Origin of the sequence: Saccharicrinis sp. GN24d3 (genome assembly GCF_052400645.1) — a bacterium.
GTDB lineage: Bacteria > Bacteroidota > Bacteroidia > Bacteroidales > Marinilabiliaceae > Saccharicrinis.
In genome coordinates this window covers 1-57,671 of record NZ_JBQTGI010000006.1, presented here as the reverse complement: position 1 = coordinate 57,671, position 57,671 = coordinate 1, and the positions used below count along the sequence as shown (strand labels likewise).

Below are 57,671 nucleotides of genomic sequence, written 5' to 3'. Positions count from 1 at the left end.
TATGTATGTGCGATCGGCAGCAGTAATCTGTCCATCAGGGATAGGATTGCCATTTGCATCCGTAGCACCAGCAATATCTCTTACTATCAGGTTTCCTGGTTCATTATAGGTTCCATTTACAGGATGGGCATCGGCCTCAGCCTGAGTCTGGAAGATACCATCAATAATATAACCATAGTACTCTGGGAATGCGCGTCCTGGCTCAGTTCTGGTGTAAATTTGCCCTCTTAAGTCAGTACCCTGAATAAATTCATCCTCATTGCCCGATAATTTCTCTACTTCATTTTTATAATGAGAAACAGTGGCCGTAGCATTAAAACTTAAATCTTCGTTTACAATTTTATTATATCCCAATGTGATATCAAGTCCTGTATTCTTCATGGTTCCGATATTCACAGATGGGGCAGTTGCAGAACCAGCAACTAATGGGATTGCAATAGGGAATAACATATCTTCCGTTTTTTTCTGCCATATATCAATGGAGAAATCCAATCCACCCATAAATGTGGCATCAAATGCAATGTTGCTTGAGGTGGTAGTTTCCCATTTAGCGTCAGGATTACCTATAGCCGATAATTGATATCCCTGACTAATAATGTTATCCTCACCACTTATTGCGTAATAAGAATTACCCGGGTTTGAGCTATAACTGGAATAGCTATTATAGTTACCAATTTGGTCGTTACCGGACTGCCCCCAACTTGCTCTAAACTTTAAGTAGTCCAACCATCCTTCGGTTCCATCCAAAAAAGCTTCTTCGGAGAGGACCCAACCAGCAGCAATCGCGGGAAATATACCATATCGATTATTCTCACCAAAGCGTGAAGATCCATCCCTACGAAGAGTAAAATCAAAGAGATATTTGTGATTGTATGTATAGTGCAATCGTCCAAAGGCAGAAAATAATGTCCATGCATATCCCGTACCTTCGTTCAATTGTGATTGTGCACCAGCATCCAATACTAAAAAGTTAGGATCTACTGAGAAGTAGTCTTGTCTGGAGGCAGTCATATCCCGATATGTTTTCTTGGTAGCCTCAACTCCTAATAAAACATCAAAACTGTGTGCACCAATTGTTTTTTCATAAGTTAAAGTATTAGTCCAGTTCCATAGTGTATTATTTCTGCTTGATTCCGACAGTGTAGTCATATCAACCCCTTGAATAAACTCAGGTTCCGGAAATCGCGGATTAAATACATTGGTAAGCTGAACATCATAACCTAATAAAGATTTGTATTTTAAGTCTTTAATCGGCTGTAATTCAACATAAAAGTTACCGGTAACACTATAATCTTTGATTTTGTCATCAGAATTCCGATCTAAATCAGCTAAAGGATTTTGCCATACGCCAATATCGCCAACAACTGAACCGGCATAATTTCCAGCAACGTCTCTAATGGGAACAAGAGGACTGGCCATATAGGTTCTGTTTATCAAATTCTCGCGATAGTTATTGGATTGATAACCATTCTTTTGACCGTATGTTGCTCCTAACCTCTGGCCAATAGTTAACCAATCGGTTAATTTTGTGTCGATATTTGACCTGATACTTAGGCGTTGAAAAGAAGTATATTTCAAAATACCTTCTTCTTCTAAATAACTTGCTGCAAATGCGTATTTGGTTTTTTCTGAACCTCCCGTTACTGAAAGGTTGAAATCCTGAATCGACCCATTTTGATATATAGCATCCATCCAATCTGTACCATTGGGATTTGAGCGTGTTATTGGATAGTTATTCTGGTCGTATAATGATAAGTCAGCACTGGCATCCCCTGCACTAGCTCCATTGGGGAATAAATAATAGTTTAACACAGGAGCATTTCCACTTCCAAAGTGCGTATCGGAAGGAGTTAATCCGTCATTCTGCATTTCCAACCATTTTAACTCACCTAGGAGCTGAGGATTAGTCATTACATCAAACTTGGAATCCGGGGCGCTAAAACCAGAACGAACACTAATCTCCATTTTAGGTGCCTGATTTATACGACCACCCTTTGTGGTTACAAGAATTACTCCACTAGCACCTCGCGAACCATATATAGCTGTTGAGGAGGCGTCTTTAAGAACTTCAACAGATTCAATTTGGTTCGGAGCTGGAGGATTAGCTCCAACAACACCATCGACTACCCATAATGGTTGGTTGTTATTGATGGTACCCATACCACGGATGCGGATGTCTGCTTCGGCTCCTGGTGTAGCAGAGCGAATAACGCGAATACCGGATGTACTACCCTGCAGCGCCTTGGTTACATCAGCGACAGGCTGCTCTTTTAGGTATTCATTGTTAACGGATGATACTGCTCCGGTTAAATCACTCTTTTTCCTTGTTCCATAGCCAATGGCCACCACTTCCTCAAGACCAATGGCATCTGCGACCATTACAACATTAATTGTTGATCTGTCACCAACAACTATTTCCTGTGCCACCATTCCAATAAAAGAGAAAACAAGTGTATTATCAGAGTTAAGGCCTGAGATAGAATAGTTACCATTTATATCTGTAATAGCACCGTTGGTTGTGCCTTTCACTACTACCGTCACCCCAGGTAAAGGCTGACCTGTATCATCGGTTACTTTTCCGGTAATTATTCCTTGATCCTGGGCAAACAATGTATAATTTGAAAGCTCTGAATTGGTTAATAAAATAAAACGATCTTTAACTTTATAATCGACCTCACTATCTCTAAAAAGCGCGTCTAATACATCGGTTACTTTTTTATTCATTAACTTTAACGATACTTCTCTTTTTACGTCAACAATCTTCTCGCTGTACATAAAATAAAATTCACTTTGCTGTTCGATATGATGCAAAACTTCTTTTACTGAAGTGTTCTGCATATCTACCGTAAGAACCGTTGTTTGCGAATATGAATCAGCAGCAAATACGCTAACTACTGAAAATAGGAATAAAAAGATAGTAAGGTTCATAATCCTGGCTGTTTTTTGTAGTCTGGGTATAATCCGTTCCCAGAAGAAACATTCATTTTTTTTCATACTTTTGTATTGTTAAGATTAGTAACTGCCCTGCAGTCGCATGCAGGGTAACTTAATTTAGCACAGGGAGATGTTGGCGCATTTCCCTGTGCATTTTTGCTGATTTTAATGGAATTTAGATCTAAGGTTTTACTTCATATGCAATCGTGTTTAGTTAGAACAAGTTTTTATCATCTTTTCAGGATTTGGATACGTTGTTTGGAATAGGTGCCATTAGCTAATTTTTTTCTGGGATGTATTTTGTATTCTATCGGAGTTATTTCAGTCATTAAATCAAGAATTAAAAAAAGAGGCTCGTCCACAAAAGTTACGGTGTAAGTATATTCATTTACATTATCATCAACTTCAATATCTACATTAAACATTCTGGCAAGCCTATCAGCTACATGATCAATCGGTTCGTTATCGAATATTAGTTTGCCGTCTTTCCAACCTATGTATTTTTCAACACTACCCATACTTGAGAATATTTCTCCGGATTTTGTATTATACGCAACATGCTGACTTGGGATCATCGTCCCAATAGACTGTGATCTATTAATAAGATCATGTTCTAATGCTACCTTCCCATCTACCAAAGTGGTTGAAACATACTTAGCGCCAGGATATGCATTGACATTGAAAGCAGTTCCTAAAGCTTTAATACTTAAATTATTAGTTTTTACAATAAATGGTTTCTCCGGATTATGTGCCACCTCAAAATAGGCTTCTCCGATAAGTTTAACCTCTCTGGAATCGCCTGTAAAATTTCGGGGATATTTTAAACGGCTACCATAGTTTAGATTTACTTCGGTGCCATCAGTTAGTTGAAGTACTGCTCGAGATCCTATTGGAGCAATTATCTCAAGTGAGTCAACAGCATTAATAGCAGACCTTTCGAACGGGTAATTATTCGCCGTAAGAAGATATAATACCAGGCCAAGCAATGGAATAAACAGCACTGCTGCTATGCGACTTATCCAGATATAGATCCTATGCAGCGAAGAAGGGTTTCCCGGCACATATTTTTCTTCAAGTAGGTTAATCCGGTGATGAATTTTATCAAGGATAGTTAGATATTTCCCTTTGTTTTTTGTGGTAGTTTGTAGATTATGGTGTTCCCAGTTATCAAATCCCCATTCCATACCTTCTTTAGATAAGGCATCTTTATTTATCCATTTGGTAAATTCCTCGAATTCCTGTTCACTGCAACTATTATTCAAATATTTTTGGTAAATCTCTTTGTTCATATCTCGTAAGTGTGCATTCCCCAGTCTTCCGGAAATTTTAATGTAACTAAATTTGATGCGCTTACACCATTGATTTAATTATATTACGCACAACATGAGAATAGGGACTATAAGAAATGTGATTTTTTTCAAATAAACAGGAAAAAGTATAAAACACTCATCACCAAATTGGATTTGATATGCTTTCTTAAATGTTTTAGTGTACTTACGAGATGATTTTTAACTGTATTCTCAGAAATTCCAAGTTGTTCAGCAATTTCTTTATGAGTTAATCCTTCTTCTCTGCTTAATAAATATATTTCTCTTTGTCGCGGCGTTACTTCTTGCAACAGGGAATTTACTCTATTGTTAAGCCTTTTGTAATATAAATCATCTAAAGGGCTAATTGTTTTTACCGATTGTTGTAGGGATTTTAAATGTTCGCGAGATTTAGTCTCTGATAACCTTTTTCGCAATAAACTGATGGTAAGGTTATAGGTAATAGTAAAAAGAAAGGATTTGAATGAAGAGAATTCATCAATTTTATTTCTCTTTTCCCAGATTTTTAGAAATACTTCCTGAACGATTCCTTCAGCATCCTCCTCCTGTTTCAGGTAACTTAAGGCAAAGTTATGTAGTTGATGGCAAAATCTGTTGTACAAGGTATCAAAAGCAAGCATATTTCCCTCCTTCAGAAGCAACACCAACTGTTTATTTGATTTAGATTTCACAACATCTAAGATTCGTTTAATAAATCATCCCAAGCATCCAAATAGTTTTTATTCTTTATGTCACATTATAGGATAAATACTTTTGGTGCTATGCTGATTGTTAAGGCTAAGTTAATTATTTCAGCCATTAATTCCTTCTCTTCTGCCTTTTTAATACACAAGCAATTATGGTTCAAGTTTTCTCTTGCTGATATTAAGCAATATCTAACAAATAAACACTTGTGTTTTATAATAATCGATAACAGACATAAAAACTAACCAGTGTTATTTTGTAAATCTTTTTAGGAATAAATACCCATGACTAATTGACAATAGTAGTTTCTTTTTTTATTGTAAAATAAAAAGTACTGCCCTGGCCACTTTCAGATTCAAGCCATATTTTACCGCCAAGCATTTCTACACAAGCCTTAGAAATAGATAAGCCTAATCCTGCTCCGCCATATATTTTTTCGGTGGTAGGCGCAGATTGATTAAATCGGTCGAAGATATGCTTGTGCTTTTCTTTATGAATTCCTATGCCGGTATCCTTTACGTAAAACATAATTTCACGATCCTTTAACTGTAAGCCAAAATCGATAGAACCTTTTTGTGTGAATTTGACCGCATTACCCAATAAGTTAATAAGCACTTGACGAAGCCTGGTGGAATCGGTTATAATGTTTAACGGATCTTCCGGGGAATAGCAGTTTAGCTTTATATCCGCTTTGTTGTTGGCGGCCAGCTCAGACTCAAAGAAAATGAATAATTCGTGAAGTAAGTTATTAACAGAGGTGGGTTCAGGATTTAACTGAAGTTTCCCGGCGTCAATTTTCGATATGTCTATAATATCGTTGATAAGGTTCAGTAAATGCTCTCCGCTGTTGGCAATAATATCAGCGTATTCATTCATCTGGTCTTGTGTTTTGTCTGTTTCTTTTAATAATTGCGAAAACCCGATAATGGCGTTCATGGGTGTTCTGATTTCGTGGCTCATGTTCGCCAGGAAAGCCGATTTCAACCTATCGCTTTCTTCGGCTTGTTTTTTAGCTTCTGCCAGTTTAATGTTATTTTGATGTAATTCATCCGATCGGGCTTGCAGCAGTTTGTTTAACGCTAATATTTTTTCGTCGGCTTGTTGTTTTTCCGTAATATTCTTAAAAATACAATTGGAATATACAAAATTACCCTCCATATCCTTTGTGGCGCAACCTTCAAGTTGTATGGTGATTGTTTCTCCGGATTTGGTGATGATATCAATTAATGCATTAGAAATTTCTCCTTTGGATATAAGCTTTTTAAAACTTTCTTTCTGAGCGTTTTTATCATTGGGTGCAACTATATTATTAAAGGATGTGCCAATGATTTCTTCCCTGTTATATCCAGTTTCTTGACACCATTTATCATTTACTTTTAAAAGTATGCCATTACTGTCAAGCGATTGATAGGGAACGGGTGCGTTTTTATATAGATTTTTGAATGTGTTTTCAACGGATCTCTGCTCTGTTACTTCTTGCTGAACACCAAAGTGACCTGTGATTCTTCCCCGCTCATCATAAAGGCATGTGTAATAACCTTCAATCTGCATCTTTGTGCCATCAAATTTTTGCTCATGGGTATCTATTTTTAAACGTCCATGGTCGAAAAATTCCTTCCATACATTACGTCCGTGTTCAATATCATGTTGGAAAAAATCGCCGGGAGTTTTGTTGATAAAATCTTTTTCTGTGCCACCATACTGATCAAGCATAGCTTGATTTATTTTAGTAATTCTTTGGTGTTTGAAGGTATAGTCGAGCGCTATTTCCTTATTCGTAGTTTTATTCCATTCTATGGGCTCATCAAGCATCATAAAAAAGAAACCAATTGTGGATTGGTTGAAGAACAGTTCGTACTTTTCGTTTTTAGCTTGTAATTGCTCAAGTTGCTCTTTTATCTTCTGATAAGAAATTTCCGTTTCACCCATTCGTAAAATGTAAAAATCATATATATTCCTTGCTCAATGGAGACTATTATAATGATCCCAAGATTGTCAATAGACTTTATTAAATGTCAATTCGATAAACAAAATATACACATTACTTAAACACCGCAATGTAAGGTTTTCTACCCCGATAGCCATCGGTACGGCTGATGCCCGCTGATGTGAAGGCGTTTATCAAATGCCTAATGACAGATGATAGAAAACCTACAATTTAGTTAGAAAATGCCAAAAGGTAAAAACTCTTATGGTGGTTAATGTAATAATTGGACTAAGGTTCGGAATAATTCAAATATTCAATCGTCCCCTCTGCCCACACAATAGATTTTTTTTTGCAGGATATGGCCTTCCTCGTCCATCAAAGTAATTTGGTGTTTTCCAATGTTGGGTTGAATGGCCATTTGGTGTACAAAATTGGTTTCTCCTATATATCCATTGTCCAGATGCCAAAAAATGGTAGCGGTAGAATTACGATGCGCCACTTTTAATACCACGGCCTGGGTTTGTCCGTCGATACCGATGGGCAGGTATAGTTTGTTTGTGTTTTGTGGGTAGATAAATTCCATGACTTTGGCTTGTAAGGGTGGGCAGCCGGGATGCATAGGTGGCATCCTTTTGTATAGTGGATGGTATTTGCGATAGTACCATTCCATTACTGGCGGCAATATAAACCATTTTTCGTGTCTCATTTTGCTGGTTGGATAACAGTCCGATTGCACCCTGTAGCGTTGTGTTTCGTCTAGATGTATCAAATGATGGTACGGACAGAGTTCCCCTTTATTTCCCTGGGAGGGAATATACATAGAATCGATGTTGCAATTGGGGCCCGCTTTATAACCCGACGTTTTACAAATGGCCGTTTTCACCATATCGTCGTAGGGTGGCTGAAACCAGGTGGTTTTGGGTAAGTGACGGTAAATATCGAACAGGATTGGTCCGGCCGTGGTTCCTCCTACGATGCCTGGCCGTCCTTCTCCGGTGGCATTGCCAACCCAAACGCCTACTATATATTCCGGGGTTATGCCAATGGCCCATGCGTCGCGATAGCCAAAACTGGTCCCGGTTTTCCAGGCAATCTTTCTGCTTGAATAAAACATCTGCCAGCCTGCTTCCTCATCCGGCCGCGCAACACCCGTTAAGGCCTCTAACGTTTGGTATGTTGCACTGGCGCCATAAACCTGACAAAATTCCGAAAGTGTACCTTGTTCTAATTCTTCGTTCTCAAACAAAATGGGCTTTTGAAAAGCATTGGTATAATATAGGCTGTGGTTTTCGGAATAATTTAGAAGGTTCCGTGCCATGGATGCATAGGCTCCCGATAGTTCAAACAGGTTGGCTTCGGCCCCTCCTAAAATTAATGAAAGTCCGTAATGATCGGGAGTGGATTTTATGGTGCTCAATCCCGTTTTTTGAAGCATATCGCAAAAACGGGCAGTGCCATATCCCTTTAGCATCCTCACCGCAGGAACATTTAACGAGCGGCTTAAAGCTTCGTTGGCCCGCACAGCCCCTGAATAAGTGCGGTTATAGTTTTTCGGGGCGAAGCTTTTGTAATATGTAGGAATGTCCGGGATCAACTGCTTGGGCAGTAATATTCCATTTTGCAAAGAGGCTGCATATAAAAAGGGTTTCAGGATGCTCCCGGTGCTGCGGGAAGCTTGAATAATGTCGACATGGTTTTGGTGGAACGGTTTTTTGACAGGAGTGGTGTTGCCGCAATATGCCAGAACTTTTCCTGTTTTAACTTCCACAACAATGGCCGCTGCATTGTGAATTTCGTTCAAACGTAATTTGCGATGATGGATGTTAACCGTTTGGTTTGTTCTCTTTTGTAAGGTGTGATTCAGGGTAAGGTGATAAGTTATGCCTTCTTCCCTTTTTCTGCAATAATCCAACAAGTGAGGGGCCAGCTGTGGCAATGCATACGGATGCGCAGGAATAGGTTCTTCAAGTGCGAGTTGGTAGGTCATTGAATCCAGCTTCCCTCTCTCGCGCAACTTTTTTAATAATAGGTTTCGCTTCCGTAACAATAGCGTTCTGTTTTTGCCTGGGTGGATCAAGCCCGGAGCATTGGGTAGAACGGCTAACATAGCACTCTCGGCCCACGATAGCTGATTGGGAGGACGTTGGAAATAACGCCAGGCAGCCGCTTCTAGTCCAACTACGTTTCCTCCAAAGGGTGCGTGAGTTGCATATAGATGTAGAATTTCTTTTTTGGAGTGACTCAGTTCCAGTCGCAATGCCTGGATTATTTCAATGCCCTTGTTCCAAACCGTCCTGTTTCTTTGGGTAGCCATTCTTATCACCTGCATGGTTATTGTGCTGCCGCCACTGACTACTTTGCCTTCCGATATGTTCTGTTGTAAAGCTCGTGCAATAGAAAAAGGGTTGACACCGGGGTGTTTGTAAAAATGCTCGTCTTCAAACATTAATAAGCCAGTGGCAAATTTTTCAGGAACAGAATCTCCTTGGGGGAATCGCCACTGTCCGTCTGCAGCTATGTGCGCTCCCAATAATTCCTTGTTTTGTGCGTAGATAACGGTAGAATAGTCTACTTTAAAAAGGGGAAACCTGACAGAAGTCCAAAAGGTTGAAACAACCAATGCCAATAAGGAAAGGAGCAAGTACTGTTTTCTTTTAGTATGTGGTTTCCGCCGGTTCATTACATGGGTAGCTCATTCTGTAAATTGTTAAAGTACCATATAAAAACATTCATCACCACTTTTTTTCCTCTTTTTATGGGAATAATATCAGGTGTTTCAATTGCGTTTTCAAAGTAAGGTGCCAATTCCGGTTTGGGTTCCCGATAATATAACGAAGTGGTAATGTAACATGCGTCTCCGCCCAAACTTACCCCACCTCTTATTGTATTGGTTCTTTTATAAATATGCTGACTCTTGATGTCTCCCAATACAAAAAGTTGTTTGTTGTTGGGTAGGGCAAAGTAATAGTCCAGATGGCCTGCAGGGAACCATTTATGGGTTAACAGAACATAGTCCTTTTGAACAAGTCCCGAATCTACAGCTGAATTCAGGTGGGCGTTAAGTTGTTTACCTACACTATCCCAGGCATACAGGTCGATAGTAGGATCGTTTTTTCCTAGTTTTGTTGCATTATCATCTTTGCTTAATGGGATGATTCCTAAATGTATCTGAAAAAGGGCAATGGTAATAATAAATAATATAAAAGTATTTCCACCCACAATATATCTTACCGCAGCTTTGTGCGACTTCTTCATCAAGTGCGAGGTATAATAAATGGCAGCTACTACCAACAGGCCGTTATAACCGGGACCGCTCCAGTGAGGAAGTGTTCCGCTATACATCGACATTCCTAAAACCAACGCCGATAACGGAACACCGGTAAGGATTAAAAAGGCAATGGGCTTAGAAATGGCCCATTCTCTGTTTTTGAAAAAATAAACGAGACTGACCACGATCAAAACCACGTTAAAGGGATTGTTGTAAAAAATCTGTCCGAAGAATTCGGGGAAGAAATTTTTGAAGTTGGGCCAGAAAGAACCACTGCCCACCCTCTCGCTATGGAAATTGAAGCTTGATAAATCGTTGAAGTAGTTCCAAAGGATAACCGGCGTAAAAATGACCAGTGAGATAAGCAATGAGAGAACAAAAGCCCGGCTAAATAGCTTCCTGTAATTGTAAACCAGAAAATATAGCCCTGCTCCACCCCATAAAAACACGCCGTGATATTTGCTGAGCATGGCAAATCCAACTGTCACACCATATAGGTAAATGTATTTGTCATGTTCCGTTTGGATATACCGAACAAAAAGATACAACGCACCTACCCAAAATAAGCTTTGAGGCGTGTCGGGTAAAATAAATGTGCCCACAATTATAGATGCATAAATAGACGCAGAAGCCAGCAGGGCGGCAATAATACCCGTTTGTCTGTCTTTTAGAATACACCCCATCTTGTACAACAGAAAAATATTGGCAGAACCAATCATCAATGAACCCAATCGTATAAAAACTTCATCCATTAACCTCATGTCCATAGTGGTTAATCGCATTAGAAGGCTGATCATCGGTGGATGATCGAAGAAGCTCCAATCGGGATATAATCCGTACGAAACGTAATATACTTCGTCAATGCCAAAATTTGTGAAGGCGGCAACGATAAACCTAAAAATAAAATTGACAATTAATATATAATAAATTGCTTTTCTGTTGTTTGTGAATGCAGTGAACATGTAATTTTATATCCAGTTAATTAAATAATGCCATATGGTATAATGCCTATCGACTTCCAGCGTCGCAAAACAAGAGAAGCGAAGTCGATATTTTGGAAGCAAATTGGTATTATATGAAAATTTCAGGGTTTGAATATAACAATAGATCGTTAGATTTAAACCCCTTATCGGCAAACAAGTGTCATGTCATTCCTGAAGCGGAGGGTAAGTTGAACATAAAATTGTTATTAGACTTCATCTAAATGTCAATCTGATGAACAAAATCTAAATATGACTTAAGCACAGCCAAGTAAGATCTTCTCTCCCGTTAGCAATTGGAACCGCTAATACCTGCAAGCATGAAGGAATTTCTCAAAAGCCAAATGACCGATTTCGGGTGAAGTTTTTTTTATGGCAAGGCAAAGAATCTGTGCATAGCAGCGATCGGAAAATGATTTTGAACCACGCTTGTGCTTAGAATTAATATAAAACTACAAACGGTTTTAAATTTTGTGAAACCTCAAAATGTGTTATGATTCCTTGTAGGCAATGGGATTTATGTTTTGTAAAATGAATTTAAATTCTGGTTTTAGCCCAAAAGTGATATTTTGATATTGACATTGTGAAAATAAGTTTATTACTTTATTATATCATTTTGCAATGACCGGGAATCAAAATATTTGCAAAACAATTTCAATATGCAACCTAAGTTGAATATGGTGCTGTGAATTAGGGGTTTTTGATGGTGTATTTAATGTTGACCTGTGCCTGCCACCTTAAATAAACTTCCTATCTCAATTTCTACCATAGTTAGTAAATAAACAAATGATAACCTTTGATAAAGAATAGGTGTATCGTTCGTTTGGAATTGTTGTTTAACCTAATATTTTGATATGATGAAAATTTTAACCCTGATTACTATGAATTCTCCCGTGAGCATGCTCTTTCCTATCTGTCATTATCTCAAAATAGAATACGGACATATTAAAATCCAAAAGCAAGAAAAGCCGCTTTTAAAAATCAATCTCCTACGTTTTAGTTGGAATGCTACAAAGCATTAAGTAAGCCTTGCAAAGCCTAACGCAGGTCTTGCAAAGCGTTCAGCGAACATTACAAAGCACCTCGCACACGTTGCAAAACGTGCTGCATGTGTTGCAACATTCTTCGGCAATGGACGGGGTGAGTTGGACAGACTTACAACGATGTTGACAATAGTTGCGATAATATTGAGAATGTTGAAATACACCAAATAATAAAGAGCTGCAACTTTAAAAGGTTGTGGCTCTTTGTTGTCTTTGGTAGGAATTGTATTCTGGTTCTAACATATGTTTTCAAGTTCGGATTTCAAATCCTTAGCTGTTGACTACAGGGCAACAATTTATGGCTTGATTAGATTTATATGGTGGTTATTGCACGGATGAATATCCGCGCTAACTGGTTTGTATGGTGGTTATTGCACAGATTGCAAATCTGCGCTGACGAGTTAGGGCAGGAGCTAGCGCCAGCATGTGTATTTAGTATCAAGAATCTGCGAACATCCAAAAATATCAGAAACAAATATGAGCACGGGGATTTCCCCTTTAGGGGTTAGGGGTAAAGTACAGGAAAATTGGCATAAGTTTAAATCTCCTCTTCCTGTTTGTTAAATTAGACGCATTTATCCTTATCTTCGAAATAAAAAAGCACATGAAATTGTTAGGGAATTTAATATGGCTGATTTTCGGAGGATTTATGATTGCGCTTGAGTATCTGATTGCCAGTGTAATTTTAATGATAACCATAGTGGGTATCCCATTTGGGTTGCAGACCATTAAATTGGCCAGCCTTGCTTTTTGGCCTTTCGGACATAAAGCTGTTCCTGCCCATAGGGCTTCCGGATGTTTGTACACCCTGATGAATGTGATATGGATATTGGTGGGAGGAATATGGATCGCACTTTCTCATTTGTTTTGGGGACTGGTTCTTTGCATTACAATAATAGGAATTCCTTTCGGGAAGCAACATTTTAAGTTGGCATCCGTAGCATTAACACCGTTCGGAAGGGATATAATATGATTTTTTGGATATATGCTATAATTAATAGGCCGATAGTCTTCCAAAGTCTCGGAACTACTGAAGCGAAGTAGTGTGACGGTTTAGAATTTTATCGGTATTCGATATCAAGATTAAATATTTGTTTATGAAGAATTTTATCAGTAATCTTTTAAAGACCGTTGGCAAATTTATATTACGTTATGGTTTGGGCCTGGTTATTATCTGGTTGGGATTTTTAAAGTTCAAAAACACCGAGGCAGAATATACACATCAATTGATATCAGGAGGATATTTGTCGGTGGTTTTAAAGTATATCACGCCTTATGCATTAAACCACATAATGGCATACTTTCAAATACTGGTAGGTGTGTTTATCATGCTCAAACCTGTGTCCCGTCATCTGTCGTTTTGGGGCGGCATGTTGGCGGCCATCATGTTTATGTTCAGTATTTCCTTTTTGTTTACCACACAGGTAGTCTGGGAAACAGGATACGGTTTTCCTGAGCTGTCAAAAGTGGGACAAACGGTGTTGAAGGACTTTGTTTTATTTGGTGCGGCAGCATGGTGCGTGGGCGATAGTATTTAAATGCAGTTTATTGGTCAATTGTCATTGGGAGGAGTCAACTTAAATTTAATTTCGACGGGAATATTTTAGTATTGACAAATGCCAAGCATAATGTAAGTTCCGCACTGCCTGTTCTGCTGTATTGCAGTAGGCTCCCAAATACAAGAACGAAAAAAAACTATATTAACCAATGTTTTCGTTGAGGTGGGGTTTGCCGTCTGTGCGAATCGGCCTCCTGAAAATTATCATAAAACTCGAAGCAGAGCCCTAGTAATACCGGGAAGCTTCGAACTTGTTCGAAGATCATCCGGCTGTACTTAGGCTGTGTAAAGTGGCACAGGCTGTTTTTAGGGCAGCCTTATCCTTTTTGCTTCCCTGCCTGTCAGCAGACAGGGTTTTTGGGTCGAGCTAAAAATAATCAGCCCTCCGGCTGGAGGAGAGTAGTGATCTTTAATAGAAGTAAGGATATTTCAGTGTAAAATTATTTGAGGATGATGTTATTGTCCGAGAGGTGTTTTGTCGTATAAGGAGTAGCTTAATTACTCGCTGTTGATTTCTATAATAAAATTAAGGTATTCAATCAAAATATGAAATGCTATGTTATTTCATAATAAAAAGAGCGTGAGGTATAATTGAAAAAATAAAAAGTCGTAAATTGTTATGTAATGAGTAAAAAAGTTTGTGTTTTTTGTGCGTCCAGTTCAAAAATAGATAAGGTATATATAGATGCGGCTGTTGAGCTGGGAAAGATTTTGGTGAAAGAAGGCTTTGGCATGAAATACGGTGGGGGAGCTATTGGATTAATGGGCGCGGTCGCAAATAGTATGCTAGCCTGCGGTGGCGAGGTTACGGGTGTTATCCCTCGTTTTATGGTTGAGGTAGAGTGGGAACATAAAGGCGTCAAGGATATGGTACATGTGGATACCATGGCACAGCGAAAAGAGCTTATGGTTAAGGATGTTGAGGCCGTAATAACACTTCCGGGCAGCACCGGAACATTAGAGGAACTCTTTGAAGTGTTATCCAACAAAAAGCTGGGGCTATTTACCAAACCGGTCATACTGATAAATACGAACGGTTTCTTTGATCCCCTGATCCAAATGCTCAACAAAATGATAGACGAAAACTTTATGCGTGTGGAGCATGGTGAGCTTTGGTCCATCATTGATGATCCCAAAGATATCCTCAAGGCTATAGAAGACAATAAGTACTGGGTGGATGATCCTATTAAGATTGCTGGCGTATAGAGGCAGCTAAAATCAAACAAATTATTATTTTTGGACAAAAATTTTGAATGAAGAACACAAGGGTCAACATATCCGCATTGAAACAGGATACGGTAAAAGTAAATCGGGAATCGATCTCGATAGAGCTACCATCCGTAAACCAGGTTAAAGTTGATGCCCCAAAGGGGGTTGCCGAGATTCCCGAAGTTCCAAAGCGATTTCAAAAACCTAAACAAAATATAAAACCTAAAGAGGTTGTTTTTATACCCTCGGCAAAGGATTCCATCGAATTTAATTTGAAAACCAGAATAACCGAAGGTGAGGGTGTGTTAACCAACACGGTTGTTCGCGATTTTCTGGAACCCATTCCCCGAAGCGATAAGCAATGGATAGCAGGAGAGACTACTCAAGGTATTGCCGATTATCAGGTTAGCCCGGACGAAATAAAAACTGTTGGCACGGATAGGGCTCAGGTAAGCAGGCCGGCAGTAATTCAAAGAGACACATCGGTTAGTTTAAGTACGATTAACTCAAAAAAGTTAACTACCGATTCTTCGTCGGTATTGATTAATCAGCCGGCAAGTCAGATGGCCGAAACGGTAGCTGAAAACATTGATCATAAGTTTTTTAAGGAGAGTGATTATGCAAAAGATGTTTTAACGGGACTGTTAATATTATCGGTGGCCATAACAGGTGTTATTCGCTTAACCAATTTTAAATTCATGCGCGAGTTGTTTTCGTCGGTGGTATTTGGTCAATTTGCCCGAAAAATGCTAAAAACCGAAAGTCTTCGGAATCAGAAAGCGGCTTTTGCGTTAAATGCCTTGTTTCTTTTTAATGCAGCCCTTTTTATTTATGAATATGTCAGTTACAACCAAATTAATGTTTTAAATAGCAACGGATTGTTAATTATACCGATCGCTATGGCGGTTGTATTGGGGTTCGGTCTTATAAAAGGTTTGTTGTATCGTTTTGTGGCTTATGTGTTTGAGTGTAAGCAAAAAACGGGCGAGTATATCTTTTATGCCAGGTTGCACGATAAGATATTTGGTTTGGTGATCTTACCCGTAATTCTGGTCATTCCATACATAGATGAAAGTATGGTGCCAATGCTGCTTAACTTGGGCATCGGAGTCTTTGTTTTACTCTATCTGATACAATTATTTAGAGGTTTAACAATTATTTTAAAAAATGTGGCTTCATTATTTTACATGTTTTTGTATCTTTGTGCCCTAGAAATTTTGCCGTTGGTTATTATGTATAATATACTAAATAATTAGGCATTAGCAACAGTGAAATTAAAATAAACAGCGTTTTGAAAATTAAAAGAATACTGGTTTCCCAGCCAAAACCTCAAACAGAAAAGTCTCCCTACTTTGAATTGGCAGATAAAAACAATGTAAAAATTGATTTTCGTCCTTTTATTCAGGTAGAGAGTGTGCCCACGAAAGAATTCCGCGCCCAGAAAGTTAGTTTACTTGACCATACTGCGGTTATTTTTACCAGTAGAACTGCCATCGACAATTATTTTAGGGTTGCCGAAGAGATGAGAATCACTGTGCCTGACTCCATGAAATATTTCTGTATTTCGGAAGCCACGGCTTACTATTTGCAGAAATATATAGTGTATCGTAAAAGAAAGATTTTTTATTCTACCGGAAAGTTTCCGGATTTGATTGAGGTGATCAAGAAGCATAAGGACGAAACATATTTGGTGCCACTTTCGGATATACATAAGCAGGAGATCCCTGATTTATTGGAAAAAAATAAAATTAAGTACTCAAAAGCGATACTTTACAGAACTGTCAGTAGCGACTTGAGTGATTTGAAAGATATCAATTACGATATTTTGGTGTTTTTTAGCCCTTCGGGAATTGCAAGTTTGTTACAAAACTTTCCGGGATGGGACCAAAAGGAGACCAAAATTGCGTCCTTTGGACCGGCAACTGCAAAAGCGGTAAAAGAAGCAGGTTATCGGCTGGACATACAGGCACCAATGCCGCAGGCACCGTCTATGACAATGGCTTTGGACCAGTTTATCAAAAAGCACAATAAAGCTCAGAAATAGTCGAAATCTAAGATATGTGATAAATGAAGGGCATTGAAAAATGCCCTTTTTTTCGCCCAAAAATAAAGTGTAAATGGTATAAAATGCCGCAACAATCGTTTAATTATCCTAAAAAAGATAGGTTATGCAGCCACTCAGTTATCGAAGAGCTGTTTGCGAAGGGTACTTCTTTTGTTTGCTTTCCGTTTAGGGTAATATATCTAAGCATTGATTTGCCTGAGGATGTGCCTGCACAGGTCATGTTTAGCGTATCAAAAAAGAGGTTTAAAAGAGCTGTGCACCGCAACTTGTTGAAACGGAGATGCCGTGAAGCGTACCGGCTGAAAAGGGGAGAGTTGATGGAATATTTGGTAAAATCGGATCAACACATTGCTTTTGCGATGATTTATATATCCGGCGAGCAGTTACCGTTCGCCAACATTCGGAAGGGGATGGAAAAATCGTTGAAGAAATTAAGGGAATGTTTAAGCCAGTAAAAGGATGGCCATGAAGTTGTTGAGTAAGTTATTGGAATATATAAAGGCAGCAGTTGTTTTTATTTTAATTATACCCATTAAAATATACCAACTTACGATTTCTCCTTTGTTGGGTGCTTCGTGCCGGTATACGCCAACTTGTTCAACATATAGCATACAGGCATTAAAAAAATACGGTCCGATAAAAGGAACGTATTTGGCCATTAAAAGAATAATGAGATGTAATCCATGGGGCGGACACGGTCATGACCCGGTACCGTAATGCCACCCTTACTATTTTAAAAATCATAACGGAAAATAACTATAAAAAGTTTATTTTCGTGCGTTAAACTATATTATAATGGAAACTACCAGACAAAAGAAGATATCGAGGTTGTTACAGCGCGAGCTAAGCGAAATATTTTTGCGCGAAGCTAAGCCGTTGACGTTGGGGGCGATGGTTTCGGTTTCAAAAGTAAGAGTGTCGCCTGATTTAGGATTGGCCAAAGCATATATCAGCATTTTCCCTGCCGATAAAAAGGATGATGTTTATAGCGAGATCGATAAGGGTACTTCGGGAATCCGTCGATATTTAGGAATGAGGGTTGGCAAACAATTGAGGTTGGTGCCAAACCTGCAGTTTTTTGTAGACGATTCGTTGGATTACATTGATAATATAGACCGCTTGTTAAACGAATAATAACCATGCAGTACGATCCTATTAAAAAGAGCCTGGGCAAGGTTTTTAACCAGTCGCCTTCCATGCGGATTCTGTTTTACAAACTGTTGGACCTGCTTTTATTGCGTTCGTGGCATATCCGTAAGGAAATAAAAACGTGGTCGAAAAAGGTGGCCAGCGATATAAAAGTGTTGGATGCAGGTTCTGGTTTTGGGCAGTATGTATATTACCTATCCTCGAAAAATAAAGGTTGGGATATTACCGGTGTAGACGTGAAAAAAGAGCAGATAGAGGATTGCAACGCGTTTTTTACAAAGATAAATCGTCAGGATAGGGTTAAGTTTGCATATGCCGACCTCACAAAGCTGGAAGTTGAAGGACTATATGACCTTGTGGTTTCGGTTGATGTGATGGAGCATATCGAAGATGACGAAGGCGTGTTCAAAAATATATACCATGCGATGAACCCGGGCGGCATGATGCTTATTTCAACACCCAGCGACCAGGGAGGTTCTGATGCGCATCACCACGAAGCGGAGCACACAGATGGTGTTACAGGATTTATCGATGAGCATGTGCGCGATGGATATAACCTGCAAGAAATTGTACAGAAACTTAAAAAGGCCGGGTTTAAAGATGTTGATGCACGCTACTCCTATGGCTGGCCCGGGAAGATCTCATGGAAACTGTCCATGAAATATCCTATCGTAATGCTAAATGCTTCCAAGGTGTTTTTTATTCTATTACCATTTTATTACCTGGTTACATTCCCTATTTCGTTTATCTTAAATATGCTGGATGTTAGGGGGAATCATAAACGAGGTACCGGCCTGATTGTAAAAGCATTTAAATAATGGGGACACTTTGCCTGTGAAACTAATCTTTCAAATAGCGTTAAAGTTTCTTTTCGGAAAAAAGTCGAAAGGAATCATTAATGTTATTTCCACTATTTCTATTGTTGGAGTAGGAGTGGGTTCACTGGCACTATTGGCCGTGTTGTCGGTTTTTAATGGTTTACATGGGTTAATTGGTAGTTTCTACGGTTCGTTTGATCCCGATTTTAAAATAGAGAGCGTTGAAGGGAAGTTTTATTCGATGGATTCCATTGATATAAAGCAGATTAAAAGATTGGAGGAAGTGTTACAAATATCTCCGGTTGTAGCGGATAATGCCCTGCTTAAATATAATGAGCGAAGGGTAACAGGCGTCGTATTGGGTGTAGATTCCACTTTCACTCAAGTGAGTCAACTGGATTCCATCATAGTGGATGGAAAGTTCAATATGAGAGATAAACACGGGTATGGTGGCGCTATTGGGTATGAGCTGGCACACCAGCTGGCCATACGACCCACCTTTTTGACACCCCTGGTGATATATGTTCCCCAACGAAACAAAAAAATTAACTTAATGCGGCCCGATGATGCGTTTAATTGGCAATATGTGCATCCCAAGGGCATTTTTATGGTGAAGCAAAAGGAATATGATTCCCAGTACCTGATTATTGATATTGCGCTGGCCAGACAGCTTTTCCAGTTTAAAGATTCTGAAGTGAGCTATTTGGCGGTCGCAGTAAAAAAAGGGACTTCGGTAGATCATGTTCAGGGTAAAATCCAAAATATTTTGGGAAAGGGCTTTACGGTAAAAAACAGGCAGCAGCAGCATGCCAGTTTTTATAAACTGATGGGCGTAGAGAAACTGATGTCGTATCTGATACTTTGTTTTATCCTTATTATAGCCACTTTCAATCTAATAGGTACCATGTCGATGCTTATCTTTGATAAAAAGGAAGGGATTAAAACTTTGAAAAGTATCGGTGCCGATAAAAAAATGGTGACACGTGTATTTTTGCTGGAAGGATGGCTGATTTCGCTGATTGGCGTGATAGCTGGAGTTGGGTTGGGTGCAGTCCTGGTTTTGGCCCAGCAATATCTGGGTATTATAAAGTTTGCGGGTGGGGGTAATTTTGTGGTGGATGCTTATCCGGTAAAACTTATTCTTTCCGATGTTTTTGTATCTATTATTACCGTTACTTCTATTGGTTTTTTAGCCACGCTTTATCCTGTAAAGGTAATTGTGGCTAATTATTTCGATGAGGTAAACTGATTTTCTCGATTTCTATTCTTAAGATCCTCAACTAAGATGATAAATTAGTTTCCAGAACTTGCAGCCCGGCATAAATGATGTTTCGCAGGATATTAGAACCAATTTTAGCACCACATTTCTGACATTTAAAAAATCAAAACAAACTGAGTTGTTGCGCATAATTTTCAGGGTTTTCCAATCGAAGCAGTTTCTTTTTTGCATCCAGGCCTCCGGCATATCCAACCAATTTACCATCAGAACCAATTATCCTGTGGCAGGGCACAATGATTGAAATGGCATTGGCTCCGTTGGCCGAAGCAACAGCTCGTATGGCTTTTTCATTACCCAAGTCTCTTGAAAGTTCAAGGTAGCTCGATGTTTCGCCAAACGGGATGCGAATAAGTTGTTGCCATACCTTCTGTTGGAAATCAGTGCCTACCAACTTTAAAGGAATGTCGAATTGGCTTCTTTCCGCTTGAAAATATGCTGTCAGTTGTTGAATGGTTTCTTGATTTATTTCAGAACCACCTTCTTCATATCTGGCGTCTAATCCCTTTTGAATGCGCTGATCAATTTGGTTTCGCATTTTTCTGTAACGCCAATCGCAGAGGCATAGCTCACCCCCAAATGAACCGATAATAAGTTCACCTATTGGTGTTTTAAAATATGTAGTGATAATGTTCATGCCTTAGTGAATGGGTCAATATTGCTTTGGCGTGAAGCAACTCGCTGTCCCTTGAAAATTATTTTAGACAGGTAGTTCAGTTGTAAAGTGTCGTGTTCGATAACATTAGTATTTATGGTTTTAATATTAACGATGCGAATCTGCGGTTGAACCTTTTCAGGTATCTTGGTTTTAAGGTTGGGCATGCGCGGGTTTTTCCCGCGTATGTTATCCTTAAGCGCATTCCTTGGTTTAATAATTTTGTAAACTTCCACCTTTTGCAAAGTTTAAAATTTTGGAAAACGCGTAGCAGGGATCCAAGAACTGCAGACTATCTAGCATCCACTAAAGATACGCAATCTGCATATTTATCTTTGATCTCGTCCAAACAGTTATGAACTTCTTCTGCCGTGTTGGCTCTTAGCATTTTTATTTTCAAATCCCTGAAATCGTGTAAACCTTTAAAGGTAATAGCCAGATGACGGCGCATATGCAGTATTCCCCTTCTTTCACCCAACCACTCGATGCTGTTGTTTAGGTGTTCCCGGATCATTTCAACATGTTCGGGAATCTTGGGCGCTGGCAATAGTTCACCCGTATCCAAATAATGGCGAACTTCCTTAAAAATCCATGGTCGTCCTATGGAAGGGCGGCCAATCATCAAAGCATCAACGCCATACCTGTCCAGGTATTGTTTTGCCTTTTGCGGACTGGTTAAGTCGCCATTTCCGATGATCGGAATATGCATCCTCGGATTGTTCTTTACTTCACCGATCAAGGTCCAGTCAGCCTCGCCATTGTACATTTGAGCGCGGGTTCTGCCGTGAATGGTCAAAGCTTTGATACCTGTGTCCTGAAGTTTTTCCGCAACATCAACAATTATCTTCGAATCTTCGTCCCATCCCAAACGGGTTTTAACGGTAACGGGTAACTTAACCGCATCCACAATCATCGAAGTCATCTCAATCATCTTAGGGATATCCCTAAGCATGCCCGATCCTGCGCCCTTGGTTGCTATTTTTTTGACGGGACAGCCATAGTTGATGTCTATCAGTTCCGGTCCTGCTTCCTCGGCAATTTTTGCGGCTTCCACCATGGCTTCAATATTCTTCCCATACAGTTGGATGCCAACGGGACGTTCTTGGTCGAATATCTTAAGCTTGCGTTGCGTTTTCTCGATGCTTCGGACCAATGCATCCGCCGAAACAAATTCGGTATACATTAAGTCGGCACCGTACTTTTTGCATAACAACCTAAATGAAGGATCGGTCACATCTTCCATGGGTGCCAACAAAAGCGGATCTTTCCTCAGCTCTAAATTCCCTATCTTCACTTTTCAGTTATTAATTTATCCAACAATGCTTTTGATTTGTCGCTGTCCCATTTTGCCGCTCCCTTTTTCCGCACCACCAATTCGCCATTTTTCGAGATAACATAGGTGGCCGGAATGCTGTTGGAATATAACAATTTAGGGATTTCGTCCATGTAAGTGTTCGATGAAATCGTATAGCCCTTTTTTTCAAGAAAAGATTTTATTTTAGAACCGTCTTCATTGCTTACCAAAACAAATTCAACTTTGTCTTTGTATTCTTTGTACAGCGCATCAATTGAGCCAAGTTCAGCAACGCATGGAGGGCACCAGGTAGCCCACAGGTTAAGAAATACAACTTTCCCTTTTAAATCTGCAAAATGCTTTGTCTGTCCTTGTAAATCGCGATATCGCCAATCGTAATCCTTATCCGTTAGTTGGGTTTTGTTCGATGACTCTTTGGGAGAGGACATAGTATACCGAATAACAAAGGAACTGATGGTTTTACGGGTGGGTGGATTTATCATGGCAATAAATAAAAACAGAAACAAAAAGTCAATGACAATGCCAGCTTTTGTTTTTCGGGCTTTATATTTATTCCATTGTGTTTTTAAAAAGTTTTCCATATTACATTTTCCTAAAAGTTAACCAAACAGGCCATTTCATGCTTTTGTAGCTTGTTCCTGTGGTATTCGTAATTTCCATTCGTAACGTTTTGTACTGTTCAAGGCCTTCTACTTTAGAATAGAACTTTTGCGCATCGATATTGAATTTATGCCCTGTTCCGGGAGTCAATGTTATGGGGAAATAATTCTGTCCGCCGATATTTTTAATCACAAACTCCCTTTTTTTCTTTCCTTTAAAGAATGCGAGCGTTGGATTGTTAAAAGAAATGGAAGTATTGGTTTTGTTGATAAGGAACACTTTTAAGATAAGGTTGCCCGTATTCTTTTGTTTGTAATGATCTACCTTGAAAATAACCACCCGGGGAAACAGCTTGTCCAGCCAGCCGTATCGTTTGGCCACGAAAAAGCCAAGAATGACCGCGGCCATCAGCAGCAAATGTGTAAAATCGGTTTGTGGTTGCCGGGGTTGTTCTTCCGGTGGGGCTTCTTGCGGAATGCCTTGTTCTTGGGCACTGGGGGTGATTTCCTGTACTTGTGGTGCTGAAGTGCGTTCGGGCGGAAGGGCCCCTCTGCTACATATTTGTAACATAAAAACGGTTCCTAGCAGCACATAAATAACCACCCTGTTTTTATGAACAAAGGCGATAAAATCTTTCAGTTGTTTATTCATTTTTTTCTAGGCTCAATCTTTTCGGGAAAAGGAAGTAATCCTTTATAATTAATATAGAATTCGCCGCCGGTAACCGGTCTGGCCATTTCATCATCCGTTTGGCCGTTGGCGTTGGCTATGCCCACACTGGCATACCAACATGTTGCATTGTGCTTTTTGCCCAGTTCCTGAACTTGTCCAATCACCTCGGGTAGAATAATGCCCATATCGGGATAGTAGCAGGTTTTTACCACTACCATATGAAACTTATCATCTTTCTTGGCCAGAATCTGCGGGTTCACGTCCAGTTCCTTTCTTACGTTTAGAACTTCGTATCCCTTATCCACCATATCCTTGTACACCACCTTAATTCCCAGAAAATGTAACTCTTCCAGGTTCATCACATCTGCCATTGCTTTTGTTTTTTTTATGGCGCAAAAATGCGAAAATTATAGCACATTCCCAAGTGGCTGAAAACCTCGCACATCGCAACTAAAAACAGCGCTTATGGATGTTCGTAAATCTAATTGTTGTTTAATAAATAGAGATTATTATTTTAGGGAAGTTGTTAAGCCGGAAGCATAACAGTTCGTGGGTCTGGTTTGTTCCATCAGTAAATCGCTATTCTTCTCCCAGGGCAAAAATAAAATTCGAATTCGGGTATTCCGGTGCAAATTTATTTTCGAGTGAAGTTTCTATCTTCTTCAGTTCGCTTAAGAAATTATCAGAGGGCTCCCCTCCGAACTTGTCTATTTGCACGATAAATTTAAATTGGCGGTTTTTATGTTTTTGAACGTTATTGGCAGTATCAAAAATCAATCGTTGAATATCGAACAGTAATCGTTTCTCGTCCATATTTCCAATCAAAAAGGCAATACAAGGATTCTTAGCGGTGTTTTCATCCGTTTCAATAGCATTGCACGAGCTTTCTTCAAAATCGGGCGCTTCAACGGTGTAGAAAATATTATCCTCTAAATTACTAAACTCAATGCCGCCAATGGGTTGAAGGGTTTCCTTATTCACCAACTGAAAAAATACCAAACCTTTATCGAACCACTTACTATATCCTTTGTAAAGAAAATAGTTGAGTTCTTTTCCTTCTTGTACCATGCTAACAAAGTCGGTAATTACAAAGGCTTCCGATTCGTACTGTTTCAAGGTTTTAAATACAAACTCATTGGAGAAGGCATCCATTGTCAAATCGACTTCATTGCCAAAATTGGAACGAATGAGAATCCTATTTTTCTCTTTCAATCCCGCCGTGTTATTTTCCAACATCTGAAGGTTGGTTTTAGTAATCAACTTTTTTAATATAACGGCTGCTTCTAAATAATCCATAGGCGTAATGTTGTATTGTGTTTGCAAAAATATTAAAAATATAGCGTATATAATAAATGCATTAGGGGTATTATAGCCAAAAAAACATAAAATATGATTTTGTGGTACATTTTCAGCGTATTCCTGGAATAAGATTAAAAATAGATTTTTATTAGATTTGGATCGAAATTAAACTGTAAGCGCTTTGAAACATTATGCCATAGAGTATTTAAACATGAAAGGTAGTTGGATGCAAAACTTGTTGAAAGGGCAGGGTGAGGTTCAATACCTAAAAAATAAAACCGGGTTATTGTTTTCTACTATTACCCTGGAGCATATGATTGAGGAGGAAGTGCGCCACGAAAGATTTCTATTGTCGGATGGATCGGGCAGGAGTATTAGGACTTTTAGTAGTGGCGAGCAACGAAAGGCATTACTGAGGTATCAGATGAGGCAAGGACCCGATTTTTTGGTGCTGGATAATCCATTTGACTGTTTGGATGCAGAATCCGTAACTCATTTAAAACAGCAGTTAATCAATGTGGCCGAATCTATTCCAATAGTCCAGGTTTTTAAACGGCACGAAGATATCATGCCTTTTGTAACCGATGTTTTGGTACTTGAAAAGGAACGTTTGTTGAAGAGTTATCCGATAGATAAATTTGAGCAATTGCACCTTCATTCGGAAAAGGCAAATTTAAAATCGGATATCCCCGCTCCTTTAAGGGCGTTTGGAAACACGCCCGGGGTTTTAGTGGAGTTTCGTAATGTGCAAGTAAGTTATGATAACAGGGTAATTGTACGAAACATTAACTGGAAAGTCAAAAGAGGGGAGTTCTGGCATTTAAAAGGACCCAATGGTTCGGGCAAGACAACACTTCTCACCATGATATACGGGGATATTCCGAAAGCCTATGGACAGGATCTGTTTTTGTTTGGAAACAGAAAAGGTAGCGGGGAGAGTGTCTGGGATATCAAGGAAAGGATGGGATATTTTACACCTTCCATGACGGAGCTCTTTCAAAGTAATCATTCCGTTGAGCAAATGGTTATATCGGGCTTGGTCGATAGCGTTGGTTTATATTTAAAACCTTCGGACCAACAAAGGCATATTGCGCAAAACTGGATTAAAGTGCTTAATTTGTCGCCCAAAAAAGATGAGCGTTTTTATAGGTTGTCTCAAGTGGATCAGCGACTGGTGTTGATTGCACGGGCCATGATAAAACATCCTCCCTTGCTTATTTTAGATGAACCTTCCACTGGGTTGGATGATTACAGTGCTTCGCTGATGGTTGAACTGATCCATAAAATCGCCAAAGAAAGCCATACGGCAATTATCTACGTTTCGCATAGGAAAGAAAAAGGGTTAAATCCGCAATTTACTTTTGAGTTAAGATCAACCGAAGAAGGCTCGATAGGAGAAGTTGTTTGAAAGGTGCATGCAATAGCGTTTTTAAGGCACTTTTAGTACTTGCTGTACTTCTGTGATTAAAATTATTTTAAGTAAGAGGAATGGTTTTGGCGTGCTGTAAATAAGTCTAAAGTCTCTTCCCGAAATTCTTCGGGACTACTTGTTTTGAACTTGATTCGGAAGGTTATCAAAATTCGAATGATCTGCTAATTTAACAACGTTTAATATTTTTTTGTATCACTTCACGTAGATATGCGCTACATTTGTAATGTAGATTTTTTTTCATAGATTTAGATTTAGTTAACAAAGCTGATTTTAAGGGTAAAGGATAGATGTTTCCATCTATCCTTTTTTTTATGCTTTTATCCGGGATTATTCTAGATTTCACTCTTCTAATTTATGGCCTTTCATGGTATGATGAGATTGTCTCTATTTGGTTTATGTTAAAGTTTAACCTTAAAATAAATGAATAAAACCAGCAAGAGAGCCTGGCAAGAATTATTAAGGCTGTAAAAATTAAAGTACCTCCAAAGTTCAGAGTTGTTGATGCATTATTTATGGAGTGCTTTGTTACTAATAAAGGAGACAATAAATGCTGATAGATTATTTCCCGAAGAGTATTGAAGGTATTTATATTGGTTGAATATTGTTCTCTTATAATGGATAAAATAAAAAAAACCACCCTCCGGGGTGGTTTTAATAAGTAGGATATTAGTATGGATCTATTTATTTCATCAACCGTTTATTTTCCTCGGCAATCCGTTTTTTTTGTTTAATATTTAAACCATGTTTGTAATAATGCTCGGGTTTATAATAGTAGTTATGATGTTTCATATCGGGATCATTCACGTCTAAGCTTAAGTCGCAGTCGAAACGTAACAGGATAGCATGGTTGGTAGCCCAGCCTGTTACAGCAGTCAAGTGTGACAGTCCCCAGGTAATTCCCCGTCCGTCCTTGGTATTGGTAAAGGCATCAGGCGTATAAGGACCTGCTGCCGTTGGCATCAGCATGGTAATGGCCGCAATGTCAAAGTTTACCCCATCAGGAGCATATTGAATCGTAAAGTGCTCATTCCCGTCCTTGATCACTAAGGCCGCCATTCCTTCTTTAAATGGAAACAGGGTCGTTTCATGACCAGAGTTAATTACCGGGTTTAATGGATGCTTTTCGAATGGGCCAAGTGGGTTATCTGATGTTGCCAGTCCGGTCATGCGAACCAAACGGGGGTCGCCATCAAAGTCTGATTTGTAGTATAGATAAATCTTGTCGTTGTAAACAAAAGGATGTGGATCGTGAATTGAATATTGATCCCATTCGCCCTCGGCACCGTTGTCCACCACAACTTTGTTATACGGCGTCCAGGGGCCGTCAGGTGAGTCCGCATACGAAACAGCAACAGGACAGTCGTCGCCACGTAAACCGCTGGCTTCTTTAAAGCCTTGATAATAGATATAATATTTCCCTTTAAATTTAAGGATATCGCATGTGGTAACCGAACGCCAGCCAACCGCCGGTTTTGGAGGACGGGGGATTGCTACGCCTTGTTCTTTCCAGGTGATTCCGTCCTTACTGGTGGCATACCAAATTTCCGATAAATCCCAATCGGCAGAAGGAATGGTATCGTTGCAATTTTCAGCCCCCATAGGTTTTGTGGGGGTGTTACGATAAGTATACCAAACGTAATATTTCCCGTTTTCGAAAATTACTTTTGAAGGATCGCGACGTGAGATAGTACCGTCATGACCGTTGTAATCGAATCCTTTAAGTTCGGTGTATTTAAATTGAGAATACAGCTCATTGTCCTCAGGCCGTGGAGCCATGTAGCTATCATAGTTGCGTTCCATTGCCTTGCTTAATGGTCGGTTGGGTTTTTCTTTGGGTAAGATAAAAGGAAAGCCCTTAGTGGGTGCTTCCATTGACTTGTCGGTTTTTTGCCGGGAAATACATGCAGCAAAAAATAAAGCAAAAATCAAAAACGTTGAAATTCTTGTTAATAATGAATGTGGCATATCTGTTTATTTTAAAATTGTGATCCTATTTTTTACCGGTCGGGCTTCAGCCCTTTAATTTACTGGTGTTTGATACATTGACCGTGTGCCTTAGCTAAAGCTTCAGTGACACGCGGAAAGAACTATGCTTTTATAGGACGCTCTTTCAGCTCTTATTTAAATAGCTTTTTAACTGGTTTGTACACTCTAATCCAATCTATATACATTTTGTTTTTCATATCATCAGCCAACTCTTCATCAGTGGCTACAATTCCTTTATTCGAGCGCCATTCATGATCCTCAACATCCAGGATAATATGCATAGGTCTGTCAAAAAACTGATTATCGGGATCGGTCATATTTTCTTTTCGGAGTGTATTGACCAATTCTCCATCGATATAAAAATCAATCTCCGAGGGACTCTTCCAATACATTCCAAAGTTATGGAAGTCATTTCTATAAGGCTCGTTATTTGGCAGGGTATGGTGCTGTGGGAAGGCAAAGTTCTCTTTAATGCCAGTTTGGTCGCGCATAAACACATGGTAGTTGTGTGAAGCCTGCTGTGCATTTTTTACTTCCGATGGTCTGTCGCCGGCATAAATTTCCAGGATGTCAATTTCCCGTTTGCTGTCCATGCTTAACAGCCAAATGTTCGAAGATAATACCTGGTTGCAGGGTTTTATTCTGGCTTCTACAAATACAGGGTAAATAATGGTTTGTTTTGAGGTGACAATTCCGCAATTGACTTTTTTTGTCCCTGTTTTTCTGGTAGCTTTTAAAACCAGTTTGCCATCTATGATTTCAGAATGGCTTTCGTTAAAATAAGACAAGCCAGGCCCTCGCCATTTGCCCATGTACATATCTTTCCAATTGGTATTGAACTGATCCGATTTACCATCAGAGTTAAAATTATTGGAGCAATTTTTAACCATTTTCCATTTGTAGCCATTTTCAACTTTTGCAGGAATTTCCTTAGATCCAGAATCCTGTGCTATGGCCACTATCGAACTAGCTAGAAACATGCATAATAAAAGTATTCTCATCCTCAACATTTTCTTTTAAACTTATATTTTTTTTAGTGCACAAAGGGATAATTTGTTTCGGCCATGCCAGTTGTCTTTTTATTGTTTTTTAGAGATTTTGACCTGTCCATGAACATAGTATGTAAAAAGTTTATTGCTGAATGATACGGATTTTGGCCGGTGTACTTAGAGCCATGTGAGGGCCAGATTTCCGGTGAGTTGCAATAAGCATTGGTAGATAAAACAGCTTCCGTTGCCAAAGCATCAATACATGGAGATTCAACATAGGCCAGCGGACTTTTATTTGTGCAACCCACCGCTTGGTGATAACAGTTTAGGGCACCGGAACGTTGACCGTCGGTTATATTGCAAATATAAGTGCATATCTTTATTATTACAGCCATTCAATTAATATTACACAGGTCTTAATTAATCAGCTATGAAGGTAGTAAGAGCATTATTTTAGGACAGGGATTTTTTGTAGTTAATAGGATGGTTTTTTGTCAAATTTTAAGCAGAAAAGCGAAATACAGCTAGACATAAGCTAAACAGGCCCGGAAGAATTAACTTTCGAGCCTGTTTATTTAATTTTTTACTATCCGATTATTGTGCAAAATCTACAAAATTGCCGTGACGTTCCTTACGTCTTGATGTAAATCTTTTAATGCACTGATAGTCGCCGGTAACATATTCATGTGTCAATCCCCAACGCATTACTTCTGTAGGATCTTTTTCGTTATCAACAGTACGGTTTAAACCAATAGCATGAGGAGCGCTTGGGATAGAAGACATGATTTCAAAGTTAATTCCATCGGGCGACCATTGGATGGTATTTTTTTCTGGTCCGTCGGTGGTAATTAATGCAGCAATTCCGTCATTATATTTCCAAACGCAAATTTCGTGGCCACTATTGCTGATTGGGTTGTAAGGTGATTTTATGTAAGGGCCTTTCGGATTATCGGCAATAGCCACACCATGTCTTATTTCTCTACCTCCAAAATACATTTCTTCTCCCATTCGTTCACCTTTGTAATACAGGTAGAATTTGCCTTTGAATGGAAGAATGCATGGATCATGAACCTTATGGCTATCAAAGTCTCCTTTGTTGATCACCTCAAATCGGTTTTTCTTTCCGGGCAGCCATTCTCCGTTATCGGCAGGGCTTAATATAGGCTCTTTGCTTTTGGTCCATGGTCCATCAGGTGAACTTGCCCATGCCAGGCCAACCTGATTTTTGACCCTATGCGTATAAGGTGACTTTACGGTTTGGTAGCACAGATAGTACATACCATCCCACTCCATAATTTCAACGGTAAATACCGAACGGTCGTCATATTCACCTTTTTTACCACGAGGAACAGCAAGGCCTTCTTCATTCCAGGTTATTCCATCGGTAGAAGTAGCATACCAAATATCGCACCTGTCCCATGGAAATACTTTATCCTTTTCCACATCTCCGTCAAAACCCTGCGTTGGGCCAGTGCTTTTGGTGTACCATACATAATATTTTTCGTCATGCATAATTAATGCGCTTGGATCGCGACGGACGACACCTTCTTCGTATGCAAGATCACCCTTTAGTTCCTGTTCGGAAAATCGTATAAACCATTCGTTGCCATAGGTGGGCCATTTGAGCGCCCGCTTACTGGCAGCACTTAAGTGTTCTTTGTCGGTTATTCCATATCGGTATATTAATTCATCCGAGACTTCTGCTTCTTCAGAACATTTCTCACAAGATTTCTGGTTGCCACAACTAAGCATCAGGAAAGATGCCATGGTTGCCAAAAATAGATTTCTCAATTTATTCATAGACGTAATTTTTATAGCTAATAGTTTATAGTATCGATAAATATACTTTATTGCTTTTTATATCTTCAAATCTGACCATTTTCTTTTAGATTATTGCTTTTGTAAACTCAACCAAAACTAAACAATCAAAACAGAGCAATGGACTACAACTGGATATTGGTGATTTTTAGAGGGTGTAAAAATATAATTATCATATGATTGCAAATAATTAAACCTAACATTGTATTTTTATGCCTAACATCAAGGTTGCAAAATGAAGAAATTTATACGCATGGATATTAATAAAAACACACGAACGAAATCAATATTAATCATTCAATTTATTTTTAGTTTTTTGGTGGTCTCATATTCGCAAAATTTCGATGAGGCAAAAAACAATATGCTAAAAGCAAGGGCCATCAAATATTCGCAAATGGATAGTGCGCTTTTTTATTTTGAGAAGTCCAAGAATGATTTTCTTATGTTAGGGGATACTTTATTAGCTATTAAGTGCTTGTTAGAGAGTTCGGTTGTTAATACTACTAAAGCGGATTATTCAAAATCGTATGATGGGTATTGGGAAGTTTTAAGGTTGTCTGAAAGTATCGGTTCGGAATTGTCGGTGGCTTCAGCTTATGATGGACTCGGTACCCTGTATGGGTTGTTTTACCGACATCAGGAGGCGCTAATGAATTACAATAAATCTTTACATATTAAAAAACAACTGATTAAAGAAGGTAAGATTAAATTACCGGATATTTTGAGTACCTATTATTTAATTGCCATAAACTACCGTGAGCAACAAATAATAAATAAGGCTCAGCAATATTTAGATACATGTTATCAGATTAGAAAAGAATACCCTAGCAAGACTCTTTTTATAGATGCAGAACAAGGATATTTATTGTATTATCAAAACAAGTTTAAAGAGGCCGAGGCTTTGCTGCAGAAGGTTGAAAAATCATTTTTGTCTGAAAATGAAACTTACTTGGTGATCTTATATTCTTTTATGGGTGACCTCTATAATAAGTTGGATAACTTCGAAAAGTGTTCCGAATACTATTTAAAGTCCTTAGATGTGGCAAAAAAATACAGATCGCATCAGAATTATGTGCCTGAAGTATATAAAAAACTTGGAGATTTGTATTTGTCGATTAACAAACCCAGGATAGCCTATGCATATCTGAAGAACTCTTTTAATGCCAATGATAGCCTGTTTGGTGCCAGAAGTATTAATAACCAGCGCTTTATTGAGATCAAGGATCAATTCCGACAAGAGCAGCAAAAACTTATGGAGAAGGCAAGGCTTACTAAATTAGAAAATGAAAAAAGATTATTGTTCTTAAGAAATACCGTTCTATCCATTGTTCTTGTTTCGTTAGTGATGGTATCATTCATTACTTTTTTCTATTTAAAATATCGCCATAAAACGGCGGAGAAGATGCTGAAATCGGACCAGAAAGCTAAAGAGGAAAAAAACAAGGAAATTCTGGAGATGAAAAACAAGGAATTAACTTCCTCGGCATTGCAACTAATTGAAAAGGACGAGCTATTAATGGAGATTAAAAGTAAATTGAGCTCGGCAAAAAATAAGGACCTTAAAGAGTTGATCGCAAAAATAAACGCAAACAGCAAGCACGATTGGAAGGAGTTTGACACTCGCTTTACATCAGTTAATCAGGGTTTTTACAAGTCGTTAAGCGAGAGGTTCCCAGAGTTAACACAACGCGACCATAAGCTATGTGCCTTGATTAAACTAAACTTCTCCAGCAAGGAAATGTCTCTTCTTTTGGGGATCTCTATAGAAAGCGTTCATACTTCTCGTTATAGGTTGCGACAAAAATTAAAGTTGGATAAAGGAGAAAACTTAACCGAGTTTATTGCCCGAGTGTAGGCGGGTAAAAGTAAATGGCCAAATTGTTGAAATTTAAGGCAGATTGAAGTAAATTATATACTTAAATTTCTTCATGCAAGTCAAGATAGGCCATATTGCTTTATTTGTAATCGCGTTTGTTTTTATTGAAATCGACGGATTTGCCGAGCACAACTATAGTTTTAGGCATTTATCCAATACCGATGGGTTGTCACAAAACACGGTGAACTGTATGTATCAGGACAGCAAGGGTTTTGTTTGGATAGGTACCCAGGACGGTTTGAATCGCTACGACGGGTATGAGTTTCTCATTTTTAGGCACGATAAGTCAGATACAACATCTATTTCGCATAGTTGGATATGGGATATTTATGAAGACCGAAATGGTGTTTTTTGGATAGCAACATGGCATGGATTAAACAGATACGATCCTAATACTGGCTTGTTTGCACGTTATCTGCCACAAAAAGGTAATAAAAACAGCATGAACGGAACCCGACCTACATCTATTTGTGAGGATGAAAGGGGCAATTTGTGGATTGGAACATGGGGTGGGGGGGTGAATAGGTTTAATCCGAAAACGGGTAATTTCACTCATTTCGTGAATGATACAGACGATTCAACAAGTTTGGCAAGCAATTTTGTGAGGTCGTTATATTTGGGTAGCAATAACGATCTTTGGGTGGGAACATGGAACGGTCTGTCTATCATAGATATATCAAACCCGGAACAGCCTGAGTTGAGGCCGTACAAGGGTAATCATGGACAAAGTAAAATCCCATCAAGTAAAATATCGTCCCTATTGGGCGATAAGGAGGGTAATGTTTGGATTGGTACCCTTGGAGGGGGTATTAGCCGGCATGACCGCAAAACAGGTTTGTTGACAACTTTTGTTCATGATGCAAGTAAAAACAGTATTTCAAGCAATAATATTACGTCCTTGCTGATGGGCCCTAATGGTGCATTATGGATAGGAACGGTCTCCCTGGGTATTGATATATATGATATTAAAGATAGTCAGTTCGTTCATGTTCAACACGATCCTGACGATCGGCGAAGTTTGACCGGGAATAGTATTAATAGCTTGCTGATGGATCGGTCAGGATTAGTTTGGATTGGTGCGGAGGGCATAAATATATTTAATGCCAGAATGAATTATTTCAGTCATTTCAAACATAAATCATACAATAACAATAGCCTAAGCAATAACAAGGTAACAGTATTCTGCGAAGATCACAAAGGGGATATCTGGATAGGGACCGAGACAGGTGGCTTAAACTATTTTTGTCCTTCCGATGGCACTTTTCGTGTGTTTAAACATGTACCAGGCAACAGGGCTGGTTTAAGCAGCAACAATATCAGTTCTATTATTGAAGACAAAAACCAAGACTTATGGATAGGGACCCGTGGAGGTGGACTAAATAGGTTTGATACACATAAAAAACTTTTCCGGCATTACAATGAATCACCGTTAGTTCGCCAAAGTGAAGGATTGGATAATATCAATGGATTGGCATACGATTCTGTTGGTATCATTTGGATCGCCACATACAGCAAAGGCTTGATAAAATTCGATTTGAATTCGGGCAACTTCACGAATTACAGGAGCAACCCAGTTGACAGCACCACACTCTCGGGCGATTATTTACTTCGTATCTATAACCAGGATCAATATCTGTGGTTAGGTTCCTGGGGCGGAGGATTAAGCAGAATGGACAAAAAGTCAGGTTCGTTTCAACGATACATGAGTAATGCCAATGCTGCAAATGGATTGAGTGATAATATTGTACAGGCCATAAACAAAGCTGTTATTGATGGAAAAGAAAAGTTGTGTGTGGGCACCAGCGATGGTCTTTCGGTTCTGGATTTCCATGGAGGGACAGCGTTCAGCAATTATTCAATTAAGGATGGGTTGCCCAGTAATGTAATATATGGTATCCTTGATGACGAAAAAGGAAACCTTTGGTTAAGCACCAATAATGGCATTTGTAAGTTTAACCCCGACACACGGGAAATTAAAACTTTTAATATTCATAACGGATTACAAGGTAAGGAGTATGTCGGGGGGGCGTATTTAAAGCTTAGGAATGGGATGTTTTTGTTTGGGGGTAATAATGGGTTTAACCTGTTTTATCCTGATAGTATAGCAGAAAGCAGATATGAACCCCTAGTTGAGATTACTTCTTTTAATGTATTTAATGTTCCCTATTTTGAGGGGCATATTGTTCCGGACAGTTCTGTTATTAAATTGTCCCATCATCAAAATTTCTTTTCGTTTAAGTTTTCCGCCTTGGATTTTACTAATCCTGCAAACAATCGATATCAATATATATTGGAGGGGGTAGACGAAAATTGGGTTGCCATACAAGAGCGAAGATTTGTAGGGTACACTAATCTGGATCCAGGAGAATATACATTTAAAGTTAGAGGCACTAACTGCGACGGTATCTGGAGTTCCGAACAAGCATCAATGGAGATTATTATTACCCCGGCCATCTGGCAAACCTTATGGTTTAAATTGTTTCTGGTTGTCATTGTGTTGGCAGTACTATGGAGAATCTACAGATACAAGCAAAATCGTTTGGCCGAAATGGAACGATTGCGCATCAGTATTGCAAGTGACCTGCACGATGAAGTGGGGGCATCCTTGACACGTATCAGCATTCACTCGGAACAGATTCAAAATACAGATAGAAAAAAAGAGATCATTGATGCATCACGTAAGATAGGTTCTATAAGCCGAGATGTGATTGCAACGATGAGCGATATAGTCTGGTCTATCGACACCCGAAATGATACCATAGGAGACTTACTTGAGCGGATGTACGACTTAGCCTACACCACTTTTTCCATCAAGGATATCGCGGTGTCATTTTCTGAAAATGGATTGGATAAAGACAAGAAGATTAAGATTGATTCAAGGCAAAATGTGTACTATATATTTAAGGAAGCAATAAATAATATTGTTAAATATGCCCAGGCATCCGAAGTTAAGGTAAGTATGGAAAATGAAGTGTATGGATTTAATATGCAGATTAAAGATAACGGTATAGGATTCGATATTTCAAAGGTAAAAAAAGGAAATGGACTGAGAAACATGAAAATGAGGGCGGAAAGAATTGGAGGTGAGTTGATAATAGAGTCGGATGGAGGTACAATAATAATGTTGAGGACAAGAAGGCTGTAAATGTAGTGTATCCCTGACCAAATTAGTGCAGCCCTTCTTACTATTAGGTACAACTCTCATCAATACCCCATGTAAATGGTATTTCGCTTGCCCCATAAAATTTGTATTATTAAAATATGGTAAGGATAGCAATAGTTGAGGACGATAAGGTGATTAGAAACGGGGTTCAAGAATACCTGAATAACCAGATGGAAATGTCGTGCCAAATCGCAAAGGAATCGGTTGAGGCATTCCTGTCCGGAATAAACAAAGAAAATATACCCGATATCATTCTCATGGACATTGGTTTGCCAGGAATGTCAGGCATTAGTGGGGTAAAACTCATAAAGGAGAAATATCCTGACATTAACATCGTCATGTTTACCGTCTACCACGATTTCAACAAGATATTCCAATCGTTATGCGCTGGCGCATCCGGCTATCTGCTTAAGAACATTCCCTTTGCCGATATAAAAAAAGCGATAGAAATAGTGAATGATGGGGGTTCGTTTATGTCACCGCAAATAGCTCGCAAAGTGATCAATTATTTTCAGACAGGCCAAAAAAACGAGCCATCCACCTCGCTTACAGGCAAGGAAAAAGAAATTGTGCTTGGCCTGGTAGACGGTTTAAGTTATAAAATGATTGCAGAAAAAAATTTTATTTCTATTGAAACAGTTCGGTCGCATATTAAAAACATCTACAAAAAGCTACATGTGCATTGTAAGGCCGAAGTCATTAAAAAATCCATAAGCGGGGAGATTTAACCGTCGACTTTATTTGGGGTGCTCGCTACATCGTGGTTTATGGTCATAATGTTGAGGATTGATTTTCTCATCACTTTTGACGCAGATTCATGTTGTTCTTATTTAAGCTTGCTATCTGCAAGTAACTACATTTGCGGTATATCCGGCATCCCCGGCATGCTCATCACCTGATAATTATTGGGGATTTCGAACTTTGAATTATCAGGTTTCCAGTATTTTACATTTTTCATCTCCATGCTTGATCCCTCAGATCCTTCCATATGGTCAATGATTTTCATGGGGAACTTGTATTTTTCGGAATACCACAGGGTGTACATTTTTTGCCCTGGATTTTTCTTGCTCCAGAGTGTCGATTTTGTACAAACAATGCCATTGATGGTTTCATTACCTTCTTTTTTTAAGATCCCTTGTTCTTCATATTTCTCAAAAACTTTTATTGGATCATTGTTCATGCTCATCTGGCTGCCTGCCGGACTTTTTATTGCCATTTTTTGGTCGGGCATTAAAATAACAACATCTTTCGATCCATTTTTAACTATGATGGCACTTTTGTTGCCGCGTTCTTCAAATTCGTAGCGATATCCTGCTTCGGCCGAATAAACTTTAAATTGCTTTTCCTGCCCGGCGTTATTGAATACCATGTCTGCGGTAAATTGTGCAAAACCGTTAATGCTCAATCCTGACAAAATCAGGATTAAGGTAAGCTGAATAAATTGTTTGGTGGTTTTCATGATACTGATTTTATAGTGTTCATACAAATTATGTTACCAAGTGGGCTTTTCATAGTTGAATCATTTTGATATGTCCGGCTGCTTTAGCCTGAGAAAGAGGTGTTTGGTTTCGTACATTTATTGCGTTTACGTTGGCACCTTTTTCGAGAAGATATTTAGCCATTTCCAGATAGTCGTAGTCATAATAATAATACACTGGTGTCCGATAAAAATACGCGCTATAGCCTAACGCTATTTTGTCTCAAGCCGGCGGACGTTTCATTTTCAGTTCGCCTCAGTTTTTATATTTCAACGCTGTTCATGATTTCGGCAACGCTCCAATTGCCTTAGCTGCAAACGAAACACAAATTGTGCCGCCGTTAACATGAAAAAGCTAAAAATAAGTGCGCTTCGCTTAAAGAAAAGAACCTGTCTCCCGGTCAGACGGGCTCGCGATGTTCAAACAGCTTTTGCTTTTATTGATTTTTGCTCCGTTCGGTAACACCTAAGCAAGTTTAATCATTACACTCACTTATCGTAAAAATTCTTTCCAACCGCTTGGATTACAGATTTTCTTAACGCTTTTTTTGCATGAAAGCGGATTATTCCCCAGGCACCATGCCTACTCGTTTAAAACTCTTGCTATTCTAATCAATACGATAGAATTAATAATGCTTAGTCGGTGCGTAATGATAAAAAATCATGCCGGGCAAAGCACTCTTTGCATTCTCAGCATAACCCAAACAAATTTGGTTGTGCATTCACTTCTTCCCGAATTACTTCGCCATTCGCTTGGGCATTCGGTAAAGCACAGGCAAGCATAGCTTTACATTCACTTCTTCAGGAATTGCTGCGCATTCGCTCGGGCGTTCGGCAGAACATAAGCAAGCTTTGTTTTGCTCTCACTTCTTCACGAATTCTACCCTTCGGTTATTGGCTTTTCCCTCAGGCGTATCGTTGGTATCCATGGGAGTGGTTTCTCCCATGCCTTTGGCACTTAGCCTGTCAGGTGATATGCCTAGTTTTACCATAGTGTTTTTTACTGTTTTTGCTCTTGCTTCCGATAAAGTTAAGTTGCTGGTATCATCGCTGTCGCTGTCGGTATGGCCTTCCACACTGAAATTAATCTCGGGGTGATCCTTCATCAATTGGGTCACTTTGTTAATAATGCCCATCGATTCGGGCTTTAATGTGGCTTTACCCACATCAAACCTGATACCTGATGCGATTATCTTTCCGTCCTGCAATATTCTGTCGTAAAATTTTACGCCACCTTCAGCAATCCTGATATTTTTTACGTAATACAAATTTTCATTGTGAGCGTGATAAGAATATAGGGTCAGTCCCTTTGGATCAAAATCGAGTCTGGGAATATTTAGCAAGCGGGTTTCGTCCATATAAGCTTTTAATTTTCCATTTGTATGGGCAATGGCAATGTGCATCCATCTCGATTTTTTAATGTTTTCACCGGGCAACCTGCTTCTAAAATGACCCATCTCCATTTCTTTGCTAGTAACGTTAATGCCTGTATATCCTGTAGGGCTTCCCGATTTCTGGTTTTTCCTATCGTACAGATGAATTTCAAACGTACCGCTTCCTGGATAATACAAGTCGAACTCTATAGTAAAAACTTGGGGGAGATAATCCTCCTTCGGATTTTTCATATATGGGATAATAGAAGGGTGGCCATCTCTCAACATAATCACCAGATCTTCGCCATACTTGGCCACTTCGGCATTTCCTCTGTGGAGATCCCACCTGGATGGGAACTCACCATTTTCCTCGCTCGATAAATCATCCTCAAAAATAACTTTGTCGCCGGGAACAAAATCATACTTGGCCCACGATAAGGTTGGACTTACACTTTTCTCCACAATGATAACCTGTTCTTCTGGTTGATTAGGGGATTCAGCTTGGCTGTTTGTTTGTGTTTCTTGTTTTTGATTCTTTTTGTTCTTCTTTTTGCCAAACAAACCACCAAGTCCTTCTTCCAGTTTGTCGAAACTTTTATTGATGGTTTTGTCAACTTTTTTATCCACCCTTTTTTCACCTTCTTTCTCGGTTTTCTTTACCGGATCTTTTACTTGCGCATTAATGCTTTGTTGCGAAAAAGTGAACAGGATACTGGCAGCAAATAGGATATAGCATATTTTTTTCATGATTGTTGGTTTATGGTAACACCTAGTTAGGATTCGTTCTTCTGAATAAATGTAAAACTAAACACGAGAGTAGGCTATCCCATAAAAATGGGATTTTGAATACCATATCCCATTAATATGGTATTGAAGTAGTATCCAATATGAACTAAATTATAGAAAGTTCATATTTTTTCTGGAGGATACTATTATGAAAAAACATTACCTGGCTTTATGCATAGTAGGGGCTTTGCTGCTAATCCTTGCCCCTGTCAAAGGACAATATGTTGAATTTGTCCAGATAACCGATGATACACGAGATCAAAAAATTCCGGCAATTGATGGCGATTATGTGGTGTACGAGCATTACCCTTTCGGAGGCGGTGTTGAGATTTATTTATATAATCGCGTAACCAAAACCGAAAAATTGCTTACCCCGGGCCCGGCTACTTTACGAATGAATCCCGATATTTCCGGCAACCGTGTGGTGTGGTCAGAAAAAGTGGATGACGAGTGGGATTGGGATATATTTATATACGACATAAACACGCCGCATATCGACCCACGTCCCCTATTGGTTTGGGAGGGGGGCCAAAGAAAACCAGCTATCCATGGCGACATCTTAGTGTTTGTCGATTATAAAATGGATGTCGATTACGGTAATGTTTATGCTTATGATTTTGCGACAGGGGTACTTACCCGCTTAACCCATGATGTTGAGCAAGGGCAAACAAACCCGGATGTGTTTGGTGATTATGTGGTGTGGGAAGATTTCCGGTCTGGAGATTGGGACATTTATATGTATCATATCCCCACAGGAACAGAAACGCAATTGACCGATCATCCTGCCAGTCAACAAAGGCCTGCTATTTATGACAAGCGCATTGTCTGGATGGACTATCGCAATGGAGATTGGGATATCTATATGCATCATATCACTCATGGAATTGGTAGTGTTTTTGAGAATTTTGATTGGCCCTTATGGAACCTGGGCCAATATAACAGGGAAGATCAGAAGTACCCGGCTATCTATGGGGATCGTGTGGTTTGGCAAGATGACAGAAACGGAGACTGGGATTTGTACATGTTTACTTTTATAAATCCTATCGCTGGAAACTTTACCAGAATGTTCGATGTGGACCATGATCAGACAATGCCGGCGATTTTTGATAAATATGTGGTGTTCGAAGATGAGCGTGACAATGATGGAGCAAAAGATATTTGGCAATGGGAAGTGCCTCCGGGATGCGATTTGTCTTTGGTGGTAGAGGATGAACCTGACCCGGTTGTTACGGGCAACGAGCTAACTTACACCGTTTACATTAAAAACACGGGACAGCAAACTGCCAACAATGTTTTGGTAACGTGTACTTTATCTTCCAGTGTTGATTATGTAAGGTCGTACAATAGTCATGGTACAGGATCGACTATCGTGGGTAATGAGGTGCTTTGCAGTCTGGGCACCATGGAATACAACGACCTTGACACCATAGAAGTAGTAGTGACCCCGCTGGACGAAGGCAGACCCATTTTTACCGCTCTGGTTGAAACGATTGACAACGATATAAATCTTGAAAACAATTTTCAAAGTATAAGAACAGACGTAGTATGGGCTCTATCGGATGTAATTGATGTTGGTATGAGTCCCTCACTGTACATGCATAATAATGCATCTCATATTGTTTATACCGACAAAGAGGAAGGTGATTATTTAAGATACGCTACTAATAAAAGCGGTGCCTGGTCAAGAAGTACTGTTTATGAAAATGATGATGATCCAATTTTCTATCCTCATGTTGCCGTAGATCAAAACGATACGGTCCATGTGGTTTATTATGAATATATATATACTAACTGGCTTTCACCTTATGAATTATACTATGTAAGGCAAACAGCATCCGGTTGGTCCACTCCTTTGAAATTGGCCGATTCATCTAGCGACTTCGGAGGTGTAAATATTAATTGCAGTCCGGAAGGGATTGTCTATGTTTCCTATCTGAAAACTCAATGGGGCGATAATATTAACTTACATTATTTTAATGGAACATGGAATGGTCCCCTTGTGCTGCCAACTTTGCCTTCCCGGAGCGCCTACAATGACCTGGCCATGTCGGTCGATAATAATGGTCATATCCATTTTGCTTATTATTTAATGGGTGCTGCGAATCAGGGCCCTCATTATATGACCAATGCGCCCGACAGCATATGGAAAACCTCGGAGTTAATACAGGACAATTGGGGGGGAGGTCAACTTGAAACCTTACGCTTGAGCATAGCTACCGATAATGGCAACCGTCCACATATTTGTTATTCGGCATCTCACGAGGGAGACTATGAAGAAAACTATATGTATGCGGTGAAGACTTCGGGCAGCTGGTCAAACGACTTTGTATATGCCCAGCAATGGAGTAGCTTTAGTGCTATTGCTACCGATCCATTGCAGGATCCTCATATTTGTTTCAAGGATCAAATTTCAGGTAGGTTGATTTATTCTTTCGAGAGTGGCGGAAATTGGGTACATAAAACGATTACGAACGATGGCAGCAGTATTAATGGAATAAAATCAGATGATGACGGTTATGTTCATATTGCCTTTAGCGAATATAACAGCTCGTATGGTAAAAACGTGTTAAAATACCTGACCAGCAGACCGGAACCGCCTAAACCACAAATTTCTGTTAGTCCTGACTCTATTGATTTCTGGAAACGAATTGTGGGACAAATTACCGATCCGCGTGTGGTGACTATAAGAAATTATGGCGATGCAGATTTGGTTATTGCTAATGCAAGTATCGATTATACTATTGAACAGGATTTTTATATCACCGACAATCCTTGTACAACGATTCCTGCAGATGGAAAGTGCGAGATATCCGTTGCGTTCGATCCTCAATCCATTGGCAATAAAACCGAATATCTACGGATAGAATCCAATGATCTTGTTTATCCGGTAATCAGAATTAAACTGAAGGGCGAAGGTTTAGAACCGATAGCCATCGTGAATGGGGATAGCCAGTTTGGAGAAGTAACTGTGGGTTCGTCATTGTCTCATCCGTTCGAAATAATAAACGAAGGCAATACCGATTTAAGGGTCGACCTGGTGGTAATTCAGGACGATGATGCCGACCAGTTCTCGTTCGATGGTTTGCCCGATGGGGCTTTCTACATCAATCCCGGCGAATCCCAAGCTTTCAATGTTTATTTCTCGCCAACAACGGTAGGGGATAAAATCACCCGACTGTTAGTTTATACCAGCGACCTTGATTACCGGAATATTTATTTGACCGGAACAGGTGTCGTTCCATGGTATCCTATTTCAGGAAGCGTAAAAGCCCCCGACAATTCCCCAATTACCCAAGGAGTCGTAATTGTAGACGTCATGAAAGACAATGGAGATCTGGATTTTTTCATCCGGGAAGAGCTTTTTGGGTCGGATTTGTTCAGTCTAAATGCACCGGAAGGTACCGTAACATTATTTATCCATCCGGATGAAGATGTTTATCCTGAGTTAATGCGCGGTTATTATGGTAATGCTGCAACGTTGGCCGATGCCACAATGATCAACCATAACCAGGAGATTATCGGACTTGAATTGTTTGCGCTTAACGCTCCGGGAAATGCAGGAGGCAGCTCTCAGGTAGATGGTTCTTTAGAAAATGAAGATAGCCCGCAGGCCTATCCAACCGGGTTAAAATCTGTTTTGGCCAGCAAAGTTGAAGGTGCAGCCGTTTATTTGTACGACCAGTCCGGAACTATTATTGCGTATGATGTTACTGATGTCAACGGGGAATTCAGTTTTACAAATATCCCGGCAGGAACATTTACTTTTTATGTAGATCATTTTGGCATTCCAATGGGCAATGCGACCCAGGTTGAAGAAGTTGTCATTGATGCTGACGGACAGGTAATGGTGATTGAAGCCAAAATTGTGAATGGTGTTATTACAGCAACTGTTTCGGAAATAACAGGAGTGTCGAGCCTGTTTGATAAAGCTGAACTAAAAGTCTATCCTAATCCCGCAAAATCAGTACTTTATATTGATGCCCCAATGTTCAAGGATGAGGTTGTTGTTCAAATTATCAATGCTGCAGGTCAGGTTGTCTGGCATAAAAACATTCAACCTAACATTGGAGGCTTAAGGACGAGCATATCGGTAGATTTTCTCGAGAATGGAGTTTACTTGTTGCAAGTTATAGGTTATGGTGAAAGTTACCAGACCAAGGTGGTTGTCAGAAATTAGAAATTACTACTCGAGGTGCGGCTTGGAATCGTACCCCGAGTCTAATTTTAACTCTATAGCTATGAAAAATTTATTTTTACTTTCAATGATTATGGGTGCTTTCGTTTGTATGGCACCTATATTGAACCGTTCCTATGCTCAGGAACTCACCGTACCGGATTATGCCTATGGTACGGTATACTCTGAGTGGGGCACGGTTGACGGTCAAGGTGTTACGAATCCGGGGCCTTATGCCGGTTATTCCGAAGGAGACGAAGAAAGACCAGCAGATGTTTTTTTGGCACATGGTTACCGCTGGTGGGGATATCCTGAAAATATTTTATTGATTTGTCACAAATTCCAGCCTTTTAATTATCCAGGCTATCATGGGGTGTGGGATATGTCTCATTTGGGGTGTTCCGGCGCCATGCTTGGCCATTCCGCTGCTTGGGGAGGGGTAGTCGTTGAACCTGAATTGCGCAGCATAAGTTGCTTGGGAGGAACCCAAAACGATGATGATGGCCCCACGGAACAATGGTGTATCTGGCTCGGTATGAACAAAATATGCTATCCTATCCCTTCGCACTGGGGATACACCCGTCCTTATGGTTACCTGCGAAAAATCGTGGAAGTGAAATCAACGGGATCATTGCAGGTTGGCGATCCCGTGGATATCACAGCAAGCCTTGCTTCTCAGGGAGTTTTTGAAGGAGATGGGTCAATGTCAGCTGTAGGTACGCTTTTTCTCAATAAAATAGATGAAATGCCATGGCATAATGAATGGGGCATGGGTCGAGAATACCTTCGCGCAGGCGATGTTGCTGATATTACAGGTACGCCTGAGATGATGAACAATATGCTTGGCCACATCACTTATATGAGTTTAAACAATACCGAAAATACAAGTGCAATAGTAGCCATTGGCGATATTATTGTGGTGGAGGTGGTGTTTGATAATAAAGTTGTACTTGAAAATCCAGGAGAAAGATATGCGGGAGAAAAATCAGAAGGTTGGGTTGGAGAAAGACCTGATGAGTTGTTCAGTTATATTGAGTATACCCGTACGGATTCAATTAAGAAAATGATCAAGAATTATGGGAATACGTTAATATACAATTTAACGAGTGATACTCCGGGTGCTTTTCTTGAAGCATTATCGCCTGCCGGTCCAAACCTGGATACTGATCAGGATGGAATCAGTGATACACGCGAAAAAGGACCAGATGGCAGCGACGACAATTACGACGGTAATACCGATGGACTGGCGGATCATGAACAGGCTAATGTAGCATCTTTCCATACCTATGATGGTTTGAATTACGTAACGATGGTAGTGCCTGAGGATGTAGAGCTTACGCAACTTGTGGTCGCAAGCAATCCATCGCCAGACGATATGCCAGCGGATGCCGATTTTCCATTTGGCTTTTTCGATTTTTCCATAGATGGACTTGATCCGGGAGAGGCGATTACGGTTATGTTATATTTACATGGAGGCGAAACGGTGGATAAATATTACAAATACGGTTACACCCCCGACAACAACGAGAAACACTGGTATGAATTTATGTATGACGGAGAAACCGGGGCTGACATCAATACAGATGTTATCACTTTGTATTTTGTAGATGGCTTACGTGGCGATGAGGATATTACGGTGAATGGTTCAATCAAAGAACCTGGCGGCCCTATGAAAGATACTTCCACAGGCATAAATGAAGAAAGTATTTCAGGGTTTGTTTTGGGCCAGAATTACCCAAATCCTTTTGCCGGTCAAACAAAAATCGGTTATGAAATATTTAATTCCTCTCAGTTGATTATAAGGGTATTCAACCTTGCCGGACAGGAAGTCAAAACCCTGGTTAACCAGCAAATGCCGGCAGGAAAACACGAAGTTGTTTGGGACGGTAGAGATAACAGAGGAAACCAACTCCGAAACGGCCTGTATTTTTATCGAATGGAGGTGTTTACCGAAACAGGAAGTCATAAAAAGATAAGGAAGATGGTTTTGAAGAAATAAGTAATGTCACTTCTGCCGAGGGTTTGGTTTTGCGGGAAACCCTCGGTTCGGTTACAAAAATTAGTTGTTGATACTACGCAACCATTTTTATTTTTTCACATCATTCCTACATAGTTAAGCGCTTGATAGCGACCGGCTAAACGTTTGTTGTTGTCTAAAACTAAATAGTAAAAACGGTATTGCATCTTGTTGCCGTCAGCAATCTGTAACCTTAACTTTATGAAAAGATTTAGTAACCGGTAAAACTCAAATGTTATGGAAAGATTAACAGGACTTGCATCTAAAACATTGTTTTTGATGGCTTTTTTGATGTGTACATTTACTTCTTGCGAGAAGGATCCCGGAAACGAGCCGGGAAGCGACCTGGGGCAACTTGAGTTTAACTTTTCTTCTGATGATTTGCAGGAAAGTCTGAAGTCAACAGTAGATGGTGACTCAACGGAGAATGGGGATTTTGCCTACTACAAGTTGCTCATTTCGGTGGTTGACGAAGATGGTGTTGTTGTTCTCGACAAGGAGGCAGTTTCGTTGTACAAATTCTGGGATGGGTTTATAAGTGAAAAAGTGGAACTGAAAGAGGGAACATATACCTTAACCGAGTTTATGATAATTAACAGCAATGGAGAAGTTGTGTTTGCAACACCAAAAGAAGGCTCCCCTTTGGCTTATCTGGTTGAAAAACCGTTACCCGTAAATTTTATAATTGAAGCCAGTGATGTAACGGGTCTCCGAATCGAAGTTATCCCTGTTGGGGATCATCCACCCGAAGACTTTGGTTATGTGAATTTTGGAATCGGCATTGTTAGGCCATTAGCTTTTTTTACTGCGGCATATATCAACCATCCTTTAATTATGGCACCCAGCAGGTTTATAGAAGCTAACCTGGATGTGTACGATCCGGAAGGAAAATATTATGAATTTAAACTCGAAGCAAAGGTAAATGAATTGGTGATTAAAGGGCTCAGGGGTAATTATATTTTTTTGCTGAAAACAGACGACTACGAAAAGAAGTTCATGTTTAGTTATCGTGAGCTTAAAATGAGTTCGGAAGATAATCCATTACTGCTTCCCATAGGAGATAATAGCGGAATTTATGAAATGGAATTTATGGCAAGTCCCGATACTACAATGGATGCGATGATCACAGATTTAAATGGAAACGAAAATTTCGGGGATCACCCCATGTTTTCAGCATCATTTAAATCGGAACCAATTCTAACAGTTATGAGAACTACCCGCAGCTTGATGTATTATGATATTAGAAGATATTTGCCAAAATCAGCCACAATCAAAAAGGTTCAGCTAACACTAACTGTAACTGGTGATATCTATACCATGCAACAACAAAATACAGATATGTTACCAATGTATACCGGGGTTTTTAAGCAAATTGTGGAAGAATGGAAGGAAGAAGGTGTGACCTGGAACAATCAACCGGAAACAACCGATGCAAATAAGGTAATTATTTATTACAATCCTTGGATCGATTTTAACAAAAGAACCTATGATATTACCCGATTATTTGTACCTGTAGACAAAGCCAACTACCCCAACTATGGATTTATGTTTACACATTATCCAGAAAATATATCCGGAGGTATTGAGTTTGGTTCAAGTGATGCTAAAAATAGGGATGATAGACCGGTATTTAAGGTATATTACACTTTGCCATTGTAATAAGCAATCATGTAATGGTTTAGGGCAAAGGGATATGCATCCTTTTGCCTTTTTTAAGCCATAATATCATTTTATTGTTTACATTTACTTTAACAAAGCAAGCGTTAAATGCAGACTCAAGACAACTCCGGGAAAATAATAAAAAGCATCCGGCCGTCAAGGATTATTTGGCCTATAATCATTGGGATTGGATTTTCCGGGTACATGTTATACCATGAATATGAACCTGGTAGTCTTGATGTTTTGCAATTAACCTTAAAAACCGGTTTTTGGATCGCCGTTTCGTTCATGTTTATGGTGATCCGCGATCTCGGCTATATCTACCGCATCAGGTTATTGTCCAATAAAAAGCTAACATGGCAAAAGGCTTTTTCAGTTATTATGTTATGGGAGTTTACCTCTGCTATAACCCCGTCGGCTATTGGAGGAACAAGCGTAGCTATCTTTTTCTTAAATAAGGAAGGTATTCGAATTGGCCGAAGCACCGCACTTGTTATGGTCACCTCCTTTCTTGACGAACTGTTTTTTATAATCGCCTTTCCTGTTGTTTTGCTATTTATAGGGCGCACGGATATATTCGGATTTGGCATCGATGCAGCAGAAAACCTGCCGTGGTATAAAAATCAGTTTATTCTGTTTGCTTTATCGGGATATGGTTTAAAGTTTTTGTATACCGTTGTTATCACCTATGGGTTATTTGTAAATCCAAGAGGACTAAAATTTCTGTTGCTATGGATTTTCAAGTTGCCAATCATACGAAAGTGGCGTCCGGATGCAAATGAATCAGGTTCGGATTTGATTAACACTTCGAATGAATTTAAGCAATGGCCCTTAAGTAAATGGACAAAAGCCTTTGTGGCCACTTCAATTAGCTGGATAAGCAGGTATTGGGTGGTGAACACAATAATCATATCCTTTTTCGGTTTTTCGTTTATCGATTTTGACGGACATGTCTTGGTGTTTGGTAAGCAGTTGGTTATGTGGATTATGATGATAATAAGCCCAACACCCGGAGGTAGTGGATTTGCTGAATATGTATTTAAGGAATTTCTGGCCGGGATTGTACCTGTGGGTACCGGGGTGGCCATGGCATTTGTCTGGCGGTCAATTAGTTATTATCCTTATTTGTTTATAGGAGGTGTATTGGTGCCGCGATGGATACGTAAGCATTTCATAAAACGTTAGTTATATTTGACAAACATAAAATATTATTAGACGAAATAGTCCTTTTCAATCGCACTTTCTGCGTAAATTGTTGAAGGATTATTTTAGTTTAATCAACACAACAGTTTCAAGAAATTTTACATCTGTGAGATATATCATATTATTAATGTCAGTATTGTTTTTCGTGGCCTGTGATGAGGTTAAGAATAAAAGCAATAAATCTGCATCAGAACATAAGAAAGAGCTTACCATATATTGTGAAAATGCAATGGTTCCGGTACTGATGGAACTTAAAGAAAAATTCGAGTCGGGAAGCGGCTGTACAATTAAACTGCACAATGATGGCTCTCAGAATTTAAGTAGCCTGATTCAATATACCCAAAAAGGTGATATTTATTTGCCGGCTTCAAAGGTGGGCTTCAAAAAATTAAGCAGCAAGAATTATAATTATATTGTGGATTCCGTGTTTATCGGTTATAACACTTTGGTAGTGATGACTGTTAAAGGAAACCCGACCGGATACGATGGTGATATTAACAGCCTTGTTGAGAAACAACATGCCATAATAATAGCCAATCCCGAAACAAGTACGCTGGGATATGATACCCGAAAATATTTGGAAGAGAAGAAGTTGTACAGTGATGTGATATTAAATGTTGTTGCATTATCTACCGATAGCAGGGGTTTGGTGAAAAGTTTAAAAAATGAGGAGGCGCAGTTAGTGCTGAACTGGGAAAGTGATATCTATGTCAATGGAAACCGCGATCATGTTGAAGTTTTTAACATTCCGGATTTCCAGCAATCGCCTTCCGAAATATACGCCGGGATATTATCTACAAGCGAAAACCCCGAATTAGCCAGAGAATTTCTGGATTATGCTACCGGAGAGGAAGCCATATCAATTTTTAGAAAGTATGGATTTAATAGGAGGAAAACATTAATTTTTTAAATTTATACCCTGAATTAATTGATTTGAAAATAAAATTTTGTGGGAAAGACTTCTAATTCGCAAAAAGGGCAATTGTATATTGGTGAGCCAATAATAGCAAAACTGTACCTTTTACTGGCTATTTTTCTGCTTACCATAGCGGCAATTTTGGTGATAGAAAACTATTTTGATAAAACATATATCCTTCGCTATCAGGAAGTAATTCATAATCAAGAGCAGAAGAAGAAAGTGGAAAAAGTGTTACAAAAAAACATTCTGAAACTTAACTTGCTTTTTAAAGATTACCCAAGCATTGATCACCCCCAAGAACTTGCCAATACGCAAAACAATATTACCAACCTCGTAACCGAATGTTTAAATATTGTCGAAATCCTCGACCGTGGCGGAACGTTAAATGAGGTTAAACCCGTTAATTTGCAAGATCAGGAGTTGGTAACGGAGGTTATTGTACACAAGGTGGATGAATTTACAGGAACAATACCTGAGGTACGTGAACTTGCTCCCAAAGTCAATGACTTAAATGTGCTCGCCTCAAAAATATCGGCGATTATTTCGTCGTACTTGCAAAACGAAGATGCCGATAAGGAATTATATCTGAAAAATATTGGGTTTTTATTAAAGCAATCAGAAAGTCATTTTTCTCGTATCAACGAAATTGAGAACAAGATTTCGTACGATATTAATAAAAATGTTGCTGCGCTTAATAATGCGAGTATTAATATAATAAACAAGTATAATAACTTTAAATACCTGAGCCTTTTTGTTTTTACCTTAATAGCAGGAGTGATTACCTATTATCTGATTATTCAAATTAAAAATGTAATTATTAACAGAAAAAAGGCCGAAGAGAACAACGAAAAACTCCTACAGGCGGTAGAGCAAAGCCCTATCTCTATAATGATTACCGATACGAAAGGCAACGTGGAATATGTGAATAAAGGTTTTCAGGATATCACAGGTTTTGACAAGCATGAGGTATTGCATAACAATATTGACTTATTTCATAATAATAACAGTGGCACTCCACCTGCCTTCTGGCAGACGATACAGGAAGGAAGAACCTGGACAGGAGAAATCAATAACCGAAAAAAGAACGGTGAGGTTTATTGGGAAAAGGTTCTTGTGTCGCCTGTGCTGAGTAAGGCCAATACCATTTCGAGTTTCATCGCGATTAAGGAAGACATTACCGAAAAAAGAATATTGACGCATTCGTTGGAAGAATCGATTGAATCGATGAAAACAATTATTGAGAACCTTCCGGTGGGAATATTAATTGTTAACAGTAACAAGGAGATTATTCAGGTCAATGATACCGCTGCCAATATTATGGGATACAAAAAGCAGGAGGATGTAATCGAAGCCATGCAAGGGCTTGATTATGGGCAAGTGTTTATTACCCAGAAAGAAGAACATTTTTCGGATCCTTCTACGCGCGTGGTGGTTTCGATGCTTGAGGAACGATTAGAGGTGAAGCAAAATAATATATCCAGATCTATCCTTAAAAATATCATACCTATCCGCCTTAATAATGAGAACGTTTACCTGGAGGCATTTATGGATATCAGTGCGCAAAAAGAAGTTCAGAAGAAGGAAGCAGAGTCCAACAAGGCCAAATCGGAATTCCTGGCTAACATGAGTCACGAAATTCGCACGCCCATGAACGGTATTATTGGTGCAACCGAGTTGCTGGGCAACACAAAGATGACTAAGGAACAGAATAATGTTGTTTCAATTATTAGTCGTTCGTGCGAAAATTTATTGAATATCATCAACGACATCCTGGATTTTTCGAAGATAGAAGCCGGGAAAATGAAAATTGAGCCCTATCCTTTTAATATTCGCTCAACCATTGATTACCTGGTGGATCAAATGTCGTTTAAAACCAACGAAAAAGGCATCGAGCTGATTAGTAGTTTAGAGCAAACCATACCGAGTATATTAATTGGTGACGAAAGTCGTTTGATTCAGGTGCTGATTAACCTGTTGGGCAATGCAGTTAAATTTACCTCGGAAGGTGAGGTTGTGCTGAAAGTGGAAGTAAGCAAACAAATTGGGTCTCAAATCTCCCTTCATTTTATGGTAGAGGATTCCGGTATCGGAATCCCTAAAGATAAGCTGGAAAAAATATTTGAATCGTTTACGCAGGCGGATGGATCTACCACCCGAAAATTTGGGGGGACCGGATTGGGAACCAGTATTTCCAAAATGTTGATTGAACTGATGGGTGGAAAAATATGGGTGGAAAGCCCCAACCCAAATTTTGCCTGGAGCGAGGACAACCCGGGCTCGGTTTTCCATTTTATCGTTCCGTTGAAAATAGATAAAAATCAATCTCCCGAAGAGTTGCATGGCGAGAAGTTTAAGAACATAAAAACCTTGGTTGTCGACAACCACAAAACCAATGTGTTGCTGTTGAAAAAAACTTTAAATAACTGGGGTATTGAGTCTGAAAGCTGTTTCGATGAAAAATCGGCGCTGGAAATCATTAAAAGTGAAAAAGATTTTGATCTGGTTATCATCGATTCCCATGTGTTTAGCAAAGTAGACGAGGGTTTTATCGATACCGTTAAAAAGGAGATTAACAAGGTTAAAATAATCCTGTTTACGTCCAATCTTAAATGGAAAGAGAGTTATGACTTTAAAGGAGTTGACCATGTAATTCATAAGCCTATTAAACACACCCAATTGTTCACAACGATTGATTCCATGTTCTTTTCAAATGTTGACAATGAAGGGGAAAATAGTAAAAAACAAATCTCTTTTGAAGAAAGGATTAAGAACAAAATAATTTTATTGGTTGAGGACAATATCATCAATCAGCGTATCGCCGAAAAAATGTTGGATAGGATTGGTTTAAAAACAGCCATCGCCAACAACGGGAAAGAAGCAGTTGAGATGATTACCAGTGGCGAATATAGTTTCGACCTGATATTAATGGATGTTCAGATGCCTGTTTTGAACGGACTTGATGCCACGGCAGCCTTGCGGAGCAAGAATATTAATATCCCCATAATTGCCATGACTGCCAACGCCATGAAAGGTGATAGGGAGGTATGCATTGAGGCAGGTATGAACGACTATATAGGTAAGCCGGTGAAACTGGATGACCTGGCCAGTTTGATGGATAAGTGGATTTAAAAACCTGGTAAATCTACCAATATTATCAATTGCTATAATGTTTTTGTAATTAATGGCATAACAGTATGTAAGTGTTTTGCTGTTAGGTAATTGTTTTTCCATTTATTTGTTAGGGATGTATGGTAACATACTCAAAGTTGCTATCCGTCATGGAATAATTCATTTTATTGTTTTAGCTTTATGTCGGTAAAATAAATATTAGTTCATTATTTAATCATATTTTCATGAGCAAAATCGACTGGGCAAAATTATCGTTTAGTTATATTAAAACGGACTATAACGTACGTAGCTATTTTAAAGACGGCCAATGGAGCGAGTTAGAAGAGAGTACCTCGGAACAGCTTACCATTCATATGGCTGCCACTTGTGTTCATTACGGTCAGCAAGCTTTTGAAGGGCTTAAAGCATTTAAGGGAAAAGACGGCAAGGTCCGTATTTTCCGTATGGATGAAAATGCAAAGCGTCTACGTAGTTCTGCCGATGGTATTTTAATGCAGCCGGTGCCAACCGAACTTTTTCAGAAGGCTGTTGTACGTGCCGTCGAACTGAATATGGACTATGTTCCCCCCTACGAATCAGGAGCGGCCCTGTATATCCGTCCTTTGTTAATCGGTTCAGGGCCAAAGGTAGGGGTGTCGCCTTCCGAAGAATATACTTTTTTGGTTTTTGTAACACCGGTTGGGCCTTATTTTAAAGAAGGATTTAAACCTACCAAGCAAATGATTAGTCGCAAGTTCGACAGAGCTGCGCCGCAGGGAACAGGTAACTTAAAAGTTGGAGGAAATTATGCGGCAAGTATGCGTGCCGGAAAAGTTGCCCACGACGGGGGCTATTCTTCGGTGCTCTATTTAGACAGTAAAGAGAAGAAGTATATTGACGAGGCAGGCCCCGCGAACTTCTTCGCCATTAAAGGAAACACTTATGTTACCCCTTTATCTAATTCTATTTTGCCAAGCATTACCAACATGAGCTTGATTCAGCTGGCCCGGGACATGGGACTGGAAGTGGAAAGAAGGAAAGTGGAGATGAAGGAACTGGCCGAGTTTGATGAGGTAGGTGCTTGTGGTACCGCTGCCGTTATCAGCCCCATTGGGCAAATTGATGATATAGACGAAAACAAATCATACAAATTCGGTGATCCATCAGTTGCTGGCCCAATTAGTACCAAGTTGTATAACAAATTAAGAGGAATCCAATATGGCGAGGAACCGGATACGTACGGTTGGGTAACCGTACTGGAATAATACTGATAGATAATATTTTATAAGACAGGTTTCAAGGTGCTAAGCGATGGTGGGCTGTCAGGCAATATCTTTTAGTAAACCATGGTGGAGTAAGAATATATGCCGGTTGAGATGATCTTCCGGCATTTTTATTTCATTAGTTTTTTTATCCCAAAATTGTCATTAGGCTTTATTAGGCCGCATTATTTATGGAGGTGCGTGATGCGCATTTAAAATATCATAAAACTAGGTGTTACTGAAACGAGACTTAGCACCGCTCTGGTGAGTTGAAACAAGTTAGCGAAACGCCTTGTTTTGAAGTAGTATAACTGCCTAACAGGATTCCTAATGACAGATCTTGGTTTATTTTACTGCCTCAACGTTATATCCTTTTTTCTCCAATAAAGATAACCACCCGTTTTCACCGGCCAGGTGTCCGGCACCTACAGCAAAGAAGGTTGGCTTTTCTTTGGCAATTGAATCTAACTTACTAGCCCAGTCTTTATTTCTGCCGTGAATAAGTATCTCTTCATATTTTTCCATGCTCCACTCGCTTTCATCCATAAATTCAAGTAGGCCCTTTATATTTTCAGAATTATAGATTTTAACCAAAGTATTGAATTCATCCCTGGCTTTATCTTCTTGTTTTACGATGTCGGAAACCATCTTAAACTGCTCGGTCAACGGTATTTCGTTAAAAAAGCTCATTTGCTGTTCAAGGGTTTCTAAGCCCAATACCTCCTTATCATCTTCTTTTGCCATTTCTACAAAAACAGTCTCAAATGAAACTGGTTGGCATTGAAGAATAGAGATATAGCTCATAGATAGCAGTATAAGTGGTTTCATAACCTGAAGCTGTGCCATTCCTGTTCCAATTGTATTTTTAAATTTGTCGTCGAGGTAAGCATATTCCTCATCCGTAAGATAGTCCCTGGCAGTTTCCCCGTTTGTAAGCATGGACATACTCATCATTTTTTGCATCATTTGCGGATCGTCAAAGTCAACTTCCAGGTATACTTGTTGTGTCTCGGCAAAGCAGGCTTTAACCTTGCTCTTCATCGAGTAATCTTGCGGACAAATTAAATGAATGGTTCCGTAAATATAGGATGGCTCACTTAGTCCGTTTCCGGAAATTCTCCAAAGGAGTGAAGATTCTTGTGCATTTGTGGCAAGAAAAACAAATAGGCATAAAGCCGTTGAAAATAAAAAACTCTTCATTTAAGCAGGTTTTAAATTAATACTAGCCCAAATGTAATTAAAAATAAAGTAGGGGTGTTACTGTGAAATTGAACTGGCTCTTCTTTCTTCAACAATCATTAAAGCCTCTTCTCTGATGATATTGGGTAATTCGATTCTGCGCAGTTGCATGCTTTTCATCCAGTTGGCCACTTCACGTTCTTTTAGAGTATACAGGATGTCACGAAACTCTTCAATTTCGTTATCGGAATATTGATTTGCCGCCCTTTCTTTAAAGCGATCCAATTCCTCATCGTCGTAGTATTCGATTTTATCGCTGGAACTTAATAAACTGTCCGATTCGCAAACCTCATGGGCACCGCAACAATCTTCAGGAACCTCTTTCTGTTGTTCAACCACCTCCCCTGGCTTGGTTCGAGAGGCAAACCAGGCAAAAATCAACGCCACAATAATAAGCAGTACAATATAAATCATGGCACAAAATTAAAAAAAAGTGTTGTTTTAATGATCATATGCCCTTAATAAATCTTAACTTATGCGTGATTAATCAAATTTCCAATGTGTTTTACAGTTAAATATATCACCCAGAAAAAGCTTAAATATGCTAAGCGAAGAGGAGATAGCCCGGAAGAAATTGATCGGATCGAAAGGGATCTGAATGATCTTACACTCAACATGGAGGCTCAGGAAGCATCATCGGGGTTTGCCCATCCTCCCTTGCTTGTGTTCAGAAATGTAAATCCATTAACGCCAGAATTGTTCTATTGGGGCTTGGTTCCGTTTTGGGTGAAAGATGAGCAGCAAGCTACTCAAATACAAAATAAAACTTTAAATGCACGGGGAGAAACGATTTTTGAAAAACCTTCTTTTAGGAAGGCAGCGCAATTTCAGCGATGCTTAATTATGATAGATGGTTTCTACGATTATCATCATAGTAAAGGGAAGGCGTACCCCTATCTTTTGGAGTATGCGGATAAATCGCCAATGGTGTTGGCGGGTTTGTGGGATAGATGTAAAACAGTTGAAGGTGTGGTGTGGGAAACTGTAAGCATAGTTACGACGAAAGCGGAGGGTTTGGTAAAAGAAATACATAACAACCCTAAGCGGAAAGAATCGCGCACACCGGTGATCTTGCGTAAAAAAGACGAGCGAATCTGGTTGAGAGACAATTGTTCAGCCAATGAGTTGAGCCAGTTGATTAAAGAAGGTAACGGGCGTGATTTGATGGCCACACAGGTACCACCGCTAAACTCCAACTTCAAATCCAATACGCAAAAGAATACACTGTTTTAAAGTAAAAACAAGCATGAGCCGCATTGAATTAACATTTTGACAAAGTCAAATACAATCTTGGGATAATGCAGCTTCGTTAGGGTGAAAATAAATATCATCTTGTAAATTTTGATTTTGTATCTTTGGCGGCGTCTCAAACAAAATTATAATGAATATAGGATCAATTCAATTGGCCAGACTGCTTTTTATGTTGCTGCTATTTGCGTTTAGCAATAATATTTTTTCCAGGAAACTCCCTGGTTATATTGTAACGGAAAGCAATGATACGGTTTATGGAAAAGTAAAAGTAAGTGCGACCAATCCAAGAGTGGGAGGGTTTTCTTTAAATCAAATAAATTTAGAGACCTGTTACATGCAAGTTGCCTTTTGCGAACAAGGTGCCTCACGTTTTAAAACATATGAACCAAAGGAAATAAGGGAGTATGCATTTAAATTTGACGGGCGGGAATATTTCTTTTACAGATTCCAGATATTATATAACAGTATTGTTAAAGCTGAAGAAAATCGTTATGAACTACTTAACCTGGTGCAAAGAACGAAGACATTCTCAACCTATCGCAGTCTTCGGTATGTTATGGACCATAAGGATGAAAGTGCACATAACATCTACGTTAAAACAAACAATGTTGTTCCAAGCTACACGTATTATAAGCACCAAAATGGTTCTGAGCGAATTATCGATCACAAAACTCAATCAATAGAGAAAAAGTATCTAATTAAATAGCCAAGCATTAATTAATACCGACATTTATCTGCTTTTATGAAACGCTTAATAGTACTGTTCGTTATTATCTCTAGTGGATTGTTGCTTTCTGCCCAGCAAAAAGGAAAAGCATCGTATTACGCCGATGAGTTCGAAGGCCGCAAAACCGCAAGCGGTGAATTGTACAGACATCATTTAAAAACGGGAGCTCACAAAACGTTACCATTTGGTACCCTTGTCAAAGTCACCAATATCAGCAATAAAAAGACGGTAGTGGTTAAAATAAACGATAGAGGTCCTTTTGTTAATGGGCGTATTATTGACTTGTCCAAAAGTGCAGCGATACAACTTGGAGGTGTACGAGAAGGAATTTTTGAAGTAATGCTGGAAATAAAAAAGCCTGCCAGGTAATATTTCCGTAGCCCGTTTGCTTATCCAACCAATTTTGAAAGGAGGATTGCGGAAGCACGTCTG

Annotated in this window: 46 protein-coding genes (1 of these 46 running past the window's edge); 24 read left to right on the top strand and 22 right to left on the bottom strand. The window is 39.3% G+C overall.

Annotated features, from left to right (window positions below; all coding sequences use genetic code 11):
* The 6 genes from ACT29I_RS08770 to ACT29I_RS08745 all read right to left on the bottom strand — a co-directional run.
* On the bottom strand, positions 1-2,994 hold the 5' portion of the coding sequence (locus ACT29I_RS08770) for a TonB-dependent receptor (RefSeq protein ID WP_444793223.1). Its footprint begins 531 nt before the window's first position; the window shows 2,994 of its 3,525 coding nt (coding positions 1-2,994); it begins with the start codon at positions 2,992-2,994; its stop codon lies off the left edge, out of view.
* Between the two features lie 170 nt (positions 2,995-3,164).
* A complete protein-coding gene (locus ACT29I_RS08765) occupies positions 3,165-4,223 on the bottom strand; it encodes a FecR family protein (protein WP_430933526.1) in 1,059 nt (352 codons plus the stop codon).
* 128 nt (positions 4,224-4,351) lie between these two features.
* Positions 4,352-4,933 carry an RNA polymerase sigma factor gene (locus ACT29I_RS08760; protein WP_430933524.1) on the bottom strand — a complete coding sequence of 194 codons (582 nt, stop codon included), beginning with the start codon at positions 4,931-4,933 and terminating at the stop codon, positions 4,352-4,354.
* A gap of 301 nt (positions 4,934-5,234) precedes the next feature.
* Complete coding sequence (locus ACT29I_RS08755; protein WP_430933523.1) at positions 5,235-6,875, bottom strand: PAS domain-containing sensor histidine kinase; 1,641 nt, start codon at positions 6,873-6,875, stop codon at positions 5,235-5,237.
* A 311-nt stretch (positions 6,876-7,186) separates the two neighbouring features.
* A complete protein-coding gene (pbpC, locus tag ACT29I_RS08750; protein WP_444793222.1) occupies positions 7,187-9,514 on the bottom strand; it encodes a penicillin-binding protein 1C in 2,328 nt (775 codons plus the stop codon).
* A gap of 38 nt (positions 9,515-9,552) precedes the next feature.
* Complete coding sequence (locus ACT29I_RS08745) at positions 9,553-11,103, bottom strand: ArnT family glycosyltransferase (protein ID WP_444793221.1); 1,551 nt, start codon at positions 11,101-11,103, stop codon at positions 9,553-9,555.
* A 1,665-nt stretch (positions 11,104-12,768) separates the two neighbouring features.
* Here ACT29I_RS08745 and ACT29I_RS08740 point away from each other — a divergent pair.
* From ACT29I_RS08740 to ACT29I_RS08695, 10 genes are all read left to right on the top strand, one after another.
* Positions 12,769-13,137, top strand: a complete 369-nt coding sequence (locus tag ACT29I_RS08740) for a YccF domain-containing protein (protein WP_430933520.1) — start codon at positions 12,769-12,771, stop codon at positions 13,135-13,137.
* Positions 13,138-13,261: 124 nt separating this feature from the next.
* A complete protein-coding gene (locus ACT29I_RS08735; protein ID WP_430933519.1) occupies positions 13,262-13,702 on the top strand; it encodes a DUF417 family protein in 441 nt (146 codons plus the stop codon).
* A gap of 644 nt (positions 13,703-14,346) precedes the next feature.
* Positions 14,347-14,928, top strand: coding sequence for an LOG family protein (locus ACT29I_RS08730; RefSeq protein ID WP_430933518.1), 582 nt, complete (start codon positions 14,347-14,349; stop codon positions 14,926-14,928).
* Positions 14,929-14,975: 47 nt separating this feature from the next.
* Positions 14,976-16,187 (top strand): DUF4271 domain-containing protein, encoded by a 1,212-nt coding sequence (locus ACT29I_RS08725; RefSeq protein WP_430933517.1) that lies wholly within the window; start codon positions 14,976-14,978, stop codon positions 16,185-16,187.
* A gap of 35 nt (positions 16,188-16,222) precedes the next feature.
* Positions 16,223-16,975: a uroporphyrinogen-III synthase gene (locus ACT29I_RS08720; RefSeq protein ID WP_430933516.1), complete on the top strand. Its 753-nt coding sequence runs from the start codon at positions 16,223-16,225 to the stop codon at positions 16,973-16,975.
* Positions 16,976-17,058: 83 nt separating this feature from the next.
* Positions 17,059-17,451, top strand: coding sequence for a ribonuclease P protein component (rnpA, locus tag ACT29I_RS08715; protein WP_430933514.1), 393 nt, complete (start codon positions 17,059-17,061; stop codon positions 17,449-17,451).
* 10 nt (positions 17,452-17,461) lie between these two features.
* Complete coding sequence (yidD, locus tag ACT29I_RS08710) at positions 17,462-17,713, top strand: membrane protein insertion efficiency factor YidD (RefSeq protein WP_430933513.1); 252 nt, start codon at positions 17,462-17,464, stop codon at positions 17,711-17,713.
* Between the two features lie 78 nt (positions 17,714-17,791).
* The gene (gene rbfA, locus ACT29I_RS08705) at positions 17,792-18,130 is read left to right on the top strand and encodes a 30S ribosome-binding factor RbfA (protein ID WP_444793220.1); all 339 of its coding nucleotides are present in this window, start codon (positions 17,792-17,794) and stop codon (positions 18,128-18,130) included.
* Between the two features lie 5 nt (positions 18,131-18,135).
* The gene (locus ACT29I_RS08700) at positions 18,136-18,963 is read left to right on the top strand and encodes a class I SAM-dependent methyltransferase (protein WP_430933511.1); all 828 of its coding nucleotides are present in this window, start codon (positions 18,136-18,138) and stop codon (positions 18,961-18,963) included.
* A gap of 16 nt (positions 18,964-18,979) precedes the next feature.
* The gene (locus ACT29I_RS08695) at positions 18,980-20,212 is read left to right on the top strand and encodes an ABC transporter permease (RefSeq protein WP_444793308.1); all 1,233 of its coding nucleotides are present in this window, start codon (positions 18,980-18,982) and stop codon (positions 20,210-20,212) included.
* A gap of 133 nt (positions 20,213-20,345) precedes the next feature.
* On the opposite strand, the gene ACT29I_RS08690 is transcribed toward ACT29I_RS08695, so the two are convergent.
* The 7 genes from ACT29I_RS08690 to ACT29I_RS08660 form a co-directional block, all read right to left on the bottom strand.
* The gene (locus tag ACT29I_RS08690; protein ID WP_444793219.1) at positions 20,346-20,876 is read right to left on the bottom strand and encodes a methylated-DNA--[protein]-cysteine S-methyltransferase; all 531 of its coding nucleotides are present in this window, start codon (positions 20,874-20,876) and stop codon (positions 20,346-20,348) included.
* Entirely contained in the window at positions 20,873-21,130 is a 258-nt protein-coding gene (locus ACT29I_RS08685) for a hypothetical protein (RefSeq protein WP_430933508.1), read from the bottom strand. The genes ACT29I_RS08690 and ACT29I_RS08685 overlap by 4 nt, the downstream gene beginning before the upstream one ends.
* A 56-nt stretch (positions 21,131-21,186) precedes the next feature.
* Positions 21,187-22,188, bottom strand: coding sequence for a tRNA dihydrouridine synthase DusB (dusB, locus tag ACT29I_RS08680; RefSeq protein WP_430933507.1), 1,002 nt, complete (start codon positions 22,186-22,188; stop codon positions 21,187-21,189).
* Complete coding sequence (locus ACT29I_RS08675) at positions 22,185-22,790, bottom strand: TlpA family protein disulfide reductase (RefSeq protein WP_430933506.1); 606 nt, start codon at positions 22,788-22,790, stop codon at positions 22,185-22,187. The genes dusB and ACT29I_RS08675 overlap by 4 nt, the downstream gene beginning before the upstream one ends.
* Before the next feature lies 1 nt (position 22,791).
* Positions 22,792-23,460, bottom strand: a complete 669-nt coding sequence (locus tag ACT29I_RS08670) for a hypothetical protein (protein WP_430933505.1) — start codon at positions 23,458-23,460, stop codon at positions 22,792-22,794.
* Positions 23,457-23,852, bottom strand: coding sequence for a hypothetical protein (locus tag ACT29I_RS08665; protein ID WP_430933504.1), 396 nt, complete (start codon positions 23,850-23,852; stop codon positions 23,457-23,459). Before ACT29I_RS08665 ends, ACT29I_RS08670 begins: the two co-directional genes overlap by 4 nt.
* A 208-nt stretch (positions 23,853-24,060) precedes the next feature.
* Complete coding sequence (locus tag ACT29I_RS08660; RefSeq protein WP_430933503.1) at positions 24,061-24,777, bottom strand: hypothetical protein; 717 nt, start codon at positions 24,775-24,777, stop codon at positions 24,061-24,063.
* 184 nt (positions 24,778-24,961) lie between these two features.
* On the opposite strand from ACT29I_RS08660, the gene ACT29I_RS08655 reads away from it, so the two are divergent.
* Positions 24,962-26,188, top strand: coding sequence for an ATP-binding cassette domain-containing protein (locus ACT29I_RS08655; protein ID WP_444793218.1), 1,227 nt, complete (start codon positions 24,962-24,964; stop codon positions 26,186-26,188).
* Positions 26,189-26,893: 705 nt separating this feature from the next.
* Here ACT29I_RS08655 and ACT29I_RS08650 read toward each other — a convergent pair.
* The 4 genes from ACT29I_RS08650 to ACT29I_RS08635 all read right to left on the bottom strand — a co-directional run bounded on the left by ACT29I_RS08650 (position 26,894) and on the right by ACT29I_RS08635 (position 30,987).
* Entirely contained in the window at positions 26,894-28,177 is a 1,284-nt protein-coding gene (locus ACT29I_RS08650; RefSeq protein ID WP_430934964.1) for a glycoside hydrolase family 117 protein, read from the bottom strand.
* A gap of 152 nt (positions 28,178-28,329) precedes the next feature.
* A complete protein-coding gene (locus ACT29I_RS08645; RefSeq protein WP_430934963.1) occupies positions 28,330-29,199 on the bottom strand; it encodes a family 16 glycosylhydrolase in 870 nt (289 codons plus the stop codon).
* A gap of 32 nt (positions 29,200-29,231) precedes the next feature.
* Entirely contained in the window at positions 29,232-29,582 is a 351-nt protein-coding gene (locus ACT29I_RS08640) for a hypothetical protein (protein ID WP_444793217.1), read from the bottom strand.
* Between the two features lie 199 nt (positions 29,583-29,781).
* Complete coding sequence (locus tag ACT29I_RS08635; RefSeq protein WP_430934961.1) at positions 29,782-30,987, bottom strand: glycoside hydrolase family 117 protein; 1,206 nt, start codon at positions 30,985-30,987, stop codon at positions 29,782-29,784.
* Positions 30,988-31,240: 253 nt separating this feature from the next.
* Between ACT29I_RS08635 and ACT29I_RS08630 the strand changes: the two genes are divergently transcribed.
* The 3 genes from ACT29I_RS08630 (at position 31,241) to ACT29I_RS08620 (ending at position 36,772) form a co-directional block, all read left to right on the top strand.
* Complete coding sequence (locus ACT29I_RS08630) at positions 31,241-32,860, top strand: tetratricopeptide repeat protein (protein WP_444793216.1); 1,620 nt, start codon at positions 31,241-31,243, stop codon at positions 32,858-32,860.
* A 73-nt stretch (positions 32,861-32,933) separates the two neighbouring features.
* Complete coding sequence (locus ACT29I_RS08625) at positions 32,934-36,026, top strand: ligand-binding sensor domain-containing protein (protein WP_444793215.1); 3,093 nt, start codon at positions 32,934-32,936, stop codon at positions 36,024-36,026.
* Positions 36,027-36,142: 116 nt separating this feature from the next.
* A complete protein-coding gene (locus ACT29I_RS08620) occupies positions 36,143-36,772 on the top strand; it encodes a response regulator (protein WP_444793214.1) in 630 nt (209 codons plus the stop codon).
* Positions 36,773-36,897: 125 nt separating this feature from the next.
* On the opposite strand, the gene ACT29I_RS08615 is transcribed toward ACT29I_RS08620, so the two are convergent.
* The 3 genes from ACT29I_RS08615 to ACT29I_RS08605 all read right to left on the bottom strand — a co-directional run bounded on the left by ACT29I_RS08615 (position 36,898) and on the right by ACT29I_RS08605 (position 39,641).
* Positions 36,898-37,503 carry a hypothetical protein gene (locus tag ACT29I_RS08615; protein ID WP_444793213.1) on the bottom strand — a complete coding sequence of 202 codons (606 nt, stop codon included), beginning with the start codon at positions 37,501-37,503 and terminating at the stop codon, positions 36,898-36,900.
* A 49-nt stretch (positions 37,504-37,552) separates the two neighbouring features.
* On the bottom strand, positions 37,553-37,699 hold the full coding sequence (locus ACT29I_RS08610; RefSeq protein ID WP_444793212.1) for an ankyrin repeat domain-containing protein: 147 nt from the start codon (positions 37,697-37,699) through the stop codon (positions 37,553-37,555).
* Positions 37,700-38,384: 685 nt separating this feature from the next.
* Positions 38,385-39,641, bottom strand: coding sequence for an OmpA family protein (locus ACT29I_RS08605; protein WP_444793211.1), 1,257 nt, complete (start codon positions 39,639-39,641; stop codon positions 38,385-38,387).
* A gap of 187 nt (positions 39,642-39,828) precedes the next feature.
* On the opposite strand from ACT29I_RS08605, the gene ACT29I_RS08600 reads away from it, so the two are divergent.
* From ACT29I_RS08600 to ACT29I_RS08570, 7 genes are all read left to right on the top strand, one after another.
* Positions 39,829-43,857 (top strand): choice-of-anchor D domain-containing protein, encoded by a 4,029-nt coding sequence (locus ACT29I_RS08600; protein ID WP_444793210.1) that lies wholly within the window; start codon positions 39,829-39,831, stop codon positions 43,855-43,857.
* A gap of 61 nt (positions 43,858-43,918) precedes the next feature.
* Positions 43,919-45,853: a choice-of-anchor U domain-containing protein gene (locus tag ACT29I_RS08595; protein ID WP_444793209.1), complete on the top strand. Its 1,935-nt coding sequence runs from the start codon at positions 43,919-43,921 to the stop codon at positions 45,851-45,853.
* Positions 45,854-46,108: 255 nt separating this feature from the next.
* Entirely contained in the window at positions 46,109-47,530 is a 1,422-nt protein-coding gene (locus ACT29I_RS08590; RefSeq protein ID WP_444793208.1) for a DNRLRE domain-containing protein, read from the top strand.
* A gap of 108 nt (positions 47,531-47,638) precedes the next feature.
* Positions 47,639-48,715 (top strand): lysylphosphatidylglycerol synthase transmembrane domain-containing protein, encoded by a 1,077-nt coding sequence (locus ACT29I_RS08585; protein WP_444793207.1) that lies wholly within the window; start codon positions 47,639-47,641, stop codon positions 48,713-48,715.
* 145 nt (positions 48,716-48,860) lie between these two features.
* A complete protein-coding gene (gene modA / locus ACT29I_RS08580) occupies positions 48,861-49,643 on the top strand; it encodes a molybdate ABC transporter substrate-binding protein (protein WP_430934950.1) in 783 nt (260 codons plus the stop codon).
* 39 nt (positions 49,644-49,682) lie between these two features.
* Positions 49,683-52,781 carry a PAS domain-containing hybrid sensor histidine kinase/response regulator gene (locus tag ACT29I_RS08575; RefSeq protein ID WP_430934949.1) on the top strand — a complete coding sequence of 1,033 codons (3,099 nt, stop codon included), beginning with the start codon at positions 49,683-49,685 and terminating at the stop codon, positions 52,779-52,781.
* Positions 52,782-53,005: 224 nt separating this feature from the next.
* Positions 53,006-54,025 carry a branched-chain amino acid aminotransferase gene (locus tag ACT29I_RS08570; RefSeq protein ID WP_430934948.1) on the top strand — a complete coding sequence of 340 codons (1,020 nt, stop codon included), beginning with the start codon at positions 53,006-53,008 and terminating at the stop codon, positions 54,023-54,025.
* A gap of 342 nt (positions 54,026-54,367) precedes the next feature.
* Here ACT29I_RS08570 and ACT29I_RS08565 read toward each other — a convergent pair whose 3' ends face one another.
* Positions 54,368-55,222 carry a TraB/GumN family protein gene (locus tag ACT29I_RS08565; protein ID WP_444793206.1) on the bottom strand — a complete coding sequence of 285 codons (855 nt, stop codon included), beginning with the start codon at positions 55,220-55,222 and terminating at the stop codon, positions 54,368-54,370.
* Positions 55,223-55,279: 57 nt separating this feature from the next.
* Positions 55,280-55,675, bottom strand: a complete 396-nt coding sequence (locus ACT29I_RS08560) for a hypothetical protein (RefSeq protein ID WP_430934946.1) — start codon at positions 55,673-55,675, stop codon at positions 55,280-55,282.
* A gap of 84 nt (positions 55,676-55,759) precedes the next feature.
* Here ACT29I_RS08560 and ACT29I_RS08555 point away from each other — a divergent pair, with 84 nt between their 5' ends.
* The 3 genes from ACT29I_RS08555 to ACT29I_RS08545 all read left to right on the top strand — a co-directional run bounded on the left by ACT29I_RS08555 (position 55,760) and on the right by ACT29I_RS08545 (position 57,608).
* Positions 55,760-56,494: an SOS response-associated peptidase gene (locus tag ACT29I_RS08555; RefSeq protein WP_430934945.1), complete on the top strand. Its 735-nt coding sequence runs from the start codon at positions 55,760-55,762 to the stop codon at positions 56,492-56,494.
* A gap of 148 nt (positions 56,495-56,642) precedes the next feature.
* Positions 56,643-57,218 carry a hypothetical protein gene (locus ACT29I_RS08550; RefSeq protein WP_430934944.1) on the top strand — a complete coding sequence of 192 codons (576 nt, stop codon included), beginning with the start codon at positions 56,643-56,645 and terminating at the stop codon, positions 57,216-57,218.
* A 36-nt stretch (positions 57,219-57,254) separates the two neighbouring features.
* The gene (locus ACT29I_RS08545) at positions 57,255-57,608 is read left to right on the top strand and encodes a septal ring lytic transglycosylase RlpA family protein (protein WP_430934943.1); all 354 of its coding nucleotides are present in this window, start codon (positions 57,255-57,257) and stop codon (positions 57,606-57,608) included.
* The last annotated feature ends 63 nt before the right edge of the window (positions 57,609-57,671 follow it).

Coding starts and splice junctions, on each gene's coding strand:
- ACT29I_RS08765 (WP_430933526.1), bottom strand. CDS start 4,223: ATGAACAAAGAGATTTACCAAAAATATTTGAATAATAGTTGCAGTGAA.
- ACT29I_RS08755 (WP_430933523.1), bottom strand. CDS start 6,875: ATGGGTGAAACGGAAATTTCTTATCAGAAGATAAAAGAGCAACTTGAG.
- ACT29I_RS08745 (WP_444793221.1), bottom strand. CDS start 11,103: ATGTTCACTGCATTCACAAACAACAGAAAAGCAATTTATTATATATTA.
- ACT29I_RS08740 (WP_430933520.1), top strand. CDS start 12,769: ATGAAATTGTTAGGGAATTTAATATGGCTGATTTTCGGAGGATTTATG.
- ACT29I_RS08735 (WP_430933519.1), top strand. CDS start 13,262: ATGAAGAATTTTATCAGTAATCTTTTAAAGACCGTTGGCAAATTTATA.
- ACT29I_RS08730 (WP_430933518.1), top strand. CDS start 14,347: ATGAGTAAAAAAGTTTGTGTTTTTTGTGCGTCCAGTTCAAAAATAGAT.
- ACT29I_RS08725 (WP_430933517.1), top strand. CDS start 14,976: ATGAAGAACACAAGGGTCAACATATCCGCATTGAAACAGGATACGGTA.
- rnpA (WP_430933514.1), top strand. CDS start 17,059: ATGCCGCAACAATCGTTTAATTATCCTAAAAAAGATAGGTTATGCAGC.
- yidD (WP_430933513.1), top strand. CDS start 17,462: ATGAAGTTGTTGAGTAAGTTATTGGAATATATAAAGGCAGCAGTTGTT.
- rbfA (WP_444793220.1), top strand. CDS start 17,792: ATGGAAACTACCAGACAAAAGAAGATATCGAGGTTGTTACAGCGCGAG.
- ACT29I_RS08700 (WP_430933511.1), top strand. CDS start 18,136: ATGCAGTACGATCCTATTAAAAAGAGCCTGGGCAAGGTTTTTAACCAG.
- ACT29I_RS08690 (WP_444793219.1), bottom strand. CDS start 20,876: ATGAACATTATCACTACATATTTTAAAACACCAATAGGTGAACTTATT.
- ACT29I_RS08675 (WP_430933506.1), bottom strand. CDS start 22,790: ATGGAAAACTTTTTAAAAACACAATGGAATAAATATAAAGCCCGAAAA.
- ACT29I_RS08670 (WP_430933505.1), bottom strand. CDS start 23,460: ATGAATAAACAACTGAAAGATTTTATCGCCTTTGTTCATAAAAACAGG.
- ACT29I_RS08665 (WP_430933504.1), bottom strand. CDS start 23,852: ATGGCAGATGTGATGAACCTGGAAGAGTTACATTTTCTGGGAATTAAG.
- ACT29I_RS08660 (WP_430933503.1), bottom strand. CDS start 24,777: ATGGATTATTTAGAAGCAGCCGTTATATTAAAAAAGTTGATTACTAAA.
- ACT29I_RS08650 (WP_430934964.1), bottom strand. CDS start 28,177: ATGCCACATTCATTATTAACAAGAATTTCAACGTTTTTGATTTTTGCT.
- ACT29I_RS08645 (WP_430934963.1), bottom strand. CDS start 29,199: ATGAGAATACTTTTATTATGCATGTTTCTAGCTAGTTCGATAGTGGCC.
- ACT29I_RS08640 (WP_444793217.1), bottom strand. CDS start 29,582: ATGGCTGTAATAATAAAGATATGCACTTATATTTGCAATATAACCGAC.
- ACT29I_RS08635 (WP_430934961.1), bottom strand. CDS start 30,987: ATGAATAAATTGAGAAATCTATTTTTGGCAACCATGGCATCTTTCCTG.
- ACT29I_RS08630 (WP_444793216.1), top strand. CDS start 31,241: ATGAAGAAATTTATACGCATGGATATTAATAAAAACACACGAACGAAA.
- ACT29I_RS08625 (WP_444793215.1), top strand. CDS start 32,934: ATGCAAGTCAAGATAGGCCATATTGCTTTATTTGTAATCGCGTTTGTT.
- ACT29I_RS08620 (WP_444793214.1), top strand. CDS start 36,143: ATGGTAAGGATAGCAATAGTTGAGGACGATAAGGTGATTAGAAACGGG.
- ACT29I_RS08615 (WP_444793213.1), bottom strand. CDS start 37,503: ATGAAAACCACCAAACAATTTATTCAGCTTACCTTAATCCTGATTTTG.
- ACT29I_RS08605 (WP_444793211.1), bottom strand. CDS start 39,641: ATGAAAAAAATATGCTATATCCTATTTGCTGCCAGTATCCTGTTCACT.
- ACT29I_RS08600 (WP_444793210.1), top strand. CDS start 39,829: ATGAAAAAACATTACCTGGCTTTATGCATAGTAGGGGCTTTGCTGCTA.
- ACT29I_RS08595 (WP_444793209.1), top strand. CDS start 43,919: ATGAAAAATTTATTTTTACTTTCAATGATTATGGGTGCTTTCGTTTGT.
- ACT29I_RS08590 (WP_444793208.1), top strand. CDS start 46,109: ATGGAAAGATTAACAGGACTTGCATCTAAAACATTGTTTTTGATGGCT.
- ACT29I_RS08585 (WP_444793207.1), top strand. CDS start 47,639: ATGCAGACTCAAGACAACTCCGGGAAAATAATAAAAAGCATCCGGCCG.
- modA (WP_430934950.1), top strand. CDS start 48,861: ATGTCAGTATTGTTTTTCGTGGCCTGTGATGAGGTTAAGAATAAAAGC.
- ACT29I_RS08570 (WP_430934948.1), top strand. CDS start 53,006: ATGAGCAAAATCGACTGGGCAAAATTATCGTTTAGTTATATTAAAACG.
- ACT29I_RS08565 (WP_444793206.1), bottom strand. CDS start 55,222: ATGAAGAGTTTTTTATTTTCAACGGCTTTATGCCTATTTGTTTTTCTT.
- ACT29I_RS08560 (WP_430934946.1), bottom strand. CDS start 55,675: ATGATTTATATTGTACTGCTTATTATTGTGGCGTTGATTTTTGCCTGG.
- ACT29I_RS08555 (WP_430934945.1), top strand. CDS start 55,760: ATGTGTTTTACAGTTAAATATATCACCCAGAAAAAGCTTAAATATGCT.
- ACT29I_RS08550 (WP_430934944.1), top strand. CDS start 56,643: ATGAATATAGGATCAATTCAATTGGCCAGACTGCTTTTTATGTTGCTG.
- ACT29I_RS08545 (WP_430934943.1), top strand. CDS start 57,255: ATGAAACGCTTAATAGTACTGTTCGTTATTATCTCTAGTGGATTGTTG.